At 65.3% G+C, this 57,671-nt stretch carries 42 protein-coding genes and 1 pseudogene (1 of these 43 running past the window's edge); 20 read left to right on the top strand and 23 right to left on the bottom strand.

The window, feature by feature from the left end; translation table 11 throughout:
* From AU188_RS25490 to AU188_RS07710, 3 genes and pseudogenes are all read left to right on the top strand, one after another.
* A pseudogene (locus AU188_RS25490) lies at window positions 1-204 on the top strand (IniB N-terminal domain-containing protein); the annotation flags it as partial.
* A 106-nt stretch (window positions 205-310) separates the two neighbouring features.
* Window positions 311-2,188, top strand: coding sequence for a dynamin family protein (locus AU188_RS07705; protein ID WP_059163150.1), 1,878 nt, complete (start codon window positions 311-313; stop codon window positions 2,186-2,188).
* A gap of 79 nt (window positions 2,189-2,267) precedes the next feature.
* Entirely contained in the window at window positions 2,268-3,764 is a 1,497-nt protein-coding gene (locus AU188_RS07710; protein WP_059163151.1) for a dynamin family protein, read from the top strand.
* A 73-nt stretch (window positions 3,765-3,837) separates the two neighbouring features.
* On the opposite strand, the gene AU188_RS07715 is transcribed toward AU188_RS07710, so the two are convergent.
* The 8 genes from AU188_RS07715 to AU188_RS07750 all read right to left on the bottom strand — a co-directional run bounded on the left by AU188_RS07715 (window position 3,838) and on the right by AU188_RS07750 (window position 14,903).
* Complete coding sequence (locus tag AU188_RS07715; RefSeq protein WP_059163152.1) at window positions 3,838-5,064, bottom strand: glycosyltransferase; 1,227 nt, start codon at window positions 5,062-5,064, stop codon at window positions 3,838-3,840.
* A 3-nt stretch (window positions 5,065-5,067) separates the two neighbouring features.
* Window positions 5,068-8,259, bottom strand: a complete 3,192-nt coding sequence (locus tag AU188_RS07720; protein WP_059163153.1) for an ATP-binding protein — start codon at window positions 8,257-8,259, stop codon at window positions 5,068-5,070.
* A 108-nt stretch (window positions 8,260-8,367) separates the two neighbouring features.
* A complete protein-coding gene (locus tag AU188_RS07725; RefSeq protein WP_059163154.1) occupies window positions 8,368-8,835 on the bottom strand; it encodes a hypothetical protein in 468 nt (155 codons plus the stop codon).
* 17 nt (window positions 8,836-8,852) lie between these two features.
* Window positions 8,853-9,299, bottom strand: a complete 447-nt coding sequence (locus tag AU188_RS07730) for a hypothetical protein (protein WP_059163155.1) — start codon at window positions 9,297-9,299, stop codon at window positions 8,853-8,855.
* 39 nt (window positions 9,300-9,338) lie between these two features.
* The gene (locus AU188_RS07735) at window positions 9,339-10,271 is read right to left on the bottom strand and encodes an LLM class F420-dependent oxidoreductase (protein WP_156426609.1); all 933 of its coding nucleotides are present in this window, start codon (window positions 10,269-10,271) and stop codon (window positions 9,339-9,341) included.
* 77 nt (window positions 10,272-10,348) lie between these two features.
* On the bottom strand, window positions 10,349-12,697 hold the full coding sequence (locus AU188_RS07740) for an arylsulfatase (protein WP_059163157.1): 2,349 nt from the start codon (window positions 12,695-12,697) through the stop codon (window positions 10,349-10,351).
* A gap of 52 nt (window positions 12,698-12,749) precedes the next feature.
* The gene (locus tag AU188_RS07745) at window positions 12,750-13,346 is read right to left on the bottom strand and encodes a hypothetical protein (protein ID WP_059163158.1); all 597 of its coding nucleotides are present in this window, start codon (window positions 13,344-13,346) and stop codon (window positions 12,750-12,752) included.
* Window positions 13,347-13,436: 90 nt separating this feature from the next.
* Window positions 13,437-14,903 carry a WS/DGAT/MGAT family O-acyltransferase gene (locus AU188_RS07750; RefSeq protein WP_059163159.1) on the bottom strand — a complete coding sequence of 489 codons (1,467 nt, stop codon included), beginning with the start codon at window positions 14,901-14,903 and terminating at the stop codon, window positions 13,437-13,439.
* A 114-nt stretch (window positions 14,904-15,017) separates the two neighbouring features.
* Here AU188_RS07750 and AU188_RS07755 point away from each other — a divergent pair, with 114 nt between their 5' ends.
* Window positions 15,018-16,391, top strand: coding sequence for a PucR family transcriptional regulator (locus AU188_RS07755; RefSeq protein WP_059163160.1), 1,374 nt, complete (start codon window positions 15,018-15,020; stop codon window positions 16,389-16,391).
* Window positions 16,392-16,425: 34 nt separating this feature from the next.
* Here AU188_RS07755 and AU188_RS07760 read toward each other — a convergent pair whose 3' ends face one another.
* Window positions 16,426-17,049 carry a TIGR03085 family metal-binding protein gene (locus AU188_RS07760; RefSeq protein ID WP_059163234.1) on the bottom strand — a complete coding sequence of 208 codons (624 nt, stop codon included), beginning with the start codon at window positions 17,047-17,049 and terminating at the stop codon, window positions 16,426-16,428.
* A gap of 27 nt (window positions 17,050-17,076) precedes the next feature.
* Entirely contained in the window at window positions 17,077-17,526 is a 450-nt protein-coding gene (locus AU188_RS07765; RefSeq protein WP_286137351.1) for a hemerythrin domain-containing protein, read from the bottom strand.
* A 316-nt stretch (window positions 17,527-17,842) separates the two neighbouring features.
* Between AU188_RS07765 and AU188_RS07770 the strand changes: the two genes are divergently transcribed.
* Both AU188_RS07770 and AU188_RS07775 read left to right on the top strand, forming a co-directional pair.
* Entirely contained in the window at window positions 17,843-20,938 is a 3,096-nt protein-coding gene (locus tag AU188_RS07770; protein WP_082686544.1) for an ATP-binding protein, read from the top strand.
* A 308-nt stretch (window positions 20,939-21,246) separates the two neighbouring features.
* Window positions 21,247-22,029 (top strand): alpha/beta hydrolase, encoded by a 783-nt coding sequence (locus AU188_RS07775; protein ID WP_059163162.1) that lies wholly within the window; start codon window positions 21,247-21,249, stop codon window positions 22,027-22,029.
* 342 nt (window positions 22,030-22,371) lie between these two features.
* Here AU188_RS07775 and AU188_RS07780 read toward each other — a convergent pair whose 3' ends face one another.
* Window positions 22,372-23,790 carry a deaminase gene (locus tag AU188_RS07780; protein WP_172799430.1) on the bottom strand — a complete coding sequence of 473 codons (1,419 nt, stop codon included), beginning with the start codon at window positions 23,788-23,790 and terminating at the stop codon, window positions 22,372-22,374.
* Window positions 23,791-24,139: 349 nt separating this feature from the next.
* Between AU188_RS07780 and AU188_RS07785 the strand changes: the two genes are divergently transcribed.
* The 4 genes from AU188_RS07785 to AU188_RS07800 are packed head-to-tail and all read left to right on the top strand — an operon-like array spanning window position 24,140 to window position 31,006.
* Window positions 24,140-25,648, top strand: a complete 1,509-nt coding sequence (locus AU188_RS07785; protein WP_059163164.1) for a DUF3375 family protein — start codon at window positions 24,140-24,142, stop codon at window positions 25,646-25,648.
* Entirely contained in the window at window positions 25,645-26,364 is a 720-nt protein-coding gene (locus tag AU188_RS07790) for a DUF4194 domain-containing protein (RefSeq protein WP_059163165.1), read from the top strand. The genes AU188_RS07785 and AU188_RS07790 overlap by 4 nt, the downstream gene beginning before the upstream one ends.
* Window positions 26,361-29,795, top strand: coding sequence for an ATP-binding protein (locus tag AU188_RS07795; protein ID WP_059163166.1), 3,435 nt, complete (start codon window positions 26,361-26,363; stop codon window positions 29,793-29,795). Before AU188_RS07790 ends, AU188_RS07795 begins: the two co-directional genes overlap by 4 nt.
* Window positions 29,792-31,006 (top strand): Wadjet anti-phage system protein JetD domain-containing protein, encoded by a 1,215-nt coding sequence (locus AU188_RS07800; protein ID WP_059163167.1) that lies wholly within the window; start codon window positions 29,792-29,794, stop codon window positions 31,004-31,006. Before AU188_RS07795 ends, AU188_RS07800 begins: the two co-directional genes overlap by 4 nt.
* Here the strand turns inward: AU188_RS07800 and AU188_RS07805 are convergent.
* Window positions 30,978-32,591: a GMC family oxidoreductase gene (locus tag AU188_RS07805; RefSeq protein ID WP_353612111.1), complete on the bottom strand. Its 1,614-nt coding sequence runs from the start codon at window positions 32,589-32,591 to the stop codon at window positions 30,978-30,980. The two genes, AU188_RS07800 and AU188_RS07805, sit on opposite strands and share 29 nt — an antisense overlap.
* Before the next feature lie 114 nt (window positions 32,592-32,705).
* Between AU188_RS07805 and AU188_RS07810 the strand changes: the two genes are divergently transcribed.
* A complete protein-coding gene (locus AU188_RS07810) occupies window positions 32,706-35,984 on the top strand; it encodes a helix-turn-helix transcriptional regulator (RefSeq protein ID WP_286137352.1) in 3,279 nt (1,092 codons plus the stop codon).
* Between the two features lie 90 nt (window positions 35,985-36,074).
* On the opposite strand, the gene AU188_RS07815 is transcribed toward AU188_RS07810, so the two are convergent.
* From AU188_RS07815 to AU188_RS07835, 5 genes are read right to left on the bottom strand one after another with little or no spacing between them, the layout of a single operon-like run.
* Entirely contained in the window at window positions 36,075-36,452 is a 378-nt protein-coding gene (locus AU188_RS07815; RefSeq protein ID WP_156426607.1) for a hypothetical protein, read from the bottom strand.
* Between the two features lie 24 nt (window positions 36,453-36,476).
* Entirely contained in the window at window positions 36,477-38,255 is a 1,779-nt protein-coding gene (locus tag AU188_RS07820; RefSeq protein WP_059163171.1) for a TniQ family protein, read from the bottom strand.
* Window positions 38,224-39,291 (bottom strand): ATP-binding protein, encoded by a 1,068-nt coding sequence (locus tag AU188_RS07825; protein ID WP_059163172.1) that lies wholly within the window; start codon window positions 39,289-39,291, stop codon window positions 38,224-38,226. The genes AU188_RS07820 and AU188_RS07825 overlap by 32 nt, the downstream gene beginning before the upstream one ends.
* Window positions 39,288-41,348, bottom strand: a complete 2,061-nt coding sequence (locus AU188_RS07830) for a TnsB C-terminal domain-containing protein (RefSeq protein WP_156426608.1) — start codon at window positions 41,346-41,348, stop codon at window positions 39,288-39,290. The genes AU188_RS07825 and AU188_RS07830 overlap by 4 nt, the downstream gene beginning before the upstream one ends.
* Window positions 41,345-42,088 (bottom strand): TnsA-like heteromeric transposase endonuclease subunit, encoded by a 744-nt coding sequence (locus tag AU188_RS07835; RefSeq protein WP_059163173.1) that lies wholly within the window; start codon window positions 42,086-42,088, stop codon window positions 41,345-41,347. Before AU188_RS07835 ends, AU188_RS07830 begins: the two co-directional genes overlap by 4 nt.
* A gap of 257 nt (window positions 42,089-42,345) precedes the next feature.
* Here AU188_RS07835 and dnaK point away from each other — a divergent pair, with 257 nt between their 5' ends.
* Genes dnaK through AU188_RS07855 form a run of 4 tightly spaced genes read left to right on the top strand, consistent with a single transcriptional unit; the run spans window position 42,346 to window position 46,428 of the window.
* Window positions 42,346-44,211 (top strand): molecular chaperone DnaK, encoded by a 1,866-nt coding sequence (gene dnaK, locus AU188_RS07840; protein ID WP_059163174.1) that lies wholly within the window; start codon window positions 42,346-42,348, stop codon window positions 44,209-44,211.
* Window positions 44,208-44,837 (top strand): nucleotide exchange factor GrpE, encoded by a 630-nt coding sequence (gene grpE / locus AU188_RS07845; protein ID WP_059163175.1) that lies wholly within the window; start codon window positions 44,208-44,210, stop codon window positions 44,835-44,837. Before dnaK ends, grpE begins: the two co-directional genes overlap by 4 nt.
* Before the next feature lie 23 nt (window positions 44,838-44,860).
* Window positions 44,861-46,042 (top strand): molecular chaperone DnaJ, encoded by a 1,182-nt coding sequence (gene dnaJ / locus AU188_RS07850; protein ID WP_059163176.1) that lies wholly within the window; start codon window positions 44,861-44,863, stop codon window positions 46,040-46,042.
* Window positions 46,042-46,428: a heat shock protein transcriptional repressor HspR gene (locus tag AU188_RS07855; protein WP_059163177.1), complete on the top strand. Its 387-nt coding sequence runs from the start codon at window positions 46,042-46,044 to the stop codon at window positions 46,426-46,428. The genes dnaJ and AU188_RS07855 overlap by 1 nt, the downstream gene beginning before the upstream one ends.
* A 5-nt stretch (window positions 46,429-46,433) precedes the next feature.
* Here AU188_RS07855 and AU188_RS07860 read toward each other — a convergent pair whose 3' ends face one another.
* Window positions 46,434-47,336, bottom strand: coding sequence for an aldose 1-epimerase (locus AU188_RS07860; protein WP_059163178.1), 903 nt, complete (start codon window positions 47,334-47,336; stop codon window positions 46,434-46,436).
* A 50-nt stretch (window positions 47,337-47,386) separates the two neighbouring features.
* Between AU188_RS07860 and AU188_RS07865 the strand changes: the two genes are divergently transcribed.
* Window positions 47,387-47,833: a hypothetical protein gene (locus AU188_RS07865; RefSeq protein WP_059163179.1), complete on the top strand. Its 447-nt coding sequence runs from the start codon at window positions 47,387-47,389 to the stop codon at window positions 47,831-47,833.
* A 4-nt stretch (window positions 47,834-47,837) separates the two neighbouring features.
* Here AU188_RS07865 and AU188_RS07870 read toward each other — a convergent pair whose 3' ends face one another.
* Entirely contained in the window at window positions 47,838-49,004 is a 1,167-nt protein-coding gene (locus AU188_RS07870; RefSeq protein ID WP_059163180.1) for an FAD-binding oxidoreductase, read from the bottom strand.
* An 18-nt stretch (window positions 49,005-49,022) separates the two neighbouring features.
* Complete coding sequence (locus AU188_RS07875) at window positions 49,023-50,033, bottom strand: hypothetical protein (RefSeq protein ID WP_059163181.1); 1,011 nt, start codon at window positions 50,031-50,033, stop codon at window positions 49,023-49,025.
* A 97-nt stretch (window positions 50,034-50,130) separates the two neighbouring features.
* Here AU188_RS07875 and AU188_RS07880 point away from each other — a divergent pair, with 97 nt between their 5' ends.
* Entirely contained in the window at window positions 50,131-50,757 is a 627-nt protein-coding gene (locus AU188_RS07880; RefSeq protein WP_172799431.1) for a TetR/AcrR family transcriptional regulator, read from the top strand.
* 34 nt (window positions 50,758-50,791) lie between these two features.
* Here AU188_RS07880 and AU188_RS07885 read toward each other — a convergent pair whose 3' ends face one another.
* Together AU188_RS07885 and AU188_RS07890 are read right to left on the bottom strand one after the other, a co-directional pair.
* Complete coding sequence (locus AU188_RS07885; RefSeq protein ID WP_059163183.1) at window positions 50,792-51,442, bottom strand: GAP family protein; 651 nt, start codon at window positions 51,440-51,442, stop codon at window positions 50,792-50,794.
* A complete protein-coding gene (locus AU188_RS07890) occupies window positions 51,442-51,855 on the bottom strand; it encodes an Rv0361 family membrane protein (protein ID WP_082686539.1) in 414 nt (137 codons plus the stop codon). The genes AU188_RS07885 and AU188_RS07890 overlap by 1 nt, the downstream gene beginning before the upstream one ends.
* 199 nt (window positions 51,856-52,054) lie before the next feature.
* Here AU188_RS07890 and clpB point away from each other — a divergent pair, with 199 nt between their 5' ends.
* Window positions 52,055-54,601 carry an ATP-dependent chaperone ClpB gene (gene clpB / locus AU188_RS07895; RefSeq protein ID WP_059163184.1) on the top strand — a complete coding sequence of 849 codons (2,547 nt, stop codon included), beginning with the start codon at window positions 52,055-52,057 and terminating at the stop codon, window positions 54,599-54,601.
* A gap of 40 nt (window positions 54,602-54,641) precedes the next feature.
* Here clpB and AU188_RS07900 read toward each other — a convergent pair whose 3' ends face one another.
* Window positions 54,642-56,294 carry an acyl-CoA synthetase gene (locus AU188_RS07900; protein WP_059163185.1) on the bottom strand — a complete coding sequence of 551 codons (1,653 nt, stop codon included), beginning with the start codon at window positions 56,292-56,294 and terminating at the stop codon, window positions 54,642-54,644.
* A 114-nt stretch (window positions 56,295-56,408) separates the two neighbouring features.
* Here AU188_RS07900 and ttfA point away from each other — a divergent pair, with 114 nt between their 5' ends.
* A complete protein-coding gene (ttfA, locus tag AU188_RS07905) occupies window positions 56,409-57,245 on the top strand; it encodes a trehalose monomycolate transport factor TtfA (RefSeq protein ID WP_059163186.1) in 837 nt (278 codons plus the stop codon).
* Window positions 57,246-57,259: 14 nt separating this feature from the next.
* Window positions 57,260-57,671 carry the 5' portion of an SDR family NAD(P)-dependent oxidoreductase gene (locus AU188_RS07910; RefSeq protein WP_059163187.1) on the top strand. It continues 365 nt past the right edge of the window, so only the first 412 of its 777 coding nucleotides appear in the window; the start codon lies at window positions 57,260-57,262; its stop codon lies off the right edge, out of view.

Here is a 57,671-nt window from a genome sequence, read left to right on the forward strand (position 1 = left end):
ACCACCAATGTCGATGGCAACCAGACCACCGTCGGAGACATCGACGGCGGGGTGTCCGGCGGCATCTCCGGAGGCTCGAGTGTGGAGGACAACTCGGTGGACAACTCCGTCGACAACTCCGGGCAGGACAACTCGGTCGACAACTCCGGTCAGGTCAACACCGACGTCGATGTCGACACCACCGTCGACGCCGGCCTGTTCTGACCCACGACCACACAGCCCAACTGGCGGGGATCAAACCGTGATCCCCGCCAGTCGGCACGTCTACCGTTGACTGACCGGCCCACCCGGTCTCCGACACGAGGACTCCATGACGCAACCGAACGACCCCCGCAAGGCTCCATCGGCTGATCCCCGCAAGGTCAAGGTCATCGTCGAACTGATCGACCACACCGGCAAGATCGCCGATGCCAACGATCGCGGCGATCTGGTCGAGCGGCTGGCCAAGGCCAAGGTTCGCATCACCGACCCGCAGATCCGGGTGGTGGTCGCCGGTCAGCTCAAGCAGGGCAAGAGCCAGCTGCTGAACTCGCTGTTGAATGTCCCCGTCGCGCGGGTCGGCGACGACGAGAGCACGGTGCTGGCGACGGTGGTGACCTACGGCGAGACGGCAACCGCGAAGCTGATCGTCGCGCGGGGCGAGGGCGAGGAACCGGAAGCCGTCGAGATCCCGATGGCCGACATCAGGAACGATCTGCGGCGGGCGCCGCAGGCCGGCGGCCGAGAGGTGATCCGCGTCGAGGTCACCGCGGCCAGCCCGCTGCTCAAGAACGGCTTGGCGTTCGTGGACACGCCGGGTGTCGGCGGTCACGGCCAGCCGCACCTTTCGGCGACGTTGGGTCTGCTACCCGACGCCGACGCGGTGCTGATGTGCAGCGATACCAGCCAGGAGTTCACCGAACCCGAGATGACGTTCATGCGCCAGGCATTCGAAATATGCCCTGTCGCAGCGATTATCGCCACCAAGACCGACCTCTATCCGCACTGGCGCCAGATCGTGGAGGCCAACAACGGTCACTTGCAGCGCGCCGGCCTGTCGGTGCCGATGATCCCGTCGTCGGCGCTGTTGCGCGCCCACGCGATCCAGCTCAACGACAAGGAACTCAACGAGGAGTCGAACTTCCCGGCCATCGTGAGGTTCCTCAGCGAGCAGGTGCTGTCGCGCCAGAACGACCGGATTCGCGATCACGTCGTCAGCGAAATCCACTCCGCGGCCGAGCATCTGACGCTGAAGGTGAAGGCCGAGCTGTCGGCGCTCAACGACCCGGGCACCCGCGACCGGCTCAAGGAGGACCTCGAGCGGCGCAAGCAGGAGGCCCAGGACGCGCTGCAGCAGACGGCGCTGTGGCAGCAGGTGCTCAACGACGGAATCGCGGACCTGACCGCCGATGTCGACCATGACCTGCGCGGTCGGTTCCGGGTCATCGGCCAGCACATCGAGAAGGTCATCGACTCCTGCGATCCGACCCAGCATTGGGCCGAGATCGGTGCGGAACTCGAGAACGCGGTCGCCACCGCGGTGGGCGACAACTTCGTCTGGGCCTACCAGCGTGCCGAGGTGTTGGCCGCCGAGGTCGCCCGCACGTTCGTCGAGGCGGGTCTGGACGCCGTGAACATGCCGGAGCTGGACCCCAGCCGGATGGGCGCGAGCCTCGGGGAGATGAAGTCGCTGGGCCGCTTGGAGGCCAAGCAGTTGACCAAGGGCCGCAAGCTGACCATGGGCATGCAGGGCTCGTACGGTGGTGTGCTGATGTTCGGCATGATGACGTCGTTCGCGGGATTGGGCATGTTCAACCCGATCTCGCTCGGCGCGGGTCTGCTGATGGGACGCACCGCGTACAAGGAGAACGTGGAGAACCGGATGCTGCGGGTGCGCAACGAGGCCAAGACCAACACCCGACGGTTCATCGACGACACGCAGTTCGCGGTCAGCAAGGAATCGCGTGACCGGCTCAAAGCCATCCAGCGGCAGTTGCGCGACCACTACCGCGGCATCGCGAACCAGACGACCAGGTCGCTCAACGAATCGCTGCAGGCGACGCTGGCGGCGGCGCAGGTCGAGGAGGCCGAACGCAACGGCCGGATCCGAGAACTCGAGCGCCAGCTCAACATCCTCAATCAGGTCACCGAGCACGCGGTCAAGCTGATGCCCGGCCAATACGCGCCCGAACCCGTGGCAACCACGTAACCGCGCCGGTATCTAAGCTGGGTCTTTGGCCATTACCGAGGGGCCATTGCCGAACGGGAGGACGCCGAGGTAGCGCGAGATGAGCACTAGCGATCAGGTGCGCGCGATCCTCGGCGGAACCATCCAGGCCTACCGGGCCGACCCCGCTTACCGTCATCGTCCCGACGTGCACAACGAGTTGGAGCGCATCGGCGGTCGACTCAACCAGCCGATCCGCATCGCGCTGGCGGGCACGCTGAAGGCCGGCAAGTCGACGTTGGTGAACGCGCTTGTGGGCGAAGACATCGCGCCAACCGACGCCACCGAAGCCACGCGGATCGTGACGTGGTTCCGGCACGGACCCACGCCGAAGGTGACCGCAAATCACCGCGGCGGCAGGCGGTCCAACGTGCCGATCGGGCGGGACCCGAACGAGGGCGGGCTGACCTTCGACTTCGCCAGCCTCGACCCCGAGGACATCATCGACCTCGACGTCGAGTGGCCGGCCGCCGAGTTGATTGACACCACGATCATCGACACCCCGGGCACGTCGTCACTGTCCCGGGACGTCTCCGAGCGCACCCTGCGCCTGCTGGTGCCCGACGACGGCGTGCCGCGTGTCGACGCGGTGGTCTTCCTGTTGCGCACACTGAACGCCGCCGACATCGCGCTGCTCAAACAGATCGGCGAATTGGTCGGCGGCTCCGCCGGGGCGCTCGGCGTGATCGGGGTCGCGTCCCGCGCCGACGAGATCGGGGCCGGGCGAATCGACGCGATGCTGTCGGCCAAGGACGTCGCGACGCGGTTCACCGCCGAGATGGAGAGGACCGGCACGTGTCAGGCGGTGGTGCCGGTTTCGGGCCTGCTGGCATTGACGGCACGGACGCTGCGGCAGAGCGAGTTCGTCGCGCTGGAGAAGCTCGCCGGGGTGGACGCCGCCGAACTGACCAAGGCGATGTTGTCGGTGGACCGCTTCGTCCGCGAGGACAGTTCGCTGCCGGTGGACGCGGCGACGCGGGCGGCGCTGCTGGACCGGTTCGGGATGTTCGGGATCCGGATCTCGATCGCGGTGTTGCGCGCCGGTGTCAGCGATTCGGTGGCGCTGGCCGACGAGTTGTTGGAGCGCAGCGGGCTGGTGGCGTTGCGGGAGGTCATCGACCAGCAGTTCGCGCAGCGGTCGGATCTGCTCAAGGCGCACACGGCGTTACTGTCGTTGCGGCAGTTCGTGCAGAACAACCCGATCTACGCGACGCCTTACATCCTCGCCGACATCGATCCGCTGCTGGCCGACACGCACGCGTTCGAAGAGCTGCGACTGTTGAGCCAGTTACGTTCGCGGCCAACGACTTTGAACGATGACGAGATGGCGTCGCTGCGCCGGATCATCGGCGGGTCCGGTACCGACGCGGCCAGCAGGCTCGGCCTGCAACCGGACAACCCGTACGACGGGCCGCGCGCAGCCTTCGCGGCGGCGCAGCGCTGGCGCAGACGCGCCGAGCACCCGTTGAACGATCCGTTCACCACCCGTGCGTGCCGGGCGGCGGTCCGCAGCGCCGAAGCGCTGGTCGCCGCCTACGCTGCGCACGGGCGGGCCTGACTTCTACACGCCGAGTGCACGGTTGGTGTACGCAAATCGCGCGGAACCGTGCGCAGAGCGGACTCGACGACGGCTAGCGGAGTATCCGCTGTTCGAACAGATCGGCGCCACGGGAGGTTCCGCCGGCGGCCTCGAATCCCGCGGCGACCCGCTTGGCGCCTTCCGTCATGGTCTGCGCCTGTCGCACTTTCGTCCGCAACCGCGGTGCTGTCAGTTCTTTCGCGGGCAACCGGGTGCCGCATCGGGCGACTTCGACTCTCCGCGCAACCTCGAATTGGTCTCGCCCGAAGGGCACGACGCACACCGGTACGCCATGGAGAAGCGCCTTTTGCGTCGCTCCCATCCCGCCGTGGGTGACGGCGCACACCGCGCGGGCCAGGACAGCCTCGTGGGGCACCATCCCAAAGACCGTCGCGTTGGGCGACGCCGTCAAACCCTCCGATGGGCCGGCCGGGACAGTGGCGATCACATGTACCGGTTCATCGGCCAACGCGGCCATCGCCGTCGAGACGAGTTCGGCGTCGGCCTGCGGCTCCGATGATGTCGTGACGAGGATGACCGGCCGATCGATTTCGGCCAGCCAGTCGCAGGGGGCGTCACTACCGGGATCCAGCGCGCAGGGCCCGATCATGTGGACGGCATCGCCCCAATCGGTCTGCTCGTACTGGAACGGCTTACCGGTTGCCACAAACATCAGCGGTGCTCGACGAAGGTACTCGTCTGCCGAATTGACCGCAGGTAGGCAAACGTCGGCGCGGATTCTGTTGATCGCCTGCAGCAATGCCTTTTCGATCGACCGCGAGACCACGGCTTGTATCACCGCATCGCGGGTCCGGCCGAGCACTCCTCGCACCGGTTTGAGACCCAACCCGAAGGGCGGAACCCCGGGGGACCGCATCGGAGGTGTATACGGCGAGAAGCACGCCCAAGGAATGTCACCGGCCTCGGCCGCCGACAGCGCCCCCCAGCAGTTCACATCGATCAGCAGCGCATCCGGCGCAACGCACGCAACCGCGGCGGCGAGGTCGGTGGCTTCGTGTACGGCGCGTCGGCCGAAAGCCGCGACGCCGATCTGCAGGGCGCGGCGAGGGTCGGTCGTGTCTCCGTCGCCGAGCGGGATGCTCTCGATGCGAGGGTCGATCGCGGTGGTGTCGAAACCCAGGCGTTCTGCCATGTCGACCGCGCTGGACAGCGTGCGGAGATGGATGGTGTGGCCGCGGTGTGACAATTCCGATAGCAGCGCGCTGATCGGCAGCATGTGGCCGAGCGCGGGGGAGGTATACGCGAGGATTCTCGCCACGTCTCACACCATTCCGGCTTGCACAGTCGATTCATCCGCGAGCCGGTGCGCTTCGGCCAATCTGCCTCGGGCGTCGAGCCTTTCGCACAGCTGAAGGTAGAGGGCGGCCTCCTTGGCGAAGGTAGCCGAGCGATCTTCGGCCCGGGCCAGCAGGGCGCGAGCCTTCAGCCACCACAAGTCGAGAGCGGGTATTCCGGGACGCTCGTCCTGCCACTTCTCGACGATTCGATGCGCCTCGACGAGGTCGTCGTCTGTTCCCCGTTCGACGAGGAGGTCGATCAGGGCTTCATTGCCGACCACACCGAAAACCGGCGAGCAGCTGCTGCTTTGCGACGGCAGAGTTCGAAGTTCGTCGATCGCTTGGCTTCTTGCTCCACGACGGGCAGCGTCCAATGCAAGATCGCAGTCAATCGTCGTCAATCCGACCACTCCTACCCGGTACTTCATGATGTTCGCCCGCGCGCGTCGAAGCACGTCCACCGCTTCTTCACGGTGCTCCTGGCCCGCCCGCAGCAGGACCGTGCCATAGGCCCACTGCGCGATGACGATGCCACAGGCATCGCCGAACGCCTCTGCACGGCTGAGCGCGTCACGTGTGTTATGGACCAGATCGGCGGCCTTGCACAGGCCTAGGGACGACATCACACTCCAGTAGAATTGCACCCCCGCATAGTTGATGGCGGGGAGTGAGACCGCTTGGCGCATTCCTTCATCGAGATGACGTCGACCGATCTCCGGGTTGCCTAGGCATGCCTCCATGGTCCCGCGAAGTGCTATGGCTGGAGCCACTTCGACGGGTGGCACATCCGGTACCGAGTCGATGATTCCGTCGACCGCCCGCAGCGCACCTTTGAAATCGCAACTTGCGAAATAGCAATGCGCTAGCGAGTTCAGGATGATTCCCCGGGTCTCTGCATCGAGGTCTGGACTCGCTGCCAGCGCGTCCAGTTGCGGCAGCATCGGCGCGGCGTCGGAAACGCGGAAGCCGTTCACGGTCAGAGAAAAAATGCGCCCGGCCGTGCCAAGACCGAGCAACTTGAGATCACCGGCGGCTATGGCGAGTTCACGGAACTCTTCGTACCGCTCATCGGTATCCGGGGCATCGCCGGTGTACAGCAGTGTGGACATCAACATGGCGCGCGGAGCGACACGCTTCTCGAGGACGTTGTCGTGGCCGTCGGGGAGTTGGTCGGCAACGCGCCGGGCGCTGTCCCACTCTGCGCGTGCGGCACGCACATCCCGCGGCCGAAGCCATTCCGCCGCGCGCATGTGCCATCGGTATGCATCCGGCAGATCACCGGCGCCTTCGAGGTGCGTCGCGACCAATGCCGCGTTCTCTTCGGTGGCACTCGGGTCACGCGCTTCGATTGCGGCGGCAAGCCGACGGTGTGCTCGGGACCGGGCGCCGCTCAGCTGCGAGTCATAGGCGACCGTGCGCACCAGCGGGTGGTGGAAGCAATAGCGTTGACGCGGCACGAATTCCGTCTGGTCGATCAGTTCGGCGGACACGAGTTCGGCCAACCCGGGTGACACCGCACCTGTGCGCAGCACCTGGAGGGTCTCGACGTCGAACCGGGTACCGATCACGGCCGCCGAATTCAGGATCGCCTTGGCGTCGGCGGACAAGCGATCGATGCGAGCCGCGAGCACGGCCTGAACAGTTGCAGGAACGGATATTTCGCCGATGTGCGTGATCAATCGGTAGCTGCCACGGCTTCCGGACAGCGCTCCGCGACCGGCGAGATCGCGAACGATCTCCTCGATGAAGAACGGATACCCGGCTGCTGCGTCGGCGATCCGATCCGCAACACCCACCAGCGACGGGTCGGTGCCGAGGATCTGGCCCAGCAACTCCAGCGTTTTCGACTTCGTCAGTGGTTGAAGTGTCAGGGTGTGCTGCGAATGGCGGTGTAACGCTCCGTGGAACTCGGGACGGTAGGTTGTGACGAATATCGACGTCGTCGGGGCGAGCATGGCGGCGAATTCGGCGAGGACGGCGTCGCTGGGTTCGTCGATCCAGTGCGCGTCGTCGAGAACGAACACGAATCGGGTCGGGTGTGCCCGCACGGCTCGGCCCATCAGTTCCACCAGTCGCCGACGTCGGCCGTCGGCTCCGATCTGCACCGCAGGCGCGTCCGGGTCTGCGATACCCATGGCGTCGAACAGGATCTGCGCATCCATCGAGTACGGTTGCAGGCCCGCACAGGCCGCCAATGTGTGCCGGCGAGCGTCGTTGTCGCTTTGCCCCTCGACGCCGAACATGGCGCGCAGCAACCGCGTCACCGCTCGGAATGCGAGCTTCGTGGTATGTGCTTCGCAGCGGGCGAGCACCACCTGGGCGCCTTCGTTGGCCACTGCCGTGCTGAACTCCCGGATGAGCCGGCTCTTCCCGAGCCCGGGGCCACCGACTATCCCGACCAGCGATCCCCGTCGCGCCGCGAAGAGGCTCCGTAGTCGATCCAGCTCAGCGTCGCGGCCGAGCATGAGTCCTTCGTTGCGTCCCAATATGATTCGGCCGGATTCAACGCCGAGAAGTTCGCGCGCCGGCACGGACGTGTCGCTGCCTTTGATCGCGATCTCACGAACAGGGCCGAGCCGCGCTTCGTCTTCGACGAGCTGAGCGGTCGACATCGAGCACAAGGCGCCGCCCGGCGCAGCGGCCGCCTCCATCCGTTGAGCCATCCCGACGGGATGACCGATTGCCGTGTAACTGCCTGGACCCGAGCCGATTTCACCGGCGATGACTTCACCGGAGTTCAGGCCGACGCGCACGTGCAATGTGACACCGTCCCGGTTGAGCACTTCCTCCGCTAGCTCTCGGGCCACCGACTGGATCTCCAGCGCTGCTATGCAGGCCCGCAGCGCGTGATCTTCAAGAGCCCTTGGAGCGCCGAACAATGCCATCAAGCCGTCGCCGGTGAACTTGTCGACGGTTCCCTGGTAGCGCTGCACCACCGCCCCGGCGCGGTTGAACAGCTCATGCATGAGCTCTTGCAGCCGCTCGGCGTCCAGCCGCGCCGCGAGTTGCATCGAGCCGACAACGTCGGCGAACAGCACCGTTACGTGCTTGTGCTCACCGTCGGGCTGCCGCGGGGAAACCCCGACCCCGCAGGCGTCGCAGAAGCGCGCTCCGGCGCGAAGGCCATGACCACATGACCCACACCGATCGGCGATTGCACTGGGCGGACTGGCCATCCCCCGATATCTCCTGCGCCGTCAATTTGCGCATCGATCATCGCAAATCTGGCAGCGAAGCGGTTGATAACCGACAAGCTGGTGGAGGGGCGGGCGGCTCGACGGCGGCTACGGCCCTGGCGGTGGTGCCGTCACGGTCTCGGTGACCGTTTCGGTGCTGGTCTCCGTGCTGGTGCTGACACTGGTCGTCGGCGGCACGGTCGTCGTGGTGGTCGTGGTCGTGGTCGGCTCGGTGGTCGTCGTGGTCGGCGGTGCGATGGTGGTGGGAGTGACGGTTTCGGTGACGGTTTCCGGTGTCGCGGTCGTGGTGGCCGTCGCGGTGCGTGTCGTCGTGGTCAGCGGAGTCAACGAGGTCGGTTCGGTGGTGGTGTCGTCGTTGCTGATCAGGTTGGCGAGCCCCCACACGATCAGGGCGACGACCAATGCGCCGAGCGCGCCGAAGGAGACCAGGGCCGCGGGCTTGCGGTACCAGGGAACGGGCGGTTGGCCATAGCCACCGTCGTCGCCGTAGTCGATGTAGGCGGTGGGTTCGTTGTCGGGATAGTTCGGGTCGTCGGGAGGTCCGTTTCGCGCCACGGGCCGATAGTAAGCGCTCAGGGGTACGGATCGAAGGTCCGCGTCACATTCGTGCGGGGTCTCCGGCGCGTCGTCCGCTCGGTGGACTCCTCGCTCTCATCTTCCTCGAGGGTCGGCGACGCGCTGGTCGTCTGGGGGCTCGACTCGCTGGTTGAGGTCGGCAACGGTGACGTCGATGGATCGAGCGGCCCGCCGATCTCGGTCGTCTGGGGCGGACTGGTGCTGGTGATGGTCTGGGTGGTGGTGGGTGTGTCCACCGGCGGCGGCGTCGCCGAGAACGTCGGTTCGACGAAGTTCAGCGGCGCCTCCTCGGGCTCGCTGAAATGCCGAGACAGGTAGGTGATGGCGAGAATCAGCACGGCGACGACGGCGAGGGCGACCGCGCTGGCGCCGACGACCAGGGGCGTGCGATTGTGCCAGGGCTGCGACGCGCCTTCTGCGCCGTCATAGTCGTAGTTGGGCACCGCCCCCGATGGTAGGGCGGCTTGCTCGCGGGCGCTTGCTCAGCGGAACTGCGGGATCACCTCGCCGGCGAAGAACTCCAGGTGCTCCAGGTCTGACATGTCGAGAACCTGCAGGTACACGCGCTGTACCCCGGCCTGGATGAAGGCGCCGAGCTTGTCGGCGATCTCCGCCGGGGTGCCGACCGTCGCGGAGTTGCTGCGCAGTTCGTCGACCTCACGGCCGATCGCGGCCGCCCGTCGGGTGATCTCGGCGTCGTCGCGCCCCGCGCACAGCACGAACGCTGCGGAGTAGGTCATCGACTCGGCGGACCGACCGGCCTCCGAGACGGCCGTCGCGACGCGCTCGAACTGGGTCTTGACCGTTTCCAGCGGCACGAACGGCACATTGAACTCGGCGGCGAACTTCGCGGCCAACGCCGGCGTCCGCTTGGCGCCCTGCCCTCCGATGATAATCGGCGGGTGGGGCGCCTGCGGGGGCTTGGGCAACCCGGGAGACTTGACGACCGTGTAGTGCTCGCCCGAGTAGTCGAACGTCTGGCCCTGCGGCGTCGTCCACAGGCCTGTGATGATCTCGAGGTGTTCGGTGAGCCGGTCGAAGCGTTCCCGCAGCGACGGGAAAGGGACCGCGTACGCCTGATGTTCGGCCTCGAACCAACCGGCACCGATGCCGAATTCCACTCGGCCACCGCTCATCTCGTCGACCTGCGCGACCGAGATCGCCAGCGGGCCCGGATACCGGAACGTCGCGGAGGTGACCATCGTGCCGAGCCGGATCGATGACGTCTCGCGGGCGATGCCTGCCAGCGTGACCCAGGAGTCGGTCGGACCCGGCAGGCCGTCGCCGCTCATCGCGAGGTAGTGGTCGGATCGAAAGAACGCCGAGTAGCCGAGTTCCTCTGCGGCCCGGGCGACGGCTAGTTGATCGCCGTAGGTGGCACCCTGCTGAGGCTCGACGAAGACACGGAAATCCAGCGATGAACTCACGGCCGCCAGCTTAAACGCGACCATGCCGCTGTCGCCCGCGGTGGAGCGCCGATGTTCGGCGGCGTTCAGGTGGTCGAGGTGTAGGCGACGTGCACGCGGTCGATGTGGCCCTCAAACGGAAACGGTGCGCGCTCGCGGTAGTCCAGCGACACCGGTGAGCCCAAACAGGTGCCGATGTCGAGGCAGTCATTGGCGGTGAACAACAACGGCGCACTGACTGGAACTCGTCCGGTCGCCACCGTGTCACTGCCGAGCTTGACCGTGATGTCGAGCGGTCCGGCGGGCCGCTGTTCGGCGTAACAAGTGGTCACGGTGATGGTGGCGCGCCCCGGCGGCAGCTTGTCGGTCGAGCGGATCTTGGTGCGCTGCAAGATGAAAAGGTTGTATTCGTAACACAGGTGGCCCTCGTCGAGGTAGCACGTCAACCCACCGGCACCCGAACCGAGCGCATAGAGCACACCGTTGGCGTCGGCGGGGATGTCCGCGTCGATGGTTACGACATTGTCCTTGTTGCCCAGCGCGGGCGCGCAGAACTCGGGCATTCGCACCATGTCGCCGGAGAACTCCCATTCCCGGTACGGCGGGGAGATTCTCAACTCGGGGTGATAGACGGGCACCCACAGCCCGCCGCCCACGGGCAGCACCGAATTTCGCGCGGCCTCGATCGCGAACATCTCCCGCATCTGAACGAGCTTGTCGGGCAGCTCGTCGGCAAGATCCTTGGCCTGTGACCAGTCCTCGTCAAGGTGATACAGCTCCCACACGTCGTTGTCGGGAGTCCAGGTGGCGATGCCTTCGGGCTGGCCGGGCACCCACGGCAACCGCGGCCCGCGGGCGCACGCCATCCACCCCTCGTGATAGATGGCGCGGCTGCCCATGATCTCGAAATACTGGGTCTTCTTCCCGCCTGTGGCGTTCCGGTCGGCCAAGGTGCGGGCGAAACTCGCGCCCGCGATGGGGATCTGTGGCTCGCCATTTACCACCCGCGGCGCCTCGATGCCGACGACCTCGTAGATGGTTGGCACGACATCGGTGCAGTGCAGGAACACGTCACGCGGCAGTGGGTCGGCAGAGATCTTCGCGGGCCACCGTACGGCCATGGGGTTACGGGTGCCGCCGAGGTGGGACGCGAGCAGCTTCATGCCCTTGTAGGGCGTGCTGCCCGCCCACGCCCACGCCGCATGGTACTGATTGTCGACCAGTGGGGAGCCCAGCACGTCCAGGCCGCCGAGTTCGTCGAGGACGTCGATGTGCTGGCGCACAGTGGTGGGAATCCCATTCTGCGCCAACAGCTCCGCGATGGTGCCGTTCTGCCCCTCGCCTGACGAGCCGTTGTCACCCCAGATGTAGAGGAACAGCGTGTTGTCGGCGTACCCGAGCCGGCCCAACTCGTCAGCGATGCGCCCCACTTGCACGTCGACGTGCTCGGCGTACCCGGCGGCGACTTCCATGAGGCGACGCTGGAAGGGCTTCTCGTCATCAGGGATGCTGTCCCAGGAGGCCAACGCGTCGTCGCGCTCGGTGAGCTGGCAGTCGGGCGGGATCCAGCCCTTCTCCTTGGCCCGCTCGAACACTCGCTGCCGGTAGGCATCCCAGCCGTCGTCGAACTTGCCGGAGTACTTGTCGGCCCACTCTTTCATGATGTGGTGCGGGCCGTGCAGACAGCCGCTGGCCCAGTACATGAAGAATGGCTTGTCGGCGTTGAATGCCTTATGCCGGCGCAACCACGCGATGGCGTCGTCGGCCAGATCCTCCGACAGGTGATAACCCTCCTCCGGTGTGCGCGGTGGCGCGACGACGGTGGTGTTGCGTACGAGATGCGGTTCGTATTGCGAGGCTTCCCCGGCCAAGAAGCCGTAGAAGTACTCGAATCCCAAACCCGTGGGCCAATTTTCGAACGGGCCGGCGGCGGTGGTCTCCTCAGCGGGCGTGTTGTGCCACTTGCCGAAAGCGGACGTGGCGTAGCCGTACTGCTTGAGCACCTCAGCGACCGTGGCGCTACTACGAGGGATCTTGCCGGCATATCCATCCCAGTCGTTGGCCAGCTCAGCGATCTGGCCGTTGCCGATCTCATGATGGTTGCGCCCGGTCAGTAGCGACGCCCGTGTCGGTGAGCACATCGCGGTGGTGTGAAAGCGGTTGTAGGACACTCCTTCCGCGCAGATTCGGTCCATGGTCTCGGTGCGGACCTCACCGCCGAACGTCGTCGGCAGACCCGGACCGGCATCATCGATGAGGACGATGACGATGTTGGGTGCGTCGTCGTGCAGGCGCCGCGGCACCGCCCGCTGGGCATAGGTGGATTCCTGCAGCGTGCGACCCGCGATGCTGGCAGATGGAACGGGCGCGAACGGCAACACTCCGCCACCCGGCAACTTCGGAGCCACTACGTCGGTGTCTGTATCCTCGGGCATTGCTGTCCTTTCGCCGCTCCCACTGTGTCAGCCTAGGCAATCAGTGCCGAGGTCACCCGAGGAACGGGTTGCGTTCCGGGAGAGGCTTGATCAACGGATCGAGTAGCTTGGCGGACTGCTCGACAGTGAGGACATCGATCGGATCCAGCTGAATGAACGCGCGTGCCCGCTCGTCGTACTCCCACACGTCTTCACCGACCAACCGACCGTTGTCATAAGGCCAGATCATGTGTTCGGCCGTCTTCACCAGATACGTGGCGTCCGGGTCCACCGGCACGCCCTCGGCTGCCAGGATGGCACCGGGCGTCTGCTGATAGATGAACGATGTCGACACGATCATGTCGTCGCTGATCGCCAGCTTCTCGTCGTCGACGTAGAAGATGCACTGGGCCGTGTGCGCCCACTCACGGTAGAGCGACTTCACTGCCTCGGCCCCCTCGACGGTCAGCGTCTTACCGAGCATGTTGAAGTGGTAGACGGGCGTTTCGACCGTCATGTCCGGGGCAAAAATCTCCTCATAGCGGCCGGCCATCTCCAGGTAGCGATGCCGGTTGTAGGCGTGCAGCAGATACAGATGGCGGGGATTGTCTGTGGTCTCGATCAATCGCTCCACGGCCCGGTTGGTCTGGGTGATGTCAAAACGGCTCATGTTCGGTTCCTTTCAGGGCGTTGTGAACAGGTTTCGCAGTTCGGATTTCTTGGATGTCGTCCATGCTGTTGCTGCTGAGCAGGTTTGCGGTCATGACGCCGCCTTCTGCGCAGCAATCCGCAGTTCGTCCAGGCCGGCGCGCAGGGCATCGAGGATTGACCACGGGTCGTCGACCACCTCGCGGTCGACGACGATGCCGAACTCGAGTGAATCCTGATAGCTCATCACGGTGATGTTGATGCCGATTCCGTCCAGCACTCCCGAGACCGGGAACTGCGCGCGTTGCCGGGTACCGCCGAGATACAACGGATTCGACGGCCCTGGGACGTTCGAAATCATCACGTTGGCAGGCTGATTGAGCCCGCGCACGCCCGCCAGCCGGGACATCGCCCGGGCCGCCTGTGCGAACAAGGCCGGTGGAATGAAGTGGTTGGCGTCCTGCAGCAGGGATGCCGGCAGCGCGCGGTGGCGCTCCTTGGCGCCGTGCATTGCCGCGTTGATTCGGCGCAGGCGCATCACCGGATCCGGCACGTCGGTTGGTAGCTGGGTGAGCATCACCGAAACGCGGTTTCCGAAGGTGCCCTTCTGCTCTGGTGTGCGCACCGACATCGGAATGAAGCTCGCGAGAGGTTCGGCTGGCAGCTCATTTCGCTCGTCGAGCCAGGACCGCAGACCTGCGGTGCAGATCGCCAGGACGACGTCGTTGACGGTGCAGCCGAAGGTGTTCTTGATCATCTTGACCTCGGCCAGCGACAACGAGCCGAACGCGACGCGGCGGTGCGGTGACACGCGAGCCTGGAAACGCGTCCGGGGCGCGGTGACGTCGCTGCCGCGCAAGGGCGCTCCGGCACCAGCCCCAAGCCCCCTTTTGAGCAGCCGGCCGCTGCGCGCGATGGATTTCACGCCAGGTAGGTGGCGAATCGTCGGAACGTCGTCGAGATGAGGCAACGCCGTGGGACCCGCGCGCAGAATCCGCAGCGGCTGGCTCATCAGCCCGACCAGACCACGGCCGAGCATCTCCACCTCCGACGGGTAGGTCTCCGCGACGACGTCCGGCGCCGACCCCGGCTCACTCCCGGGCTTCTCATCGAGCAGGATGCTCATGACCTCGGCACCGGAAAGGCCGTCGACCGCGGCGTGATGCATTTTTGTGAGCACCGCGACCCCGCCGTCCTGGAGGCCGTGGATGACGTACACCTCCCACAGCGGCCGTGCCCGGTCGAGCTGCCTGCCGATGATTCGAGCGACCTGCTCGGCGAGCTGTCGCTGGGTGCCCGGCGACGGCAGGGCGAGCTCGCGGACGTGGTACTCGATATCGAAGGTTCCGTCGTCGACCCAGTACGGGTAGTCGAGATCGAAGGGCACACGCGCGAGCCGCCAGCGGAACGTGGGCAGCAGGTGCAGGCGTTCGCTGATCACATCCCGAACGCGGTCTGCATCAAGGGTTTCGCCAGAGCTGGTGTGGGAGTCGTAGATCCCGAGCGCGCTGACGTGGCCCTGGACGCGGTCGTTCTCCATGGCCAGGAACTGTGCGTCGAGGCTGGTCAGTTGTCGCATGAAACGATGGTCGGTCGTCGGCGCCGGTTTTCTCTTGTCTGTACGCGCCAACGTCGATCCCGGCCGTTGTGCAATTTGCGCACCATCGGTTGGGCCCGGCGATAGCGTGCAGGCATGGAGCCGGTCTGGACGGGCGCGCATGGCGACGACCAGCGGCGGGTTTGGTCGTCGGTGCTGCGGCCCGCCGCTGCAGAACTCGCCGAGCGCGCCGGCGAGATCTCGCAGTCCGTGAACGATTACACCAGCGAGCGGTTGCCCGATCTGCTCGCCAGCGCCGAGGCGCTCGAAGTCAACCGCGCCAGCACCGAAGCGAGCATTCGTGACTTCGCCGAGGTGCTACAGGCCGGAGCCGATCCCGCCGAAGTGGCGCGCCTGTCTTCGCCGACCCTCGCCTACGCCCAGGACGGCGCGCAACACGGCATACCGCTGACCACCTTGATGCGCAGCTACCGGCTCGCCCACGCCGCAACTTCTCGCCACTTCAACGCGATCCTGCAGGCGCACGCGCGCGACGGCGAAGAACATAAGCTCGCATCCGAGTTGGGTTCGGACTGGATGTTCGCCTACGTCGACGCCGCGCTGTGTCTGGTCGAGGAGGTGTACACCACCGAGCGTGATCGGTGGCTGCGCAGCGCCGCCGCCAGCCAGGCCGAGACGATCAGCACGATCCTGGCCGGACAGCCGATCGACGCAGACGTCGCGACCAGGCGGTTGCACCACGACGTCCGCCGCGTGCATGTCGCGGCCATCGCCTGGCTCGAATCCCACGAAGAAGGGCGCAACACGCAAGCCCTTCTCGAAACGGCCATCCGCGATATCGCTTCCGCGATCGGAAATCAGAAGCCCCTCGTGCATTCGCTCGGGATACTGTCGGCCGCGGCCTGGATCAGCTCCCACAGCGCCGCACCGTCGAAAGTGTTGAATGAGTTGCGGTTTCGAACCGCTAACGCACCTGGCGTGCACATCGCTATCGGCGAGCCTGCCCGCGGCATCGCGGGCTTTCGCTCCAGCTATCTCGAAGCGCTCGAGGCGCAACGTATCGCACGTATGATCGGCCGCCCCGCCGGTAGCGTCACGCGCTACGACAACATCTCGCTACGCGCCATCGCCACCGTCGACGTCGGCCAGGCGCGGATGTTCGTTCGACGTGAGTTGGGCCGGTTGGGGTCGACGGATGAGACCACCCGTCGGCTGGCCGCCACGCTGCGGGCCTATCTCGACGAGAATTGCAGTCGCGGACGAACCGCCAAGCGACTACACGTTCACGACAACACGGTGGCCTACCGGATCCGTCAGGCGGAGGAGCTGCTGGGTAGATCGCTGGACAAGCGGACCCTCGAACTGCGTGTCGCGCTGGCTCTCGCCGAACTCGTTGGGGAGGCATCCGACGCGGGCACCGAGGCGCTGGCGCCATCCGCCGACAGTGGGATTGCGACACGGTGTCAACGCGCGACATGTGCGGGTAACCCACGTTCGGCGGCCAGCTAGGAGGGGTCAGCGAACCAGCCGTCGCGCCACGCGTCTACAGCCCCCGGCGGTTGGCCCGGACTGCGGCGACGGTCTCGTCGTCGCCGTCGAAGTCGACTCGAACGGCGTCGCGGCCGGAGATGAACAGCAGCAGTTCCGGCAGTTCACCGGTGAGGGTCAGCGCGGGACCCTTCCCGGCGGTGGCGATCACCTTGCCCTGCGGCGTCTTCAGCGTCACCCGGGCGGGCGCCTTGGCCAGCGTCATCCTCGCCATCAGGGGCAGTGAGCGGCTCAGCGCCTTGATTGTGTCGTCCTCGAGTGGTCTTGGCTCCCAATCTGATTGGGCTCGGCGGACATCTTCGTGATGGATGAACATCTCGCCCATGTTGGCCACCGGGTCGAGAAGCTTGAACGGTGAGAACAGCGGCGGCCCCGAGGCGATCTTGGCCAGCAACTCGTCCCACTCGGTGCTCGACGCGGTCTGCCGTTGGATCTTGTCGGTGTAGCCGGCCAGCGCCGGGATCATGATGCCGGGAGTGGCGTCGAGCCTGCGCTCGCGGATCACCAGGTGGGCGGCGAGGTCGCGGGTCGACCAGTCGCCGCACAGGGTCGGCGCATCGGGACCGACGGTGCGCATGGTTTCGACGAGTGCGGCGCGTTCACGCTGGGCGGCTGTCATGCGTTCCACCTTAAGGACGGGCGGCCCTCACACGCTCCACTTGACCATCTCGCGGTCGGGATGGGCCTCGTGCCACGCCTCGATCGCGGCGTCCCACTCATCGCCGTCCAGAGACGTGAGTGCGGCCGGAAAGACACCGTCTTCCTCTTTTCTGGTGTGCTCCCAGAGATCCTCTACCGCTTCGCGAATCGCACGCCGATGCTCGGGGCGCGCCAGGTCGACGTTGGCAAGTAACTCGCTCAGTTCGCGATGTTCAGCGACCAGCGGATCGATGTGCTCGGCGAACAATTCTTCGCGCACCATCACCTTGAACAGCCCGTTTTCCTCGCCGCGCCAGTGCGACTCCAGTTCCGCGGACATCTCGGCGAGCAGGCGCCGTGCGCAGTCGAGATCGCTACGGTCGATCGCGCGGACGGCTTCACCGCCGAGGTTGAGTACGCGGGCATGTTCGGCGATGTAGTCGCGGATCAGTGGCATGTCCCGGCATCCGCAGTATTGACACATCGGTTTCGACGCTACCCGGGAGCAACCGATGCAACCAGCGACACCGCTTCCCCGCCTCCCTTGACAAGGGAAGTTCTTCGGGAGCACTTGGCCTCAAGTTCGCCTCGGAATGCGCCGATCGACGGACAATGCAGCGTATCGACCGGCCTCGAGCGTGCGGAGAGCTGATGTGAAGACTGCGCCGTCCGCATGCCAACGATGTGGCGCCCGGCCGCGCGAGCAAGCGCGGTTCTGTGATGCCTGCGGCGCGGCACTATCCGCACCAGACCGCCTGACCGAGTACAAGCAGGTGACGATTCTGTTCGCCGACGTGGTGAGGTCGATGGACATCGCCGAAGCGCTCGGTGCCGAACGCTTACGCGAGCTGATGACCGATCTCGTCCAGCGGTCCGGCGTGGTGGTCCAGCGGTACGGCGGAACGATGAACCAGTTCACCGGCGATGGATTCATGGCGCTGTTCGGCGCGCCCCTCGCGATGGAGGATCACGCGCTGCGTGCCTGTCTTGCCGCGTTGGACGTCCAGGTTCAGGCCCACGCACTGGCGGCCGAGGTCTACCCGCGCGACGGTATCGCCCTGCAGCTGCGGATCGGCCTGAACTCGGGTGAGGTGGTCGTCGGCGAGATCGACTCGGGACCGATGAAATACACGGTGTCCGGTCAGCAGGTCGGCATGGCACAGCGGATGGAGTCCGTCGCCGAGCCCGGTGGCGTGATGCTCAGCGAGTCGACTGCCCGACTTGTCGACGACCAGACGGCCCTGGGTGAGCCGCGGTCGGTCCGCATCAAAGGCGCCGCCGACCCGGTGACAGCGCGGCCGCTGCTGGCCGTCGACACCCAACACCACAGGGCCGCGAAGAGTGAGTCTCGTCTGGTCGGGCGTGATCGCGAAATGGCGGCGGTTCGAGAGGCGTTGCACGCCACCATGGGTGGCAGCGGGGGAGTCGTCGCGGTCGTCGGCCCACCGGGCATCGGCAAGAGCCGATTGATCCGGGAGTCAACGGCCATCGCGAAATCCTCGGGCGCGCAGGTCTTTTACACCTACTGCGAATCGCATACCCGCGACATCTCCTTCCATGTCATCGCGCGGACTCTGCGCGCCGCGATGGGCATCACCGGCCTGCCGTCCGACCAGGCGCGGGCCCAACTGCGCAGCCGGCTCGCGGAACACGACGAGCGGGACATCTGGCTGCTCGACGACCTGCTCGGTATCCGGGACCCCGACGCAGCGTTGTTCGAAGTCAGTCCGGATGCCCGTCGCCGCCGTATCGTCGAAATTCTCAACACGGGCGCGGTCGCCCGGCGGGTACCCGCGGTGTACGTCGTCGAAGACGTGCACTGGATCGACGCCGTCAGCGAGGGTTTGCTTGCCGAGTTGGCTGCCGCATTGCCCCGAACGCGGTCGTCGATGTTGGTGACCTACCGTCCGGAGTACCGGGGCGCCTTGGCGACGGTCGCGAATGTCCGAACCATAACGCTTGTTCCGCTTGATGATTCGCACAGCTCAGAGTTGACCGCCGAACTTCTCGGCCGCGATCCCTCGGTCCACGCCCTTGCCGGCTTGGTCACCGACCGAGCCGCCGGGGTCCCGTTCTTTGCCGAGGAAATCGTCCGGGACCTCGCCGAGCGCGGCGTGCTGCGTGGCGCCAGCGGCGCGTATAGGTGCGTGACAGCGGTCGACGGCATCCACGTGCCCGCGACGTTGCAGGCCGCCATCGGTTCGCGTATCGACCGGCTCGACGAGCAGGCGAAGCGGACCCTGCACGCGGCGGCCGTGATCGGTTCGCGGTTCAGTGCGGACCTGCTCGGAAAGCTGACGCCGGCAACCGCATTGGCGGAACTGGTCGACGGCGAACTGATCGTCGCGCTCTCGGCGGGGCCGCCCGCCGAATACGCCTTTCGCCATCCGCTGATCCAGCAGGTCGCGTACCAGTCGCAGCTGCGTTCTGAGCGCGAGAAGCTGCACCGCAGGCTGGCGACGGTGATCGACCCGGTCGACGAGAACGCCGCGTTGATCGCCACGCAGTGGGAGGCCGCGGGTGACTTCCGCGAAGCGTTCCAGTGGCATATGCGGGCCGGATCATGGTTCAACTATCGCGATCACGGGGCTGCGCTGACGAGTTGGCAACGCGCCCGTGCCGTCGCCGACCGCTTGCCAGACGACGATCCGGCGCGGCTGTCGATGCGGATTGCGCCCCGAACGTTGATCTGCGCAACCACTTTTCGTGTCGGCGGTGGTCCGGCGGACACTGGGTTCGAGGAATTGCAGCAGCTCACCGGGGAAGCCGGTGACAAGACCTCGCTCGCGATCGGCATGGCCGGTCACCTCACGACTCTTGCGTTCATGTCGCATCATCGCGAAGCGTCACAGATGGCCTCGGAATTCGTCACGTTGCTCGAGTCGATCGGTGACGACGCGATGACAGTGGGGCTGCTTCCGGCGGCGGCGCAGGTGAAATACGAGTCCGGCGAGCTTTCCGAGTGTCTCCGATTTGCCGAGCGGGTGATCGAGTTGGCCGGTGGTGACGAGAAGTTGGGCAACGTCATCATCGCGAGCCCGCTTGGGTGGGCCTACGCCTTGCGGGGTACCGCGAAGATGTGCCTTGGCCGGAAGGGCTGGCTCGCCGACCTCGACGGTGCGCTCGACATCGCCATGCGGTTCGACATCGGAACCGTGTGCAACGCCGCACTGTACAAACACGTGTTGGCGTTTCAATGCGAAGCCGTCCTCCCTGATCCGACGGATGTGGCCCGTACGGCGGACTGGCTAGAGGCCGCCGACACGTCCGATGACACGACTGCCATCACGTTCGTGAGGTTCATTCGCGGCATCACGCTGATCCACGCCGCGCCGCAGTGTCGCGAGGATGGCGTAAAGCTGTTGGTCGAGGCGTACGACCGCCTGGCGAAACTGTCGAGTGCGCTGCGGCGCTTCGCCGACAACGAGATTGCGGCTCACCGCGCCCGCACTGGTGATCTCGATGGTGCAATCGCGTTGGCGCAGTCCACCCTCGACGAACAGTTCCGAACGGGTGAAATGATTTCGCGTGGCGCAGCGACGACCGTTTTGGTCGAAGCGCTGCTACGACGCGGGACGGCATCCGACCTCGCCGCCGCCCAGCAGGCGATTGACAGACTGGCGGCGGTACCGACGGATCCCGGCTACGTCCTGCATGAACTGCCCATACTGCGTCTGAACTCACTGACCGCGCAGGCTCGCGGCGACGAGCCGGCCCACCGACAGTTCCTGGCGCGATATCGCATGAGAGCCCAAGAAGCGGAATTCGAAGGTTGTGTCACCCGGTGTAGGAATTCAGTGAATGTGTCGGAAGATGACCGCTGTGACTTCGGCGTTCTCAATAACGTGTCGGTCTGCGATTCTCATTAAGCTGTCGGATTCCTCGGCGAGCCGCCAATTGCGACGGGCTCTGCCTGGTACCAGGAACTGACGTCAGGGGACGACGCTCCGATTCCGTGATCGCGGGCCAGTGTGGAGCCAGGTGTCCGAGACAGACATTTGAGACACGATGAATGGCGAAACCTCAGACGAGCTACCTACGAGCCCGTTGTCTCGTTCACCGCCGACGGTGACCTGCCCGTCGGGGCCTGGCCCTGGGTGACGATTTCGGTAAAGCGGCAGACGCTCTCGTCGCGTCACCTACCATTCCTGGGGGATCTTGATCGGGGGGCGGGCCGGTGCTCGAAGTAATCGACAAGGGGGCTGCCACCGAAACACACCCTGTACCGCTGCTTTTCGTCCACGGCGCTTCTGTCGCTGCGTGGTGCTGGGATGAGCATTTTCTGGACTTCTTCGCCAGTAGGTGCTACCGCGCGGCGGCACTGAGCCTTCGCGGCCACGGTGGCAGCACCTTGTCCAAGCCCCTCAATTCTTGTTCTCTTGCCGACTACGTCGATGACGTAAACGCTGTTGTCGCCAACCTAGGTTTGCCCCCAGTGCTCATCGGTCACTCCCTAGGCTGCTGGGTCGTACTTAATTGCCTTGTGACGCAAGGTGCCCCAGCGGGGATTCTCATGGCGCCCGGCACACCGCAGGGATTACGGCGATGGGCATTCCGATCGATCCGCCGTCACCCTTGGACCTTTTTACGCGCCAACACCTTCGGCAACCCAGCCGATCTGGTTAACACGCCGACATTGGCCCGTGAATTCTGCTTCACAGCGAGCACTCCAGACCCCATAGTCAGGTCCTGCATGGCCCGTTTAGAGCCTGAGAGCACACTCGCTGCACGAGAAACGGTGAACCGACTTCCCGACGCTGGCCTCGTGAAATCACCGATGCTTGTCCTCGGAGCAGCGGATGACGGCATGCGAGTCGACGGAGATGCGCTTGCCGTGGCACAGATCTACCAAACAGACTTGGAGATCTTTCCCGACATGGGGCACGTCATGATGCTTGAGCCAGGATGGCAAGCAGTCGCCGAAAGGATCGACAGCTGGCTCGGGGGCCAGGGATTTTAGGAGAATCGATTCCAGCGACTCTGACACGGATTTCGCAGCAGCTGCAGCAGCAAATGTAGGAATTCGCCGAACCTGACACCGCAGCAGTCCATCGACCGGGGTTTCCGAGCGCTATGTCACCGCGAGATTCTCACTAGCGTGTCCAGTCGCAAGCAACGCGGTGACGAGGTCAGTGGGTCAACGGATTCAGGGTGCCGTTGGCGATACCCCTTGCTGTCTCGTATGCCCGCTGAACACCGGCGTCGAGTCGTGCGAGCGTGCGCTTGTCAATGTCGGTTAGGTCATCCACTGAATTCCGGAGACCCGCGCGATCCTCGGGGGTCAATCCCGAAAACGACGATGTCATGCTCTGTACTCCTCTTTTAGGCCGTTTACTACTTGGCGTTCTCTCGCAGCTCGGTCTTCATCCTCCCTCACCAGTCCGACAAGCGGCTCCGCGACGCTCCGGTCGTGCTTCGGAAATTGCGCAAGTTCATCGGCCTCGGGCACAGGGCGGTCGCCAAAAATTTGCATGTAGCGGCGCGGCGCCACGCCGGCGAACGGAACCAGCTTGTCCTCCGCGCCTTGGGAGAACATCTCCACCGCACGGCTTTTCGGATAGGGCTCGATGTACTCGACGTGATCCAGACGCACCGACAGAGCGTGCTTGTAGCACAGATGGCACGGATATGTGGTGACGTATAGAGTTCCACCCCTCGGGGAAACCCCGCGCACTGTCGCGTCGTCTATCGCTTTCGCCTCGGCATGCACGGCGCGCTGGTACTCGATCACGCTCATCAACTCACCTTTGTCGAGCGCCGCGGCGGCCTGGGCCACCCCGTCGTCATCGGTATCGAGGCCGTCGGCAAGCATCCCGGCATCCTTCAGCCGTCGCAGGGTGTCGCGCAGATTCTCTTTCTTGAACTGCTCGCTCGTATCTACGCCCTCGAGAACGTCTGGGATTTGACCATGCGGCACGTCGTTGTACCCGGTGGCCACGACCGCGTCATCGACAACGATCGCAGCGCCGACTTTGCGGCTCGCAGCCAGTGACCGGGCGCTGCTGGCCAACGCCACATACATCGCATACTCGCCGATCGTGGGCGCTTCCGGCCTGCCGAACAGCAGGTCGACCACCCGGTCGATGTCGGCGCGGTCATTGTTGCGGATAAAGAAGTCGGCCTGCGGGTAGGTGCGGTTGACGTTCTGACCGAGCCGCTCCTGCTCGTCGGCATCGATGTCGATCAACTCCTCGACGATGGCCTGCTTGCCGGCGTCATCAGCGGCGGAAAGATTCAGCTGCATGAGGCTCCGTGTGCGCTCGGCGACGCTGCCCTGACTGCCGATGAGGATGAACTGGCCTCCATACACCCATCGCAGCAGCTGAACCTCCTCTCGCCGCTTGAGGGACTGCAAAATGTATGCCGTGCGCGGCCTCCCGCCGGTGATCTCGGCGAACGGCCGGGTGTCGCCGTCCTGCCGGAAAAGTTCAATCCGTCGCGTCCGGATGGCGTTGACAGCCAATCGCGCTACTGCAGCGGGATCCTCGTTGTTGTTCTTGCAGAACTGGTTACCGGCGGCGATGAGCCGAAGGATCCGCCGATCCTCGGCCTCACTGATCGGCGCAGGTCCAGCGGTAGGTAGAAGGTCTGACAGCTTGATCGGGACAATTCGGTAATCACAGCGCGAAAGGGAACCCTGGATCTCTCTGGTTAGGTCGGTGGTGCTCGTGCCCACCGGCGCCACGAGTCCGATTATCAACTCCGGGCCATCTGCAGCCACCGCCGCAGCGTAATTCAGCGAGCACCGCTGATCGGCCATTTTCCACGCGCATACCATCGATTGGTCGCCGCCGGGACGGTGGGAGCTGGCTCACTAACGTGCCGGAATCCCCTGTCCGTTAGCTCTCTGAGCCGGCCCAACAAGCGAACGGCCTGCTGGCCAGGCCGAAGATCGGCACGAACCGATCGGCGCCGCGTCGCATCCTGCCGCCTGACGCGGACTGAAAGAAGGCCCGGCAGCGATTTGCTGCGGCGTTGTTAGCTGTAAATCTCCGAAGCCGCGCCGATGTGTCGGTGCGTCGTTCTACTCTTCTCGCGACGATAAGGTCAGGCGATCGGGATGTAGCGGCATGGCAGAGATCAACGCCAGGTATGCGGAAACGCGGGCCGCTTTCCAGCGGCACACGTTGCGGTTGCTGAATCAGCAGCGCGCGCCGTTGGTGACTGCGATCTTGCAGGAGCTATTTCCGGCCGAACGGCAGCGGATCCGTGCGGATGAGTTCTACGCCGAGGTGAACGCACTGCTGGATCAGCTGGTGCATGAGAATGTCGACTTGCCGGCGGAGCGGGGTCGCGCTTTGTGTCAACGCTGGATGAATGATCGGTGGCTGCTTCATAGAGACACACCTGACGGGGAGCAGGTTTACGAGCTCACCGCCGAAGGTGGGGAGGCGCTGGCCTATGTGCAGCGCGTCGGGGGCCGCAGGATCGTGTCTGAGTCGCGCATTCGGTCGATCATGGATAAGGCGCAGCATGCGGCGTTGCGCGCGTCGGGGGACCGCGACCAACGGGTGGCGATTCTGAATGCCGAGATTGACCGGCTCGTTGCGGAGCGGGACCGCCTTGCCGCTGGCGCGCCAATAGATGTCGCATCTGACGAGCAGATGTTCGAGCTGTTCATGTCGCTCATGGACGACCTCGAGAATCTTCCGTCCGACTTCAAGCGCGTCGAGCAGACCGTGACTGAGATGCGTCGGCAGCTGCTGCAGGAGTTCCGCGCAGATGAACGCCCGAAGGGTGAGGTGCTAAAGAGCTATCTCGATCGATCCGACAACCTCCTCCAAGAGGGTCTTGGCGGGCGGGCATTCCTTGGGGCGCTCGAGGTGTTGATGAACGACGAGCTGTTGGCGACGTTCAGGCGTGACGTCGACACGATCCTGTCGCACAGCTTTGCCGACGGCCTTATTGGACCAAAGGACCGCGAACCGGTCGAGGGGACGGCAGCGCTGCTGGAAGACGGAGTTCAATCGGTGCTGTCCGCCCAGCGACAGGTCTCGGCAACACTGCGAGCACACCTGGTGCGGCACGACAGTCTTCGGGCTCGTGAACTGACCCAGGTGCTCAAAGACCTTGATCGACTACTCGCCGATAAGAAAGCTGGGGCGAAACCGCGGACACGGGTGCCAATCGCGTTCCTGCCGCCGACCATTGATGTTGAGCGGCTCCGCACAAGGCTCTACGACCCGGCCGACAACGCCGCACCCCCTCCGCTTGAAGACGTGTCTCACCTAGCCGCGGCGGGACTGACTACCGCCGATGTGCAGGGACAGGGCGGACCCGACTACGACCGGATTCGATCTGTGCTGATCGCCAGCCTCAAGCAGGACCGCCACACCACCGGTGCGCAAGTGTTTAACGGCTTCCCAGATAGCGCGCGTCGTCCGGTTGACTTACTGGGGCTATTCCACATGTCAGCGCTAACCACCGCGATTGAACGATCCAGCAGCCTCGTGGGTACCGACGACTACCACACCGTTCGCCCAGACGGCAATGCTCGAACATTCAAGGCACCGCGGCTCACCTACACCGACGACGACCGTGCGGCGCTAATCGCAGATATGGATGGGGCCCGACCGTGAGCGACAGCCAGGAATGGGGCGACGAGCGGGCTGACGAGCACGCCGCTGACGATATCGGCCAAGAGCGCGGTTTCGACACCATGCTTTTCGACGGGGACCAGGGAACCCTGCCACTGCCGGCGCGCAAGGCGCTGGTGGCGGTCGTGAAGAATAGCTACGTCTCGGCTGAGCAGGAGCCGAACACGTGGGCGGTGTTGTTGGCGCATCGTGTCGATATCGAATCCCGTCTGAACGACATGTTTCTCGTCTTGATCGTGGACAAGAACGCAGGCATCGCATACAAGCAGCAAGCGCCCGGTGATCGGTTCACCACTCTGCTGCCTCGGGACACCTCGTACAGCTTGGATGAAACGATCCTGCTCCGGAACTTGCGGGAGATCTACAGCAATGAACGCGGTTTGAGCGGCGAATCGGTGTTCGTCTATCGAGACGACATGATCGCTCGTATTCTTGCCGACGCGCCCCAAACGCAAACCGATCTGGTCAGGGCAAGGCGTAGCGCGGAGAACGCGTTCGAGAACGTCCGCACTTCGCGAATCCTGCTGAAGACCAATGACCCTGAGCGTTGGCAAATCTCTCCCGTTATTGAACCGTTGCTACCGGTTGAGAAGCTGCGCGACCTGCAGGAGTGGCTCAGAACCTCAGCCGCCGACGAGCCCGCCGAGCCCAACATTGAGACGGTCAATGACAACACCACCGCGCTAGAGACATCATGACGGTCGCTGAACTCCAGACTGCCGGTGCGGCCACATCACGTGACGATTCGCCACAGTGGAAAGCTGAACTGCTGCAACTATTTAACTGGGGCGGCTTTCACGGATACAACCTCATCACTCTGGACGGCGACGCGACATTGATCAGCGGCGGGTCGGGCACCGGCAAGTCCACCCTGATGGATGCCTACATCGCGTTGATGATGCCGCATACCGTGCCGTTCAACGGCGCATCGAATGCCGCCAAAGGCCGCGCTCGCGGCGAAGATCAGCGAAGTGTCCTTAGCTACATGCGCGGCAAAACCGACACGGTAGAGGACCGCGAGACAGGTGAGGCTATCGATCATCTCTTGCGCGGCAAGAAAACCAGCGTTGCTTCCGGTATAGCGATGACCTTCCGCCACGATGATGGGCAGCGGTTCACGGCGGCCCGTCTTATGTATGCCAAGGCCTCCGCTGTCCGCGATGCGGACGTGATTAAGCGATGGGTAACGATTCCGGATCTACTCGACCTGCAGTCGGTGTATGAGTTTTCCGCCGAACAGTTTCCCCCCGGGCCGATGAAGGCCCGCTACCGCGGCATGCGGACCTATGACTCCTATGACGCCTTCTCTCATGCCCTATTCATCAGCCTAAGCATCGGCTCGCGCGGCGAGGGGGAGAACGCCCTGAAGCTCTTGTCGCGCATCCAAAGTGGACATCATGAATCGACAGTCGACGACCTGTACAAGCGGCTCGTACTTGAGCGCCCAACAACGTACGACGAAGCCGAGAAGGTGGTCGCGCACTTCGACGACTTATCGCAGCTGTACGACGAACTGCGCCGCGACCAGGATCAAATCGACACGCTGTCCGATATCCCCGAGCAGTACGACCGCTACCAAACAGCGCAACAAGCCCGCGGCGTGATCGCGTCCCTTCGCCACAACCAGCCCGGTGACACCCCGTTCAAACTATGGGCCACCGGCATCAAATGTGACGCATTTGCCGCAGAGCTGCAGAGATTGAACGCAGAGCAGTCGGCGACTGTCGAACTCCTGGCTGCCGCTGAAAGCGAAGTGCGGCAACAGGAAACGAGACAAGAACAGCTGGCCGAGCAGATCCGCGCCAACGGCGGAGACGCGCTGACACAACTCGAACACGAGCTCGCCCAGCTCAAGGGGCAGCTCGACAAGGCCAAACACCACCGGATGAATTTCCTTGAGCGCACTGCTGCGCTCGAGCGTGCTCCGAATTCTGCCGACGACTTTGTGGCCATGGCCCAGACTGCCTCCGAGGCGCTGAGCACGATGGAAACCGCCAAGGAGGAGCTGGATAGGAAGAAACGACAGGCCATAGTTGACGGAGAACGTCTACTCGAAAAAATGCGGGAGCTCGAGGGGGACCTCAACTCCCTGTTAGAACGCAAGGGATCACGAATCCGCGAGAGCCTATCGTCGCGTCGCGACCAACTCGCTGGCGCGGCCGGCCTGGACCGCAGCCAACTGCCATTCATCGCCGAACTCATCGACATCCACCCCGACGACGAACGGTGGCGCACAGCAGCCGAAGCGGTGATGGGCGGATTCGCCAGAATGGTAGTGCTGGACAAACGCATCATCGACGACTTCACACGACGCATCGACAGCTTCCCTCCCCGCGAACGGATCCAATACCGCGGTGTCCCTCTGAACCTGCCCACCACATCGCCAGCGGACCCAAGAACGTTGGCGGGCAAGCTCATCTTCAAAGACGGGCCGTTCAAAGGGTGGCTGCAAAAGCGCACCGCGGAACTGTTCGACCACGAATGCGTCGAAACCCCAGAAGAACTCATCAGCGATGGCCGCCGACGCGTGAGCCTATCCGGCCAAGAGCGCCGCGGCGCCCAGGGTGCCCACGGAGTCCCATCGAGGACCAACTACGTCATCGGCTTCTCCAACGAAGAACTGATCGCCACACTTCGAGACGAGATTGCAGACCTCACCAACCAGATCGGTGACCATGCGCGGTCCGAACGCGACGCTGGCAGGCAACTGGCCGAACTCGCAGAACTCGAGCTCGCCTACCAGGAGGTTCTGCGTACAGACTGGACCGACATCGACGTCGCCGCAGTGGAACGGAAGATCCAGTCAAACGAAGAACAACAACAACAAATCCTTGCGGCCACCAACATCCTCGCCGCGCTGCGCCGACAGAAGGACGCGATAGACAAAGACCTTAATACTGCTCGCAGCCGCAAGTTCGGTCATGAGAGCCGGCGCGACGAGCTCGCAAAGAAGATCGAAACCTTCTCCGCGGAGCACACCGTTGTCGCCGAGGACTTAGCGCGACAACTGGCGCTTGGTGCCATTTCACTGACTGACGACCAGAAGGAACTTCTCACCGTTCTCCTGGCCGACGAATACACCGGTGATGCCGTGGAGTTCCTCGGCAAGGCCATCGACAGGGTACATAACCGCCTCACCGAGCGAGGTGATCATGAGGCAGATCGCGAACGCCAGGCACGTCAAGCCATCGAGAAAGCGTTCCACACGTTCCAGAGCCGCTGGCGGCAATACGACTGGGGCACTGACATCGAGTCCTACCCCAACTATCGTGATCATTACGACGCGCTCGTCACGACGGGCCTGGCCGAGCATCGCGATCAGTTCGCCAAGAAGGTGACCCGGTGGAGTGGCGCCGATCTCGTCGAGCTGCGCCGCGCGTTTCGTAACGCCAAGGACGGGATCGAGACTCGGCTGGACGCGGTCAACCGCATTCTCAACGAGATTCCATTCGGCGCGAAGAGGGACCGCCTCCATATTCGATTGCGCCACCGCACGATCCAGCTCGTCAAGCGCTTCACCGCAGAGATGGAGGAGTTCGCCTCCGCAGCAACCAGTATGGAAACCGAGGACCTAACCAGCGAAGAGATCGAGCAGCGATACCGCGCCATCCAAAACTTCATCAAGTACCTGCTTCCCCCCGAGCGGCTGCCGAAGGGTGAGTTCTCCACGCGTGACGAACTGCTCGACGTACGCCGTCACGTCGCGATCATCGCCGAACGCGTTGACAAGGACAGCAAAGAACCATTGAGCAGCTATAACAGTCTGGGCGGCAAGTCAGGCGGTGAAACCCAGGAACTCATGGCCTTCATCGTCGGCGCTGCGCTGCGCTACCAACTTGGAGATGAATCACGCACTCGACCACGTTTCGCCCCGGTATTGCTCGACGAGGGGTTCATCAAAGCCGATGCCCAGTTCGCCGGCCGCGCCGTCGAAGCGTGGCGCAAGCTGGGCTTCCAGCTCATCGTCGGGTCTGTCATCGACAAAGTCAGCGCCATCGAACCCTACGTCAGCCACATACTGCAGATCACCAAGTCACCCGAAGGCTATTCGCACGTCACTATGTTCGACGCCACCACGCCCGCGATCGTCACACAAGACTCAACCGAGGTCGAAGGCTTCATGGCATGAAGTCGCCGGACCTGATCAAAGCCGACATCGCCCGCCACCTTCACCGCACCTTTCCGACCGCAGTGGCTGAAGCCGCGGAAACCGGCTGGCCGCACCGCTTCCCACTAGGGTCGATCAGCAAGACGAACCTCGAGTCGAGCTTCGGACCAGTGGCTGAACAAGTGCAACAGTGGTATCGATGGGTGCGTGAATGCCGCGATGCCGGTCTGGCGCTCCAGCTGCAGACAAGCCGCCGTCGCGTGTGGGGAACTGCTCAAACCATCCCCACGCATTTGACAGTGGAATCGATCGATGCCGGAGCGCACATCGCGGGGGATGGCTGGCCGGCTCGGCTGGCTCGTCAGCGAGGTCGCCGTGACACGATCGCACGGCGCTTCCCGGCGCTCGCGGTGGAAGAACTCGCACGAACTCTGCGCAACACGGACGATTACAACGATGTCGACTTTCGACTCCTGTGTGACACAGCAGCCTGGTTCCAGACCAATAGCGCGGTAGGGCTCACACCGCGACAAGTCCCGATCCCGGGCGTACACGCCAAGTGGCTCAACACCAGCCAACACCTCGTCGAGCGGCTCGCAGGCATCGACAGTCTCGGGCTGGCGCCCGCACATCCGCCCCGAGTCCATCTCACGTATCTCGATCCGGGCTACCGCGCGTCCGGAGGCCGCAGACATGACGTTGCCGCCGTGGGTGATGCGATGCGTCCGGCCTATCCGCCAAACGTGATCGTAATCTCCGAAAACAAGGACACCGCAGTCGGATTCCCCCTCACGGACGATGGCATCGCCATCGAAGGCGAGGGCAAGGCTGGTCCTCGAGCCATCAGTCAGCTCGATTGGGTGCGCGACTGCCGACGGCTGTACTACTGGGGCGACATCGACGCGGACGGCTTCGAAATCCTCAACAACTACCGCGTCGCGGGTCTACACATCGCCAGCATCTTGATGGATTGCGAGACATATTGTCGGTATAAGCATTTCGGCACTTATCACGACCGCAAGGGCAGAACCATCCCAGTGCCGGAACGTCGCCACCTCCCGATGCTCACAGACGGTGAACGGCGCATGTACAACATAATCACCAGCCGCGACCTCACCGATCCGCCGCGGCTTGAACAAGAGCGGATCCCGCTAGCGGATGCAGCCGCGGCAGTCCTCGCCTCCCTATCGCCGATTCAACCGGTTAGCGCTCCGCAGTGTTCACCGTCCTAGAAGGACTCGGTGCGGCCCGAATGTTGTGAGCGCTCCCCAGCAGGAAATCCGCGCAGCGTTCGCCGACCATGATCGATGGTGCGTTGGTGTTGGCGCGGGGGATCTTGGGTAGCACCGAGGCGTCGGCGACGCGAAGGTTGTCGACGCCGCGAACCCGCAGCTTCTCGTCAAGGGGGCTTTCATCGTCACTGCCCATCGCGACGCTGCACGCCGGATGGGCGGTGGTTTTCGCGGTGTTCCTGATGTAGGTCTCGATATCCCCACCCCGGCCTGGAACGATCTCGCGCTCGACGGCTGATGCGATCGGCTCAGTGGCGATGATCTCGCGTGTGCGCTGAATAGCGCGCACCAGTGCCTCGACATCCTCGCGCTCGGTGAGCAGGTTCATCCGGATCGCCGGTGCTACAGCGGGATCCGATGAACGAATCAAGACACTTCCGCGGCTCTCGGGTGTCCAATACGAGTGCCCGACCGACAACGCGGGCGCAAATCTTCCCCCACGCGGTTCAGCCCGGGCGTCGGCGGGCGTGAAGATCAGCTGAACGTCGCATGCCGGGGCCTCGACCGCCGACCGGATATGGGCCAGCGCCTCCCCGCCATTACTGGTGAGCTTGCCGCTGCGGTGTAATAGCCACTGCAGCAACCATTTTGGGTTCGAGACATCGGCGAGGCCTGTATAGCCGGGCGCGAGGGACCATACCGCCCATACGAGCGGGTGGTCGGTCAACCCTTGGCCAATACGGGGGCTGTCGACGAGTGGGTTGACTCCGACCCGGCGGAGGTGATCCGCCGGACCGATACCGGACAACTGCAGTAGCTGCGGAGTGCCGAAAGCGCCGGCGCTGAGGACGACCTCCTGGTCGGCGAAAGCCTGGTACGCACGTCCGCGACGGCGGTATTCGATTCCGACGGCACGACCGTTGCGGATGATCACGCGGTCAACCAACGCCTTGGTGACGACCGTCAAATTGTTCTGGTGTCGGAGGTAGCCGCGCGCCGCGCTCCAGCGTTGACCCTTGTAAATGTTGACCGGCGTGATCGCCGCACCGTCGAGTTCGGGTCCGCTGACATCGTCGTTGGCAGCGACGCCCGCCGCCCGCGCTGCGGCGACGAAGCGATGAGACAACTCGTCGGGAAATGGTGAGCGCGTGATGTGCATCGGACTTTGCTCGATCCGCGTGAACACCGGCGCAACGTCATTCCATCCCCAGCCGGGCAGCTGCCATCCGTCGTAGTCCAGATTGCTGCCCTTAACCCAAAACATGCTGTTCATCGCACTGCAGCCGCCGAGCACACGACCGCGCGGCTGTGCGATCTGCCGACCGGCACAGCCGGACTCAGGTTCGGTCTCGTACGCCCAGTCCAACGACGTCCCGTACTGCATAGATGCGGCCAGCGGAGCCCGAATCGTAAATCGTCGGTCCGAACCACCGGCTTCAATCAACAGCACACGTGCCCACGACTCAGTCGCCAATCGCCCGGCCACCGCGCAACCCGCCGAACCGGCACCGACCACGATGAAGTCATATCCCGTCCTGGTTTTTGTCATGCAGAGGACTATTCGGTGGCGGCGACGAGTGTCCATCGGCCAATACGCCTAAATCCGCGGTGGCCCGACGCGTATATACGCATGCCAACGCCGCAACAATTGGCGATTTCGCTGATGTTCGGGGATGGACGTCACCGCATGCTCGCTAGCATGAGCGAAACTAGCTGGAAGAACCTGGACATGAGCGAGCTTCCGACTGGAACGGTCACTTTGCTGCTGGCCGACGTCGAAGGTTCGACCCGCTTGTGGGAGACCCAGCCCGAGTCGATGAAGGCCGCCGTCGAGCGCCTCGACCAGACCCTGGCCGAGGTGGTCGCCGCCCATGGCGGGGTACGACCCGTCGAACAGGGCGAAGGCGACAGCTTCGTCGTTGCGTTCCCCCGAGCCGCCGACGCGGTGGCATGCGCGCTCGACTTGCAGCGAGCGCCGCTGGCACCGATCAAGCTCCGCATCGGGTTACACACCGGTGACGTACACCTGCGCGACGAGGGCAACTACATCGGCTCGACGATCAACCGCACCGCGCGACTGCGCGACCTCGCGCACGGCGGCCAGACCGTGCTCTCGGGTGCGACGGCACCCCTCGTCATCGATCAGCTTCCCGCCGACGTCACGCTCAACGACCTCGGTAGCCATCCGCTGCGCGACCTCCCGCGCCCCGAACGGGTGGTGCAGCTTTGCCATCCGGATCTGCACAACGACTTCCCGCCGCTGCGCACAGCGACTGTCGATGCGGCCGAGAATCTTCCAGTCCAGCTTTCGAGCTTCATCGGACGCAAGGCCGAAATCAGTGGCATCCGCGAGGCACTCGCGGCCAACCGTCTCGTCACACTGACCGGCGCGGGCGGCGCGGGCAAGACGCGCCTGGCAATACAGGTCGCCGCCGAGATAGCCAGCGAGTTCGCCGACGGGGTCTGGTATGTCGACCTGGCCCCGATCACCGATCCCGACGTGGTGCCCGTGACGACGGCGCGCGCGCTGGGTATTCCCGACCAGCCGGGCCAACCGACCAGGGACGTATTGCTGCGGTTCATACGTGATCGCCGGATGCTGATACTGCTCGACAACTGCGAACACCTGCTCGACTCCAGCGCGGATCTGGTCATCGCCCTGTTGGCCGGTGGCCCGGCGCTCACTCTGCTGGCCACAAGTCGCGAGCCGATCGGCGTGACCGGCGAAGTGAGCTGGCGGGTGCCGTCGTTGTCGCTGACAGACGACGCGATCGAGCTGTTCAGCGACCGCGCACGGAGGACCAAGCCCGAGTTTCGTGTCACTCCGGAAAACACCGAAATCGTGACCGAGATCTGTCGCAGGCTCGACGGACTTCCGCTGGCCATCGAACTTGCCGCGGCCCGTGTCCGTGCGCTATCGCCGTCCGAGATCCTCATCAGTCTGCACGACCAGTTTCGCCTGCTGACGGGCGGAGCGCGTACCGCGGTGCGCCGCCAGCAGACGTTGCGCGCATCGGTGGACTGGTCGCACGCGCTGCTGAGCGAGCCCGAACAGGTGTTGTTCCGAAGGCTTTCGGTTTTCCACGGCGGGTTCGATGTAGACGCCGCGCAGGCGGTCGCGGGCGGCGCCGACGCGGAGCGCTACCAGGTGCTCGATCAGCTCACGCTGCTTGTCGACAAGTCACTCGTGGTCGCCGAGGACACCCCACATCGGACCCGTTATCGGCTGCTGGAAACCGTCCGCCAGTACGCACAGGAAAAACTGCACGAGTCCCGCGAAGGCGACGATGTGCGAACCCGTCACCGCGACCATTACACCGCGACGGCCGCCATGTTGGACGCGCGTGCGGACAGCGGCTACCAAGAGCGCGTCGGGTGGGCGGAAGCCGAAATAGACAATCTAAGAGCGGCTTTCGCGTGGAGCCGAGAACGAGCGGATGACAGGTTGGCACTTGCGTTGGCGTCGTCGCTGCAACCAGTGTGGTCGACACGGGGACGCGTGCAGGAAGGATTGAACTGGCTCAGCGCCGCGCTTGCCGGCGACAGTCCACCTAACGGCGACACAGCGGCTGCGCGCGTGCGGGCTACCGCGGACAAAGCGCTGCTGCTGTCGTTTGCCGGTTCGACCGAGGGCCGCGAAGAGGCCGAGCAGGCCCTGGCAACTGCACGGGAACTCGGCGACCCCGTGCTTGTGGTGCGGGCGCTGACCGCCTGCGGTGCTCTCGTCAATGCGTACGACCGTGAGGCGGCCCGACCGTACTTCGCAGAGGCGATGGAACTCGCGCGGGAGCTTGGCGATTTCTGGTCGGTGGCGCAGATCATCGGCCTCGAGTGGATGACCGGTCGCGTGTTGGACGATCCCGCTGCGGCTCAAGTAGCTGCCGAGGAAGGACTTCGGATCGCGGAGGACATCGGTGACGGTTTCCTCTGTCGTCAGTTGCGTTATGTGCTGGGCTGGGCGCAGGTCCTCCGCGGCGACTTGATCGGGTGCGTCGCTCAACTCGGCGAGGTGGTCGAAGAGTGCCTCGCGGCCAACGATTTGGCGTGGGGTATGGCCGCGTCGACTACGCGGACCTACACACTGGCTTACCTCGGAGATGTTGCGAACGCACGCGCAAGGGCGGTTGAGAACCTCGAACGTGCATCGGAGTCCCTCGAGTTCCACAGAGGACTGGCCCACGCAGCCTTGGGCACCGTTCACCTAGTCACGGGCGATGCGTCCGCAGCGTGGGAAGCATATGAAGCCGCGCGCAAGCACACCGCAATGGATCCCTTGACGGCGGGGATATACACGTGGGTGCCGCTCGCGCCGTTGGCATGCGGCGATCTGGCCGCCGCATGCCGCTGGGCCGACGATGTGGTGTCGGTGACCACCGCGTGGAGTCTGGCGGCATCGCTAACATCACGCTCGCGCGTCCTGATCGCGCAGGGCGAGATCGAGGCCGCAGAACGCGACGCCTACGAGGCGCTGGCTTTGGCTTCTCGCATCGGCGGTGACCTTGTCGTTCCATTCGCGCTCGACTGTCTCGCCACTGCGGCGGCGCAAGTCGACAACCACCTGTTGGCGGCCCGCCTCTTCGGCGCGGCAGAAGCGGCTCGCCAGCAGATGGGCCTGGTGCGCTTCAAGATCTTCGACCAGAGCGATGAAGCCACAGTCGCAGCGCTTCGGGATACCCTCGGTACGAATGACTTTGAGGCAGCGTGGGCGGAGGGCGCGGCGCTGTCTATCCCGGAAGCCATCGCCTATGCGCAACGCGGTCGAGGCGAACGCAAACGGGCGAGCAGCGGATGGGCGTCGCTCACCCGCTCCGAGCTCGACGTCGTGAAACTCGTTAGCGAAGGCCTGGGCAACAAGGAGGTAGCCGCGCGGCTGTTCGTCTCACCGCGCACAGTGCAGGCCCACCTCACGCACATCTACACCAAACTTGGGCTAACTTCGCGCGTGCAGCTGGCCCAGGAGGCGACGCGTCGGGGCTGACTACGAGCATATTCGGTGGACCGCGCTCACAGCAGCCATTCTCGGCCTCGGTCAGTTCCAGAATCTCACTGTCCAATCCGCCGATATGCCTTAAGGCTGGCCAGTTGTGAGAATGTTCATCCACTGCCCGGGGAAACCGCCGAAAACGTGGTCTGCACGCGCCAGGACCCTTGCTTCGCGCCGGAGGTCTTGCGGGCGTTTGCGTTCGAGCCCGCTCACCAGGTTTCTCTGTAGGTCGATGACGGCGTCGAGTTTGAGAGCGCCGCATTGCCACCAATCGTGAATCGGGTGACTGACCGGCCATGCCGAGAGGTCACGCAGGGTTTGGTGGAGGATTGCTGCTTGCCATCGCAGTTCGGTGTCTTGATCGGGCAACTTGACGATGGCCAGAGTGACGAGGTCGGCGGGATCGGCCAGCCAGTACGAGGACATTCCCGGTGCTGCCGCCGTCGTCGGAGTGATGGGCACGGGCGGCGAGTCGGCGCACAGTGTTCAAGGTGGTCGCCACGTCAGTGGCCCCGAGGGGCGCAGGCCGTTGCCCCGCCGCATGCTTTCGTATGCGTCCTGGAAGAGCTCCGCGCAAGTGTGGTCTATTGTGGCGGTCTGCTTGCGCCACTGCCGAATTCGCGAAGATGGTAGCCCGTAGTGTGGTGGTGCGTAGGCGAGGTCACCGCCGGTGAAGTGCTCCCAGAACCGGCGCACCACGTCGCCGACGCCGTGGTTGTTCCCGGTCGACGTGTCGAACCCGGCCTCGCGGATGGCTCGGACGAGGCGATTGGGGTCGTCGGCGATGATGCGGCGGAGCTGGTAGTCGATGGGCGGCGGGTCGCGCCGGAGTTGTTCGCGCAGCGCGGTCAGCGTCGCCAGCGCCTCCTCCCATTGCCCGCTGCGCACGATCTGACGCCAATACCTGGTCACCGGGGTGGACATGTCTTTGGGTAGGCCGAGATCCAGCGCGATGAGTTTCCAGGACCGGATATCCCCCATTTTGGCCAGGGCCATGGCTTGCGCCACGGCCTCGATGTCGGGCGGTGCCGCGCCGCGGCGCCAGATAGTGTTGGGCCACAACACTTGCGGCACCCACGCCGATGTGGGCTCGGGCAGGTCGGGATGGTGCTCGGGCAGCCGCAACCAGGTGCGGTCGTCCTGGTTCTCCGCGACGGGGTAGCGCGGCCACCGGCTACCGCAGCCGAGCATGAGCTGCGTTGTCGGGCTCAACGACGGCACGAGCGGGTGGATGCGGATCGCGGCCAGTAGTGGGTTGCGCGGCCGGCGCAGGATGACGTTGTCCGGGCCGATCGGGGCGATGGGACCGCCCGGGTTCAGCAGGCCGACGTCGTCGGCTTTGTGGGCGGCGTCGGTGGCTGTGTCGCTGGACAGGATTGTGCCGCAGTCGCGCAGCGCTCTGGTGAGTTTGGTGCGGTCGTAGCCGGGCGTGAACAGCGTGAGTATGTCTAGTGATTCGTCCAGCAGCTCGCAGATGGCATCGAACGCGATCGTGGCGGTCACCTCGATACCGGCGATGGTGACCGTGTTCTCGGGACCCTCGAGGCGTCGTTCGCACAGGTCGGTGATGAACTGCTGGACGCCGACCAGATCCGCATCGACGTCGTAGACATCGACCTCGCGCAGGTCGTAGTCGCAGAACCGGGCGCCCACCCCAACGCGATCATCGGGTCCGCGCGGGCGGCGGATGCCGCACCGATGCAGTGAATTCTCCCGGTTCGATAGCCATGCGGTGGTCGACCAGGGAGCCTGCCCACAGCGGGGACATGCCCTGACCAGCAGGCACGAGTGTTCGACACAGGCCAGGGCGAATACGTTGGACCACTGGCGTTTCCAGCGCGGGTCGGGTTCGGACAGACACCGTGGGCAGTAGGAGCATCCCGCCAGCAGGGCGCGCCGCAGGCCCCTATATCGCTGGACGTAGTCCGAGAGTGCGGATTTGGGATGGATGCGCCGCGCCGCGGCATTCACCTGATCGGGGGTGCTGCCGAGCAGGTGGGCCAGCTGGTCGGCGTGGCCGGTGATTGCGGCGGCGAATTGTGCTGGCCGGTAGATGTGCTCGTCGATTCCGGCTGTGGCCAGCAGTGCCCGCGGTGTCATGCCGTAGCGCAGCGCCGCCCGCATCAACCATGACTGGACGGTTTCGTCGGGTCCGATCGGGACGCGGATGGGCCAGCGGTTGATGTCATAGCCGCCGGGGATGCAGCGAAGCCGCCGCCGAGGTGGCTGTGGTTCACGCGGTGCGGCTGCTGGTTTGGGCGGCATTGTCGATGGTGGTCGCGGCGATCAAGTCCGCGGTGATGGTTTCGGCGCCTGAGGTGATAGCCAAGTAACAGACGCGGTCAAGCAGGTTGGTCAACGACGCGATGCGGCCCTGGGTGCGGCGGTGAAGCTCTTTGGCGTGTTCGACGAGCATGCCCGCACGGGCGTCGGCCAACTTGATGTGGCTCTCCATCGCCCGTAGCAGACCGATCCAGCCACGCATGCCCGCGTCGCTGTTGATGGCGAACGGGGCTACCGGGCAGCGGGTGGCACGTCGACTGGTTTGGGCGTAGGCAGCTTGTTCACCGACCAGGCCCTCGTCGAAGAACCGTTTTTCGCGCAGCTGCACGCCGACGTAGATGAAGGTGGCGGCCATTTCGTTGGCCAGGCCCTTGAGGTGATTCGAGACATCCACGCCGTTGCGGTGGCGAAAATCGATGAAGTGCAGATCGTCGATCACGATCAGCCGCGTCTGACAACTGGTCACGCAATCGACAGCCAACGCCCCCAGCCGTGAGGTTGAGGCGCGGTCCACCGCCGGGTGCCCGTAGAACCGCAGCATCTGCTGATTGAGCCCTTTGAGGGTGATCCCGGCGCTGAGCGGGACGAACGCCACCGGCAGGCGCTGGTGCCCATCGGGGGTGGTGGGTCCTTCGCGGCGGTAGACGCGGCGGTGAAAGTCGCGGGCATACCGGGTGGCGATGGTGGTCTTACCCAAACCCGGTTCGGCGTCGATGACCACCGAGCCGCGCAGTCGATCAGCGTCGCGACGGCCGGAGGCCATGACCTGATCGATGATGCCGTACGCCTCTTTCAACTGGGCGGTCTTCACGGTGGGCAGGTTCGCGTTCCACACCATGCGGGCCTCGTTATAGTCCTCGAGTTCCTCGCCGTTCAGCTTGGCCATGTCAGTGCGGGACAACACCTCGAAGTCCTCGCGCGGCGCGGTGAACACGAACTCGTCCCATCCCTGCTTACGCGACAGTTGGGTCGTAGTCCTGCCATTGGTGGCGAGCCAGCGCGACCACGTGTTGCTCATTCGTCAAACACCTCGAAGGTGTCCTCGTCGGGGTGCTCGCGGTAGTACTGCTCGAACACATCGAGATCGTCGACGACCTGCAGACCTTCGCCGATAGGCTTTCGTGTTAACAGGTCGACAACAGTTGGCAGCGAAGCCACCTCGCGCTGCTCATCGTGATGCGTTGGCTCTCCGCCACGGACGGGCATTTCTTGGTGTCGTTGGCTGCTGAGCCGCCGAGCAAGCGAACGGTCGCGTCTGGCAACGACTTCGTCGCGGCCCCATTGGCGCAACAGATCCTGGATCGCTTGCGCCGGATCGACATGGCGATTGGCCCGCACGCTAACAGATTTCGCGTAGTTGGCGGCCTCCTGGCTGAACGGTGTATTCAGCCCCTTGGCATGTTCCCATTCCAGGCGCGCCCATTGTCCGGTCTCGGGGTGACGGAAGAAGACGTAGCGCACATCGTGGGAGTCGACGCAGAACGGCCATTTCCCGGCATTGGCGCCGCCGTAGGGGGATTTCATGTTGCGGAACGCGTTGAGGACCTCGCCGTCGTAGCGCTGCCCGTTGATCTCGACCCCGTAGTGCTGGATGGTTCGCCAGGCGACATCCAAGAATTCATACGTGAGGTCTGGTCGCGCCGGCAACGTGAGCGAACCGAACTGCGCCAAACCGATCTCGAACATTTCCGCGGGAGAGAAACGCTCCCTGGGCATTTGAGGTATGCACAGCCCATCGTGCTTGGTGTGGTGATACACCACGCCAACCCATTCTCGAACGATCTGCTCGAGCTCAGTGACGTAGTAGAACGCCTGCTGCTCGATGTTCTTGCCCCGCGAATAGACATCTGGGCCCTTGTAGCCCGGTAGATGTTGCAGCAGCGACTCCCTAACCGTGCGGAAGAACCGTTCAACGGTGGGTTTGTCGGTGGCCTTGTGCGGGATCGCAGGCTGCACCGAGATCCCAAGGCGTGCACAGGCGCCGATGACGTGCGCCGACAGATACTGCTTGCCGTGGTCAACCACGATTGCCTCCGGCAGACACGCGGGAAGTCCGACGCGTCGTCCATTCGATGCGCCGTCCAGTTGATCCTGCTTCACCAGCACCGTCTTTGGGAGGCCGTGATAGGGCCACGCTGCGGCGCTGTTGGTGCCAAGATCTTGCGGAGTTACGGCCTGGTACAGAACATTTGCCACATCCCTGGCCTTGGTGGAAACCGGGGTGAGCTGCATTCCGACGATGCATCGGGTGAACAGATCTTGTGCGACGGTGAGTTCCACCGGCAGCCATCGCAACGTCACCGGCTCCATCGCGAACACGTCAAGAGGTGTCGTATCCAATACCACGAACTCACCTGGTCTTGTTGCCCGCAGTCGGCCATACGGTGCCGAAGGCCGGTCGGCCACGGATCGACGGTTCTTGGCGCTACCGAACGTGTGTCGGCCTTTTGAAAGTTCCTTGAGCCGCTCGCGTGCCGTCTTCGGCGATGGCAGCGTGACTTCACCCGGGCCGTAGGTGGCCTCTAACTCCTGGCTTATGCGATCTATCACCCGGTTCTGTGTCGGCGTGGAAGACGGGACCAGTTCGTTGAGGATCCGCTCGCACATCTCGTCCCACCGAGGGTCGATCCGACTCTTCCGTCGCCGAAGCAGGCGGCTGTCCGCGAGCCCAGCCAACCCAGAATCCCGGTACCCGGCCACCCACCGCTCGATGGTGCGCACAGATACGCCGAGCTCGTCGGACTTCTTCTTGTACGCTTCCGCCGCTGTCTTCGCACTGCCCACGCCGCTTGCGGCGATCACCTCCCGAACGTGTTTGGCGCGTTCCTCGAGCGCTTGCCGTTGTTCGCGAGTCAGTGATCCGAGGACGATCGCGACCAGCTCGTCCTCGGTGTCCGAAACCTCCGGCGCGACAACCAGACTCGCATTCGAGTAAAGTTTCGCGACTGACACGCGGATGGCCGATCGCCCGTTGGTCAACTCGACACCATTGGGGTCGATGCGTTGAACATGCCACAGCGCGCCTTCGAACCACAGTTGTGCGCCCACGGTCAGCTCGAACCGCCCCCGGCTCATGCCGCCCCCGAGACAATGGTGACGACCGAGTCGCCGGTTAACGGCGAGCTGAGATCGGTGAACCAGGCGCCACTCCACAGCCGCTCCAGCACCGCAACAAATGCCGATTGACGAGTGACCCCGTCTCGCACCGCGAGACCGCGGAGCATGTCGATGGTCATCCCATCCCGGGCGACCGCGGCGACCGCCTCCGTCGCTGCCCGGTCGATGACGGCCGAACGCCGTGCCATGCTCAGAACGCGGACATTGCTGACTTCGGTCGGGTTGCCACCGGTCCAGACCTCATATCGCCAGCCTCGGGATCTGCACACCCGGCCGGTCCATTCCAGCACGGCCGCGACCTCTGGTTTTTCGAGAAACCAGGGCGCTTTCACGTCGACCACGCTGTAACCGCCATCCCGGTGCTCCAGCAGCACGTCGGGTACGTGCTGCCGAAACGCCGAACCGTCTGGCCCCCGAAGCCAAAACGATTGACACGCCACCCACCGCACCGCGGGGTCAAAGTCGGCCAGCAGAAGGCGATCCCGTTCAAGCAGGCTCTCGTAACACAGGTGCGTCTGTGTTGTGGCGCACCAGAACAGTCCCGAGTAGTTGCGCTGCCCGGCGCGCGACTTCACGTCCCGCACCGGCCGCCCCCGCACCACACTGGCCGGATCAACTCGACCCAACGACACCGTGACGGCATCGCCGTCAGCGTTGATATAGCTCACCTCGGCATGCCGCGTGTCGCCTCCGGCCACACATGCAACTATGTCCCCAACCGACACGTTGGTGACGTTCCGACACGCGGCCGACAGCTTAACTACCAATCCGACAAGATAAGCGACTTCCTACACCCGGGCCCAGGCCGGGAACAAATCGCACGACGTCCCCGTTGAACCCTTCGACAGTTGAGTGAGTCAGGCTCAAGTCTGAGTTGACAGGGTAGGGTGCGTCGGCGCAGTCTTGAGTGCGGTGCACTCAGACCCTTAGCAGGACTACCCAGGGAGGAACAACCATGGCTCGTGCGGTCGGAATCGACCTCGGGACCACCAACTCCGTCGTCGCGGTACTGGAGGGTGGCGATCCCGTTGTCGTCGCCAACTCCGAGGGCTCCCGCACCACGCCGTCCGTCGTCGCGTTCGCGCGCAACGGTGAGGTGCTGGTCGGCCAGCCCGCCAAGAACCAGGCGGTGACCAACGTCGACCGGACCATCCGTTCGGTCAAGCGTCACATGGGCACCGATTGGTCGGTGGAGATCGACGGCAAGAAGTACACCGCGCAGGAGATCAGCGCTCGGGTGCTGATGAAGCTCAAGCGCGACGCCGAGAGCTATCTCGGTGAGGACATCACCGACGCGGTCATCACCGTGCCCGCCTACTTCAACGACGCCCAGCGTCAGGCCACCAAGGAAGCCGGCCAGATCGCCGGCCTCAACGTGCTGCGCATCGTCAACGAGCCCACCGCGGCCGCGCTGGCCTACGGCCTGGACAAGGGTGAGAAGGAACAGACGATCCTGGTCTTCGACCTCGGCGGCGGCACGTTCGACGTCTCCCTGCTCGAGATCGGCGAGGGCGTCGTCGAGGTGCGTGCCACCAGCGGTGACAACCACCTCGGTGGCGACGACTGGGACGACCGGATCGTCGACTGGCTGGTCGACAAGTTCAAGGGCACCTCAGGCATCGACCTGACCAAGGACAAGATGGCCATGCAGCGACTGCGCGAGGCTGCCGAGAAGGCGAAGATCGAGCTCAGCTCGAGCCAGAGCACCTCGATCAACCTGCCCTACATCACCGTCGACGCGGACAAGAACCCGCTGTTCCTCGACGAGCAGCTGACGCGCGCCGAGTTCCAGCGCATCACCCAGGATCTGCTGGACCGCACCCGCCAACCGTTCCAGCAGGTGGTCAAGGACGCCGGCATCTCGGTGTCCGACATCGACCACGTGGTGCTGGTCGGCGGCTCGACGCGGATGCCCGCGGTGTCCGATCTGGTCAAGGAGATGACCGGCGGCAAGGAGCCCAACAAGGGCGTCAACCCGGACGAGGTTGTCGCGGTGGGCGCCGCGCTGCAGGCCGGTGTGCTCAAGGGTGAGGTGAAAGACGTTCTGCTGCTTGACGTCACGCCGCTGTCCCTCGGCATCGAGACCAAGGGTGGCGTGATGACGAAGCTGATCGAGCGCAACACCACCATTCCGACCAAGCGGTCGGAGACCTTCACCACCGCCGACGACAACCAGCCGTCGGTGCAGATCCAGGTCTATCAGGGCGAGCGCGAGATCGCCGCGCACAACAAGTTGCTCGGCAGCTTCGAGCTGACCGGTATCCCGCCGGCCCCGCGCGGCGTGCCGCAGATCGAGGTCACGTTCGACATCGACGCCAACGGCATCGTGCACGTGACGGCGAAGGACAAGGGCACCGGCAAGGAGAACACGATCCGCATCCAGGAGGGCTCCGGCCTGTCCAAGGAAGAGATCGACCGGATGGTCAAGGACGCCGAGGCGCACGCCGAGGAGGACCGCAAACGTCGCGAAGAGGCCGACGTCCGCAACCAGGCCGAGTCGCTGGTGTACCAGACGGAGAAGTTCGTCAAGGAGCAGCGTGAGGCCGAAGGCGGGTCGAAGGTCCCCGAGGACACGCTGAGCAAGGTGGACGCGGCGATCGCCGATGCCAAGAAGGCGCTCGAGGGCACCGACATCGGCGAGATCAAGTCCGCGATGGAGAAGCTGGGCGTCGAGTCACAGGGCCTCGGCCAGGCCATCTACGAGGCCACTCAGGCCGAGCAGGCGGCAGGCGGCGGCACGGACGCCGGTGCGCCGGCCGACGACAACGTCGTGGATGCCGAGGTGGTCGACGATGACTCGAACAACAAGGAGAACAAGTGACAGGAAACGATCCGTACGAGCCGGTGACCGTCACCGACAAACGGCGCATCGATCCGGTCACCGGTGAAGTGAGAGACGCAGGTTCCGAGCCGGCCCCAGGTGGGCCGGCGCCGGACCAGCCATCGCCGCAGAGCGCAGGCGCAGAGGCCGACAAGGCCTCCGAACTGCTCGCCGATCTGCAGCGAGTGCAGGCCGATTTCACCAACTACCGTAAGCGGGCGCTGCGCGATCAGCAGCTGGCCGCCGACCGGGCGAAGGCCTCGGTCATCACGCAGTTGCTGCCGATCCTCGATGACCTCGATCGTGCCCGCAGCCACGGCGACCTGGAGAGCGGTCCCCTCAAGGCGGTGGCCGACAAGCTCGTCAGTGTCCTTGAGGGACAGGGACTTTCGGCATTCGGTACCGAGGGCGACGAGTTCGACCCGGAACTGCACGAGGCCGTGCAGCACGAGGGGGAGGGCACTCACCCCGTGCTGGGCACCGTGATGCGGCGCGGCTACAAGGTCGGCGAGCAGGTCGTGCGCCACGCCATGGTCGGCGTGGTCGACACGGTGCCCGACGGCCCGGAAGCCGCCGATAACGGCGGCGATGCGGCGGCAGAACCAGCAGAATCAGACCAGGAGTGACACCGGTAAGGAGGTGACGCGGTATGGCCCAACGTGAGTGGGTCGAGAAAGACTTCTACAAGGAGCTCGGCGTCTCCTCCGACGCCAGCGAACAGGAGATCAAGCGGGCGGCGCGAAAACTGCTCGCGGAGAATCACCCCGACCGAAATCCGGGCAATTCGTCGGCCGAGGAACGGTACAAGGCGGTGTCCGAGGCCAAGGAGGTGCTCACCGATCCGGCCAAGCGCAAGGAGTACGACGAGACCCGGCGGCTGTTCGCCAACGGCGGCTTCGGCCGCGGTCGGTTCGGCGGCGGCGGTGGCTTCGGTGGCTTCGGCGGCTCGGATGGCGGCGTCGAGTTCAACCTGAACGACCTGTTCGACGCCGCCGGTCAGACCGGTGGCGCGAACATCGGCGACCTCTTCGGTGGTCTCTTCGGCCGCGGCGCCCAGCAGCCGCGGCCCAGCAGGCCGCGCCGCGGCAACGACCTCGAGACCGAGGCCGAGCTGTCGTTCCTGGAGGCCACCAAGGGCGTGGCGATGCCGTTGCGGCTCACCAGTCCGGCGCCGTGCACCAACTGTCATGGCAGCGGGGCGCGCCCGGGCACCAGCCCGAAAGTCTGCCCGAGCTGCAACGGCTCCGGCGTGATCAACCGCAACCAGGGCGCGTTCGGATTCTCCGAGCCGTGCACCGAATGCCGTGGGAGCGGGTCGATCATCGAGCACCCCTGCCAGGAGTGCAAGGGCACCGGCGTGACCACCCGAACCCGCACCATCAACGTGCGGATCCCGCCCGGCGTCGAGGACGGCCAGCGGATCCGGTTGGCGGGCCAGGGCGAAGCGGGTCTTCGCGGCGCACCCTCGGGCGACCTGTACGTGACTGTCCACGTGCGGCCCGACAGGGTCTTCGGCCGTGACGGCGACGACCTCACCGTCACCGTTCCCGTCAGCTTCCATGAATTGGCCTTGGGTACAACGCTTTCGGTACCGACGCTGGAGGGCAAGGTCGGCGTACGGGTGCCCAAGGGCACATCGGACGGCCGGATCCTGCGCGTGCGCGGACGCGGTGTACCGAAACGCTCCGGCGGCCACGGCGACCTGTTGGTGACGGTCAAGGTGGCGGTGCCGCCGAACCTCGAGGGTGAGGCGGCCGAGGCGCTGGAAACCTACGCGAAAGCGGAGCGGGCCAGCGGCTTCGATCCGCGGGCCGGATGGGCAGGTGCGTGATGGCCGCGAAACGGTCCAAGGAGGAGGCCCGCACCTTCCTGATCTCCGTCGCCGCCGAGTTGGCGGGCATGCACGCGCAGACCTTGCGCACCTATGACCGGCTCGGACTGGTGCGCCCGCAACGCACCTCGGGTGGCGGCAGGCGTTACTCCCAGCACGATGTCGAGTTGCTCCGCGAGGTGCAGCGGTTGAGCCAGGACGAAGGCGTCAACCTCGCCGGCATCAAGCGCATCATCGAGCTGACCAACCAAGTCGAGGCGTTACAGGCCCGGGTGCGGGAGTTGAGCGAGGAAGTGGAGGCGCTGCGCGCCCAGCCACGTCAAAAGAGCACGGCCCTGGTCGTCTGGCAGCCCACAGCCGGTCGGCGGCGACGTCAGGCGGATTGACAACCTCAGGTGATCCTGATCGAGAATCGAGCGGTCTCCGGCGTGCCGGGGGCCGCTTTTCGGTAGCCGCCCCGCCGCAGCGCGTCGGTCGGGGCGGCCATCGGCTCGATGGCGATCAGGTCGTCGTTGGTGGGCGCGAAGAGTTGCGCTGCGGGATAGCCGCTTTCGAACGTCACATCGATGCGGCGGTCACCGCCGGTGAGCGTGAACACCGCGCCCTCGGGCACCCGGTCGAAGCCGTCGTCGTATGCGGTGATCTTCAACTGCTCGGTCCTGGCCGGCCACGGTTCCTGAGCTCCGGTCGGAATGCCGTTGTCGTCCACCGGCAGGTGGCGCATCGTCGGGGTGTTCAGCGCCCATTCCTCGCGCGGCACGCCCGGGATCCTCAGGTACGGGTGGTAGCCGAAGCACAGCGGCACGGATGCCGACGTGGTGGGCGCGACGGTGGTCTCGATGGTGAGTGTCCGGGCGTCGAGAGTCACGTGCTGTGTCAGCAGGTGCGGGAACGGAAACGCCGCTAGCAGTTGCGGGTCGCCACCGTAATCGAGTACGGCGGTCAGGCTGTTGTCCGTTTGCGCGCTGACCCGCCAGCCGGGGTAGGCGGCGAGTACTCCGTGGATCGGTGCTCCGTGCTCGTCGGTCCGGACACCACCGGTGCCGGGGGTCAGGCGGACGACGGTGCCGTCGACCTCGTAGGTGTTGGCGCTCAACCGGTTCGCCCACGGGTACAGGATCGGGATGCCCATCGTCTTGCCGTTGTTGACGTAGGCGGTCAGGCCGCGGCGCTGGCTGAGGAACTGGTCGCCGTCGACGGCCAGCGAGGTGCCCACCATGCCGGCTGCCGGCACGAACGATGCGGTCAGCGCGGACGACGGATCGCGAAGCGTGACGGTTTCGAAGTCGACCATGACACCGAAGCTACAGATCGGTGCCACTTCATCCCGGCTAGGCTCCAGGAATGGTGAAACGCACTGCGATCGGCGCCGTCATGGGTATCGCTGTTGTCGCGATCGCCGCGACCGGATGTGGGACGACCGAAGGCGACCCGAAAGCGGATGAGCCCGACGCCGCCACTTCTGAGGCCACGACTTCGGCGACGGCGACCACGTCGGAAACGGTCGCGGCCACGCCCGCTGGGCCCCCCGTCGGGACCGCGACCATGGAGGTGAGGGGCGGAGCCGGCCCGGTGAGCATCCGGTACCGGATCAACGGTGGCCCAGAGCAAACAGAGACGAATGTGACGCTGCCATGGCAGAAGCAGTATCCCGTTTACAACGAGGTGCAATCGTCGGTCACCGCCGACGGCGGCGACACAAGTCTCATCTGCAGCATCACCATGGACGGCAACCTGCTTGCGTTCAAGAGCGAACCACGGCCGACATGTAGTTTCTCGTATTGGGGCTAGCGCTTCAGGAAACCAGCGGATCGTGTTGAATCCGTTCGGCCGGTGCGCCTTTTGCGATCAACGCGGCCTTCGTCGCCGTCACCATCTCCGGTCCACCGCAGATCAGGATCTGCCGATCACCCCAGTTGCCGTAGCGGGTCACCACGTCGGCCAGCGTGCCGGTCTGCCGCACGTGCAGGCCGCGCGGAGGCTGCACATCGGGATATTCGCGCGCCCACGGCGGGTCGACGTTGAACTCCGACACCGGGGTGACCGACAGCCACGGGTTCTGCGAAGCGATCTGCCAAAGGGTGGGCAGGTCGTAGAGGTCGCACGGATAGCGGCCGCCGAAGAACAGATGCACGCGCGGGTTGACGCCCCAGCGGGTGAGATCCATGATCAGCGTCCGCAGCGGCGCGAGGCCGGAGCTGCCCGCGACCATCAACACGTCGCCCCCGTCGCGGTCGATGTGCAGGCCACCGTGCGGGTTCGACAGCCGCCACCGGTCGCCGGGCTTCGTCTCGCCGACGATGGCGGTGCTCACCATGCCGCCGGTCACCGAGCGGATGTGGAACTCGATGGCGCCGGCGGGATCGGTCGGGATCGACGGGCTCAGGTAGCGCCACCGGCGTGGCCACTGCGGAACCTGCACCGTGACGTACTGACCCGGGTGGTAGAACAGCGGGCGGTCCAGTTGCAACCGTACGACGGAGACGTCGCGGGTGGCGCGGATGTGCTCGAGCACCGTGCCGTCGCAGAACGGCGGGCCCTGCTCCGCGTCGGCGGCGCCCCGCATCAGCCCGATCATCAGTGCCACGGCGTCATGCGTGGCCTCGGCGAGCGTGTCGTCCCAGCGCTCGGCCAGGTGACTGCGAAAGCTGCTGTACAGCGCGTTCTGCATGCTGTCGTAATGACGTTGCGCCACACCGTATTTACGATGATCCCGGCCGAGCTGGGCCAGGAACGCCACCGGCTCCTGCGCCCGCTGGTCGGCGAGTTCACCCAGCACCCACGTGACGGCGTGGGCGAACCGGTTGCGCTGGGCTTCCATGTCCGGCGGGAAGAGGTCACGCACCGAGGTGTCGATGGCGAACCAGTGCGTGTAGAAGCGGCGAACCAGCTCACCGGAGCCGAGCGCGGGATCGACCGCGTCGCGCAGCGTGCGCAGCGCGTCACGGTCGTCGAGTCCCACGCGGCCCCAGTGTAAGTGTCAGGCTGAGCTGGTCCTTCGCTGCCGAAGCGCCGCGATCACGATCAGCGCGGCGCCGAACGCCGCCCAGCAGGTCAGCACGATGACCGGCACCGTGGCGCCCGCCCCGTCGAAGAAGGCGGCGGACCGCAGCAGGGTGGCGTTGGCGCCCTGCGGCAGCAACTGTCCGAACTGCCCCCAGCCGCTCGGCAGCAGGTCGGGGGCGGTGTTCAACCCGGACAGCGGGTTGCCGACGAGCAGCGCGGTGACCGCGCCCAACGCCAGGCCGACCCGGCCGAACAGCGATCCCAGGCCCAGCAGGGTCAATCCCGTGGCCAGGATGCCGAGCGTCAGGGCGCCGGTGACACCCCAGAAATTCGCGTCGATCGAACCCAGCACCCAACGCAGCAGCCCGGCGATCGACACGCCCGCCACGCCCGCGAACACCACCGCGGCGGTGAACCGGGTCCACACCTCCCGCTTGAGCGCGAACAGCAGCGCGATCGCGGGCAGCAGACCGGCCAGCGTGATGGGCAGTGCCGACGCGGCCAACCCGGCTCCGCGCGGATCGTCGGCGGTCGGCGGCGCAAGGTCCTCGACCTGCAACTGCGTTCCGGTCTTCTGGGCGATGCCGTTGCCGATCTGGGTCAGCATCTGGGCGATCATCGGGCTGCCGCCGGTGGCGATCATCAGCGTGGGACCGTCGGGCCCGAGCGCGATGCCGCCGTAGACGTCGCGGTTGCGGATCGCCTCGCGCAGCGCTTCTGCGCCCGGGTAGTAGGTGAACGCGAACGCGCCCGGCGCTTGCTGTTCCATCGTCGCGGCGACTTGGCCGCTCGCCGCCTGCGGTCCCGCCGCGCCGATCGGCACGTCGTGCGGTGCGGTGCGTGCGGCGGGCAGTGCGAAAGCGAGCGCGACGATCGCGAGCACAACGGTGAGCACGACCACCACGGCGGTCGCACGGATTGCGGCCGGCGGCTCGTGGCCGCCCGATGCGTGGTGGTTGGGCCTTGCGGCCGTTTCGATAGTCATGGCAACACCTTTTCATTCGTCGTTGAATTACTGGTATCGGCAGCGTAACTCCGGGCCGCAACTATTTCAACACCTAGTGAAATGTTAGCCTGGCGATATGGCATCACCAGCGAAAACGCGCCGCGGACGCCGCCTGGGTGAACCGGTGTCTCGCGACGCGGTGCTGGCGGCCGCGCGCAAGCGGTTCGGCGCCGAGGGGTACGAGAGGACGACCCTTCGGGCGATCGCCCGCGATGCCCACGTCGATCCGTCGATGGTGCTGTACCTGTTCGGCTCCAAGGCCGACCTGTTCCGGGAGTCGCTGAGCCTGATCGTCGACCCGGAGGTGCTGGCGGCGGCCGTCGCCGGCGGGCCGGACGAGGACCCGGACATCGGCACCCGGCTGGTGCGCACGTATCTGCACATCTGGCAGTCGCCCGAAACGGGTCCGACGATGGTGGCGATGCTGCAGTCGGCCACGTCGAACGCCGACGCCCACGAGGCGTTCCGCGGGTTCATGCAGAACTACGTCTTGACCGCGGTCTCCGGGCGGCTCGGCGGCGGGCCGCAGGCCAGGTTGCGCGCGCTGTTGGCCGCGAGCCAACTCGTCGGGACAGCGGTGCTGCGCTTCGTCATGAAGATCGAGCCGTTGGCATCGCTGCCGGATGACGATCTGGTGCGGTTGGTCGCGCCGACGGTGACGCGGTACCTGACCGCAGATGCCGCCGAGCTCGGGCTGCCGTAGCCCCGCGCCACAGCCCAAGCCGTGCAGCGCTGACTCAGAGTCCGTGAATTCCTTTGTACAACACGAGGATTCCGATCACCACCAGGATGCCCGCCACCAGGGTGGCGTGCTGTCGCTCCATCCAGTCCGCGAGCCGGGCCAGCGGGCCGTCGAGGCGGTCACCAGACACCGCGTAGGCCAGGATCGGCGCCGCCACCGTGGATGCCGCGACGACGACGAACCATGTGACTCCCACCCAGTCGTCGCGCGGGCCGCCGCCCGCGGTACCGATCGCGAGACCCGATGCGGCACAGATGAACAACACTTTCGGGTTGACGACGGTCAGTGCCATCGCGGCGCCGCCGGCACGCGCCGGGGTCAGCTTGCTCAGGCTCTGCATCCAGCGCGGCGTGTGCGCCGACGTCCTGCGGGTGAACCAGCGGTAGAGGCCGAACACGATCAGTGCCGCGCCGACTCCGATGCGCAACCACGACGCCCATCCCGGCGGCCTCTGCTCCCGCCCGCCCAGCAGGCTGGACACCTGCAGGAAAACGACCGTCAGCACGGTCAGCCCGATCAGCCAGCCGGCGAGGAAGGCCAGGCCGGTCGGGCGTGGCTTCGGCGTGTGCAGCACGAGCACCGCCGGGATGATCGACAGCGGCGAGAGCGCGATCACCAGCGCCAGGGGGACGAGTTCGGTGAGCACTATGCGGCTTGGGTCGGGTGGTAGTGGCAGGCCTTCCACTGGCTGCCCTCGCGCACGAAGTCGATGTCGAAGGTCTTGGCGTCGGGCTGGTTCGCGGCGGCGAACCGGACGGTCGCGACGGCCTTGACCGCGGGGCGGCCCGCGACCGTCACCGAGTTGATCGAGATCCGGGTGGGGCCGTCCGCTTTCCGGCTCGCGTACCACTCGGTCTCGAAACCGTCGGCATGCCGCATGACGGCGCAGACGTGCGTGGCGAACGACGGGAAATCCGAGCGGTTGTAGGAGCCGTTCATCCCGTCGAGGACGGCGCGGACCTGGTCGGCATCGCCGGCCGCACGCGCGGGGGCGATCAGCGCAGACGAAATCGACACGCCCACGGCGGCGGCCGCGAGCATGGCGGCGAGTCGACGCATGGCTCAAGCGTCGCCGATACAGGTGTGAAAGTTGTGACACCTGAGCGGCGTGTTGCCGTCTACGCCGCGGTGGCGATGTTTGGAAGCGGCGAAATTGGCTAGACTTGAGCGGAACAGACTCAAGATTGACGACGTTGAACCATGCGACAAGCATTTCCGGTAGCTCGCGTAGCTCACGAACCAAGAAAGGCACCGTGTCGTGGACTCGTTCAACCCGACGACCAAGACCCAGGCGGCGTTGACCGCGTCGTTGCAGGCGGCAACCACCGCAGGCAACCCGCAGATCACCCCCGCCCATCTGTTGATGGCTTTGCTGACCCAAAACGACGGCATCGCCGCACCCCTGCTCGAGGCCGTCGGCGTCGAACCCGCGACCATTCGCTCGGAGACGCAGCGACTTCTCGACCGGTTGCCCAGCGCCAGCGGCGCGGCCTCACAGCCGCAGTTGTCGCCCCAGGCCCTGGCCGCGATCACCGCCGCCCAGCACCTGGCGACCGAGATGGACGACGAGTACGTCTCGACCGAACACCTCATGGTCGGTCTCGCGACCGGCGACTCGGACGTTGCAAAGCTGCTCACCGGGCACGGCGCATCCCCGCAGGCGCTGCGCGAGGCCTTCGTCAAGGTGCGCGGCAGCGCCCGGGTAACCAGCCCGGATCCCGAAGGCACCTATCAGGCCTTGGAGAAGTACTCCACGGACCTGACCGCGCGCGCCCGCGAAGGCAAGCTCGACCCGGTCATCGGACGCGACAACGAGATTCGTCGCGTCGTGCAGGTCTTGTCCCGCCGCACCAAGAACAATCCGGTGCTCATCGGTGAGCCCGGCGTCGGCAAGACTGCGATCGTCGAGGGCCTGGCCCAGCGCATCGTCGCCGGCGACGTACCCGAGAGCCTGCGCGACAAGACCGTCATCAGCCTGGATCTGGGCTCGATGGTCGCCGGGTCGAAGTACCGCGGCGAGTTCGAGGAGCGCCTCAAGGCCGTGCTCGACGACATCAAGAACTCGGCCGGCCAGATCATCACGTTCATCGACGAGCTGCACACCATCGTCGGCGCCGGCGCGACCGGCGAATCCTCGATGGACGCCGGCAACATGATCAAGCCGATGCTCGCCCGCGGCGAGCTGCGCCTGGTCGGCGCGACCACGCTCGACGAGTACCGCAAGTACATCGAGAAGGACGCCGCGCTGGAGCGCCGCTTCCAGCAGGTGTTCGTCGGCGAGCCGTCGGTCGAGGACACCGTCGGCATCCTGCGCGGACTGAAGGACCGCTACGAGGTGCACCACGGCGTGCGGATCACCGACTCGGCGCTGGTCTCGGCGGCCACGCTGTCCGACCGCTACATCACCAGCCGGTTCCTGCCCGACAAGGCCATCGACCTGGTCGACGAGGCCGCATCGCGGTTGCGGATGGAGATCGACTCGCGGCCCGTCGAGATCGATGAGGTCGAGCGGCTGGTGCGTCGCCTCGAGATCGAGGAGATGGCGCTGTCCAAGGAAGAGGACGCCGCCTCCAAGGAACGGCTGGAGAAGTTGCGCGCCGAGTTGGCCGACCACAAAGAAAAGTTGGCCGAACTGACGACTCGGTGGCAGAACGAGAAGGGCGCCATCGACGTCGTGCGCGAGCTCAAGGAGCAGCTCGAGGTGCTGCGCGGCGAGGCCGACCGCGCCGAACGCGACGGCAACCTCGAAAAGGCCGCCGAACTGCGCTACGGCCGCATCCCGGAGGTCGAGAAGAAGCTCGACGCGGCACTGCCACAGGCCGAGGCGCGCGAGGACCTGATGCTCAAGGAGGAGGTCGGGCCCGACGACATCGCCGACGTGGTGTCGGCGTGGACCGGGATTCCGGCGGGCCGGATGCTCGAGGGCGAGACCGCCAAGCTGCTGCGAATGGAAGACGAGCTCGGTAAGCGCGTCGTCGGCCAGCGCAAGGCCGTGCAGGCCGTATCGGACGCGGTGCGGCGTTCCCGCGCCGGGGTCGCCGACCCGAACCGGCCGACCGGCTCGTTCATGTTCCTCGGCCCGACCGGTGTGGGCAAGACCGAGTTGGCCAAGGCGCTGGCGGAGTTCCTGTTCGACGACGAACGCGCGATGGTCCGCATCGACATGAGCGAGTACGGCGAGAAGCACTCGGTCGCCCGCCTCGTCGGTGCGCCTCCCGGCTACATCGGCTACGACCAGGGCGGTCAGCTGACCGAGGCGGTGCGGCGGCGTCCGTACACGGTGATCCTGTTCGACGAGATCGAAAAGGCCCACCCGGACGTTTTCGACGTCCTGTTGCAGGTGCTCGACGAGGGCAGGCTGACCGACGGGCAGGGTCGCACCGTCGACTTCCGCAACACCATCCTGATCCTGACGTCCAACCTCGGTGCCGGCGGCAGCGAGGAGCAGGTGATGGCCGCAGTGCGCGGGGCGTTCAAGCCAGAGTTCATCAACCGGCTCGACGACGTGATCGTGTTCGACGGGCTCAACCCCGAGGAACTGGTCCACATCGTCGACATCCAGCTCGAGCAGCTGGCCAAGCGGTTGGCCCAGCGCAGGCTCACCCTCGAGGTGTCGCTGCCGGCCAAGAAGTGGCTGGCGCAGCGCGGCTTCGACCCGCAGTACGGCGCCCGGCCGCTGCGCAGGCTGATCCAGCAGGCCATCGGCGACCAGCTCGCCAAGATGCTGCTGGCCGGCGAGGTGCACGACGGCGACGTGGTGCCGGTCAACGTCAGCCCCGACGGCGACAGCCTGGTGCTCGGTTAGGTCGATACACGAGCTGTCCCGCGGCCGTCCGGTCCGCGGGTCAGCTCGTGACGTCCATTTCGACCAGGACTCGGCGCAGCAGCTTTCCGGTGGCGTTGCGGGGTAACTCGTCGACGAACACCACGTCGCGCGGGACCTTGTGCCGCGCCAGGTTGTCCTTCACGTACTGCTTGATCTCCGCCGCATCCCGCGCCGCACCCGGCTCGGAAACGATGAAGGCGCGCAACCGCTTTCCGAACTCGACGTCGTCGACACCGACCACCGCCACTTCAGCGACATCGGGGCGCTCCTCGAGCAGATTCTCCACTTCCTGCGGGAAGACGTTCTCGCCGCCGGACACGATCATGTCGTCGTCGCGGCCGTCGACGAACAGCAGCCCGTTCGCGTCGAAATGTCCCATGTCGCCGCTGGACATGTAGCCGTCGAGGATCTGCTTGTTCCGGCCGTCGGTGTATCCGGAGAACGGCGCGCCGTTGCGGATGAAGATCCGGCCGCGACGGTTCGCACCTACGACCCGTTGATCGTGTTCGTCATATAGCACCACCTCGCATGTCACCGGGGCGCGGCCCGCGGTGCCGGGCGCGGCACGAAGCTCGGCCGGGGTGGCGACGGTGGCGATGGCGCATTCGGTGGAGCCGTACATGTTGTACAGAACGTCGCCGAAGGTGTCCTGGATCCGAGTGGACAGGTCGGGACTCAGCGCCGAGCCGGCGATCAGGATCACCTTCAACGACGAGGTGTCGTACCGGGCGATGACATCGGGCGCGAGCTCGACCATCCGGTGCAGCATCGTCGGAACTGCGACCAACATGTCGGCCTTGTGGTCGGCGATGAGCTTCAACGTGGCCTCCGGCTTGAATCGCCTGGAGGTCACCACCTTGTTGCCCAATGCGGCACCGACGGTGTAGGTGGCCCAACCTGTGCTGTGGAAGATCGGCGAGACAATGACCATGGTGCCTCTGCGGGGGAACGGTATTCGGTCGACGATCTGCGCGGTGGCAAGCGGATTGACCGATTCCCGCGGCGCGCCCTTGGGCAGGCCGGTCGTGCCGCTGGTGAGGATGACCGAGCTACCGGCTTTCGCGGGTGGAGGCAGCGGCTCGGTGGAGTTCGTCGCGACGATGTCGTCGAGGGTCTGAGTGCCCGGAGGCAGCTCGGCGCCGTCGTCCACCCAGACCAGCACGCGCGGCAGGTCGGTGGGCAGCGCGTCGAGCAGCGCGAGGAACTCGCTGTCGTGCAACATGACGCCGACGTTCTCGCGTTCGCAGACTTGCGCGAACTGCGGCTTGGCGAAACCGGTGTTCATCAGGACCATGCGGGCGCCGAGCTTGCCGCATGCGGCCATGGTGATCACCAGCCCACGGTGGTCGCGGCACAGCACGCCGACGACAGAGCCCGCCGAAACGCCGAGCCCCCGCAGGCCACGCGCCAACGCCCACGATTGGTCGTCTACCTGCTTGTACGTCAATGTCCCGCGCTCGTCGACGATGGCCGGCAAGGTCGCATACCTGTGCCCACCGAGGATCGCCATCGTCGCCTGGGGGCCGTAGACGCGCGCGAGCTTGGCGCCCCGAACCGTCGAATTCAGGTCCTTGACGTCGATGACGCCGGTCTCGACGAGTCGCTTGACGGCGCGACCCGCCTCGGATACGTGCTGCAGCTTCTGCCGAATGCCGGTCACCGCATCACCCATCCGACCTCCTCCGTTGTGGATCACGCGTGCAGGCTGGAGCTTCACGCTATGTGATGGGGCTGTGATCTGGTTGAGTTCGGGTTTACGGACTACCTGCAAGTAGGCTAGGGCGCAATGGTTCCGCTTTGGTTCACGCTGTCCGCACTGTGCTTCGTGGGTGCGGCGGTGCTGTTGTACGTCGACGTCGACCGTCGACGCGGGCTGGGACGCCGACGCAAGTCCTGGGCGAAGTCGCACGGCTTCGACTACGAGCACGAATCGAACGACATCGTCAAGCGCTGGAAGCGTGGCGTGATGTCGACCGTCGGCGATGTCACCGCCAAGAACGTCGTGTTGGGTCAGATCCGCGGCGAGGCGGTGTTCATCTTCGACCTCGAGGACGTGGCGACGGTGATCGCGCTGCACCGCAAGGTCGGCACCAACGTCGTCGTGGACCTGCGGCTCAAGGGCATCAAAGAGCCGCGGGAGAACGACATCTGGCTGCTCGGCGCGATCGGCCCGCGGATGGTCTACTCCACCAACCTCGACGCCGCGCGGCGCGCGTGCGACCGGCGGATGGTGACGTTCGCCCACACCGCCCCGGACTGCGCCGAGATCATGTGGAACGAGGAGCACTGGACGTTGGTGTCGATGCCGGTCACCAGCACGAGGGCGCAGTGGGACGAGGGCTTGCGCACCGTGCGTCAGTTCAACGACCTGCTGCGGGTGCTGCCGCCGACTCCACAGGCCATGGCGAGCCAGAGCAGCCAGGCCGCGCTGGCCCGGCGCAGCGGGTCGCCGAGCCGACCGCTCACCCCCGCCGGCCGCGCCGAACCGGCCCCCGGCCGCGCCGAGGCACCTCCGCGCCCGGAAGCCGCTCGCTACCCCCAGCAGCCGCCCGCCCGCCCCGATGCGGCCCGGCGGCAGCCGCCGTCGCGCAACGGACGGCAGTCGCCGCACTATCAGCGGTAAGTAATCTCTAGAGCATGTCTCGCCCCGTCGCACTGATCACCGGGCCGACGTCCGGCATCGGCGCGGGTTTCGCCCGCAGGTACGCCCGCGACGGTCACGACCTGGTCCTCGTCGCCCGCGACGGAGCGCGACTCGAACGCCTGGCCGCCGAACTGCGCGGCGAAACCGGCGCGGACGTCGAGGTGCTCACCGCCGACCTCGCCGAGTCCGCCGACCGGGCCAAGGTCGCCGACCGGCTGGCCGCCGGCGTGCAGGTGTTGGTCAACAACGCGGGGTTCGGCACCTCCGGCGAGTTCTGGACCGCCGACCTCGCGCTGCTGCAGTCGCAGTTGGACGTCAACGTCACCGCCGTCATGGAGCTGACGCACGCCGCGTTGCCGCCGATGCTGGCCGCGCACCGGGGCACGGTGATCAACGTCGCCAGCG

The sequence above is a fragment of the Mycobacterium sp. IS-3022 genome (assembly GCF_001500065.1).
GTDB lineage: Bacteria > Actinomycetota > Actinomycetes > Mycobacteriales > Mycobacteriaceae > Mycobacterium.

Coding starts and splice junctions, on each gene's coding strand:
- AU188_RS07705 (WP_059163150.1), top strand. CDS start 311: ATGACGCAACCGAACGACCCCCGCAAGGCTCCATCGGCTGATCCCCGC.
- AU188_RS07710 (WP_059163151.1), top strand. CDS start 2,268: ATGAGCACTAGCGATCAGGTGCGCGCGATCCTCGGCGGAACCATCCAG.
- AU188_RS07720 (WP_059163153.1), bottom strand. CDS start 8,259: ATGGCCAGTCCGCCCAGTGCAATCGCCGATCGGTGTGGGTCATGTGGT.
- AU188_RS07740 (WP_059163157.1), bottom strand. CDS start 12,697: ATGCCCGAGGATACAGACACCGACGTAGTGGCTCCGAAGTTGCCGGGT.
- AU188_RS07745 (WP_059163158.1), bottom strand. CDS start 13,346: ATGAGCCGTTTTGACATCACCCAGACCAACCGGGCCGTGGAGCGATTG.
- AU188_RS07750 (WP_059163159.1), bottom strand. CDS start 14,903: ATGCGACAACTGACCAGCCTCGACGCACAGTTCCTGGCCATGGAGAAC.
- AU188_RS07755 (WP_059163160.1), top strand. CDS start 15,018: ATGGAGCCGGTCTGGACGGGCGCGCATGGCGACGACCAGCGGCGGGTT.
- AU188_RS07760 (WP_059163234.1), bottom strand. CDS start 17,049: ATGACAGCCGCCCAGCGTGAACGCGCCGCACTCGTCGAAACCATGCGC.
- AU188_RS07765 (WP_286137351.1), bottom strand. CDS start 17,526: ATGCCACTGATCCGCGACTACATCGCCGAACATGCCCGCGTACTCAAC.
- AU188_RS07785 (WP_059163164.1), top strand. CDS start 24,140: ATGGCAGAGATCAACGCCAGGTATGCGGAAACGCGGGCCGCTTTCCAG.
- AU188_RS07795 (WP_059163166.1), top strand. CDS start 26,361: ATGACGGTCGCTGAACTCCAGACTGCCGGTGCGGCCACATCACGTGAC.
- AU188_RS07800 (WP_059163167.1), top strand. CDS start 29,792: ATGAAGTCGCCGGACCTGATCAAAGCCGACATCGCCCGCCACCTTCAC.
- AU188_RS07805 (WP_353612111.1), bottom strand. CDS start 32,591: ATGGACACTCGTCGCCGCCACCGAATAGTCCTCTGCATGACAAAAACC.
- AU188_RS07810 (WP_286137352.1), top strand. CDS start 32,706: ATGAGCGAAACTAGCTGGAAGAACCTGGACATGAGCGAGCTTCCGACT.
- AU188_RS07820 (WP_059163171.1), bottom strand. CDS start 38,255: ATGCCGCCCAAACCAGCAGCCGCACCGCGTGAACCACAGCCACCTCGG.
- AU188_RS07825 (WP_059163172.1), bottom strand. CDS start 39,291: ATGAGCAACACGTGGTCGCGCTGGCTCGCCACCAATGGCAGGACTACG.
- AU188_RS07830 (WP_156426608.1), bottom strand. CDS start 41,348: ATGAGCCGGGGGCGGTTCGAGCTGACCGTGGGCGCACAACTGTGGTTC.
- dnaK (WP_059163174.1), top strand. CDS start 42,346: ATGGCTCGTGCGGTCGGAATCGACCTCGGGACCACCAACTCCGTCGTC.
- dnaJ (WP_059163176.1), top strand. CDS start 44,861: ATGGCCCAACGTGAGTGGGTCGAGAAAGACTTCTACAAGGAGCTCGGC.
- AU188_RS07855 (WP_059163177.1), top strand. CDS start 46,042: ATGGCCGCGAAACGGTCCAAGGAGGAGGCCCGCACCTTCCTGATCTCC.
- AU188_RS07860 (WP_059163178.1), bottom strand. CDS start 47,336: ATGGTCGACTTCGAAACCGTCACGCTTCGCGATCCGTCGTCCGCGCTG.
- AU188_RS07865 (WP_059163179.1), top strand. CDS start 47,387: ATGGTGAAACGCACTGCGATCGGCGCCGTCATGGGTATCGCTGTTGTC.
- AU188_RS07875 (WP_059163181.1), bottom strand. CDS start 50,033: ATGACTATCGAAACGGCCGCAAGGCCCAACCACCACGCATCGGGCGGC.
- AU188_RS07880 (WP_172799431.1), top strand. CDS start 50,131: ATGGCATCACCAGCGAAAACGCGCCGCGGACGCCGCCTGGGTGAACCG.
- AU188_RS07890 (WP_082686539.1), bottom strand. CDS start 51,855: ATGCGTCGACTCGCCGCCATGCTCGCGGCCGCCGCCGTGGGCGTGTCG.
- AU188_RS07900 (WP_059163185.1), bottom strand. CDS start 56,294: ATGGGTGATGCGGTGACCGGCATTCGGCAGAAGCTGCAGCACGTATCC.
- ttfA (WP_059163186.1), top strand. CDS start 56,409: ATGGTTCCGCTTTGGTTCACGCTGTCCGCACTGTGCTTCGTGGGTGCG.